The sequence below is a fragment of the Phenylobacterium sp. 58.2.17 genome (assembly GCF_026411515.1).
Taxonomy (GTDB): Bacteria; Pseudomonadota; Alphaproteobacteria; order Caulobacterales; family Caulobacteraceae; genus Phenylobacterium.
Genome location: NZ_JAPMTQ010000006.1, coordinates 1 through 54,941, shown reverse-complemented (window position 1 = coordinate 54,941; position 54,941 = coordinate 1). Strand labels below are relative to the sequence as shown.

Annotated in this window: 57 protein-coding genes (1 of these 57 running past the window's edge); 36 read left to right on the top strand and 21 right to left on the bottom strand. The window is 68.9% G+C overall.

Annotated features, from left to right (window positions below):
- The 3 genes in view from purF to radA are tightly spaced (at most 5 nt apart) and all read right to left on the bottom strand, a layout consistent with a single transcriptional unit that may run on beyond the window.
- Positions 1-862, bottom strand: the 5' portion of a protein-coding gene (gene purF / locus OUA97_RS06770; protein WP_267231062.1) for an amidophosphoribosyltransferase. Its footprint begins 632 nt before the window's first position; 862 of the gene's 1,494 nt are visible here — the first part of the coding sequence; its start codon is at positions 860-862; its stop codon lies beyond the left edge, outside the window.
- The gene (locus OUA97_RS06765) at positions 859-1,482 is read right to left on the bottom strand and encodes a CvpA family protein (protein WP_267231061.1); all 624 of its coding nucleotides are present in this window, start codon (positions 1,480-1,482) and stop codon (positions 859-861) included. The genes purF and OUA97_RS06765 overlap by 4 nt, the downstream gene beginning before the upstream one ends.
- Positions 1,483-1,487: 5 nt before the next feature.
- Entirely contained in the window at positions 1,488-2,855 is a 1,368-nt protein-coding gene (gene radA, locus OUA97_RS06760; protein ID WP_267231060.1) for a DNA repair protein RadA, read from the bottom strand.
- Positions 2,856-3,006: 151 nt separating this feature from the next.
- Here radA and OUA97_RS06755 point away from each other — a divergent pair, with 151 nt between their 5' ends.
- Positions 3,007-4,179 carry a Yip1 family protein gene (locus tag OUA97_RS06755; protein WP_267231059.1) on the top strand — a complete coding sequence of 391 codons (1,173 nt, stop codon included), beginning with the start codon at positions 3,007-3,009 and terminating at the stop codon, positions 4,177-4,179.
- On the opposite strand, the gene alr is transcribed toward OUA97_RS06755, so the two are convergent.
- From alr to OUA97_RS06740, 3 genes are all read right to left on the bottom strand, one after another.
- Positions 4,176-5,267, bottom strand: coding sequence for an alanine racemase (gene alr, locus OUA97_RS06750; protein ID WP_267231058.1), 1,092 nt, complete (start codon positions 5,265-5,267; stop codon positions 4,176-4,178). The genes OUA97_RS06755 and alr overlap by 4 nt on opposite strands.
- A gap of 78 nt (positions 5,268-5,345) precedes the next feature.
- The gene (locus OUA97_RS06745) at positions 5,346-6,830 is read right to left on the bottom strand and encodes a replicative DNA helicase (protein WP_267231057.1); all 1,485 of its coding nucleotides are present in this window, start codon (positions 6,828-6,830) and stop codon (positions 5,346-5,348) included.
- Positions 6,831-6,983: 153 nt separating this feature from the next.
- Entirely contained in the window at positions 6,984-9,389 is a 2,406-nt protein-coding gene (locus tag OUA97_RS06740; protein ID WP_267231056.1) for a TonB-dependent receptor plug domain-containing protein, read from the bottom strand.
- Between the two features lie 322 nt (positions 9,390-9,711).
- Between OUA97_RS06740 and OUA97_RS06735 the strand changes: the two genes are divergently transcribed.
- The 6 genes from OUA97_RS06735 to OUA97_RS06710 are packed head-to-tail and all read left to right on the top strand — an operon-like array spanning position 9,712 to position 15,654.
- Positions 9,712-10,341 (top strand): DUF4129 domain-containing protein, encoded by a 630-nt coding sequence (locus OUA97_RS06735; RefSeq protein ID WP_267231055.1) that lies wholly within the window; start codon positions 9,712-9,714, stop codon positions 10,339-10,341.
- On the top strand, positions 10,338-11,555 hold the full coding sequence (locus OUA97_RS06730) for a DUF4350 domain-containing protein (RefSeq protein WP_267231054.1): 1,218 nt from the start codon (positions 10,338-10,340) through the stop codon (positions 11,553-11,555). Before OUA97_RS06735 ends, OUA97_RS06730 begins: the two co-directional genes overlap by 4 nt.
- Positions 11,542-12,498, top strand: a complete 957-nt coding sequence (locus tag OUA97_RS06725; protein ID WP_267231053.1) for an AAA family ATPase — start codon at positions 11,542-11,544, stop codon at positions 12,496-12,498. The genes OUA97_RS06730 and OUA97_RS06725 overlap by 14 nt, the downstream gene beginning before the upstream one ends.
- Before the next feature lie 23 nt (positions 12,499-12,521).
- Positions 12,522-13,805 carry a DUF58 domain-containing protein gene (locus tag OUA97_RS06720; protein WP_267231052.1) on the top strand — a complete coding sequence of 428 codons (1,284 nt, stop codon included), beginning with the start codon at positions 12,522-12,524 and terminating at the stop codon, positions 13,803-13,805.
- Positions 13,802-14,797, top strand: coding sequence for a stage II sporulation protein M (locus OUA97_RS06715; protein WP_267231051.1), 996 nt, complete (start codon positions 13,802-13,804; stop codon positions 14,795-14,797). The genes OUA97_RS06720 and OUA97_RS06715 overlap by 4 nt, the downstream gene beginning before the upstream one ends.
- Positions 14,794-15,654 carry an RDD family protein gene (locus OUA97_RS06710; RefSeq protein WP_267231050.1) on the top strand — a complete coding sequence of 287 codons (861 nt, stop codon included), beginning with the start codon at positions 14,794-14,796 and terminating at the stop codon, positions 15,652-15,654. Before OUA97_RS06715 ends, OUA97_RS06710 begins: the two co-directional genes overlap by 4 nt.
- Before the next feature lie 5 nt (positions 15,655-15,659).
- On the opposite strand, the gene OUA97_RS06705 is transcribed toward OUA97_RS06710, so the two are convergent.
- From OUA97_RS06705 to rpsF, 4 genes are all read right to left on the bottom strand, one after another.
- Positions 15,660-16,451: a hypothetical protein gene (locus OUA97_RS06705; protein ID WP_267231049.1), complete on the bottom strand. Its 792-nt coding sequence runs from the start codon at positions 16,449-16,451 to the stop codon at positions 15,660-15,662.
- Between the two features lie 141 nt (positions 16,452-16,592).
- Positions 16,593-17,177 carry a 50S ribosomal protein L9 gene (gene rplI, locus OUA97_RS06700; RefSeq protein ID WP_267231048.1) on the bottom strand — a complete coding sequence of 195 codons (585 nt, stop codon included), beginning with the start codon at positions 17,175-17,177 and terminating at the stop codon, positions 16,593-16,595.
- 13 nt (positions 17,178-17,190) lie between these two features.
- A complete protein-coding gene (gene rpsR / locus OUA97_RS06695) occupies positions 17,191-17,463 on the bottom strand; it encodes a 30S ribosomal protein S18 (protein WP_183769814.1) in 273 nt (90 codons plus the stop codon).
- A 17-nt stretch (positions 17,464-17,480) separates the two neighbouring features.
- The gene (gene rpsF / locus OUA97_RS06690; RefSeq protein ID WP_267231047.1) at positions 17,481-17,843 is read right to left on the bottom strand and encodes a 30S ribosomal protein S6; all 363 of its coding nucleotides are present in this window, start codon (positions 17,841-17,843) and stop codon (positions 17,481-17,483) included.
- A 126-nt stretch (positions 17,844-17,969) separates the two neighbouring features.
- Between rpsF and OUA97_RS06685 the strand changes: the two genes are divergently transcribed.
- On the top strand, positions 17,970-18,593 hold the full coding sequence (locus OUA97_RS06685) for a DUF2059 domain-containing protein (RefSeq protein ID WP_267231046.1): 624 nt from the start codon (positions 17,970-17,972) through the stop codon (positions 18,591-18,593).
- Positions 18,594-18,596: 3 nt separating this feature from the next.
- Here OUA97_RS06685 and OUA97_RS06680 read toward each other — a convergent pair whose 3' ends face one another.
- Complete coding sequence (locus OUA97_RS06680; RefSeq protein ID WP_267231045.1) at positions 18,597-19,142, bottom strand: peroxiredoxin; 546 nt, start codon at positions 19,140-19,142, stop codon at positions 18,597-18,599.
- A gap of 224 nt (positions 19,143-19,366) precedes the next feature.
- Here OUA97_RS06680 and cpaB point away from each other — a divergent pair, with 224 nt between their 5' ends.
- The 7 genes from cpaB (at position 19,367) to OUA97_RS06645 (ending at position 27,087) form a co-directional block, all read left to right on the top strand.
- Positions 19,367-20,212 (top strand): Flp pilus assembly protein CpaB, encoded by an 846-nt coding sequence (gene cpaB, locus OUA97_RS06675; protein WP_267231044.1) that lies wholly within the window; start codon positions 19,367-19,369, stop codon positions 20,210-20,212.
- Between the two features lie 22 nt (positions 20,213-20,234).
- Positions 20,235-21,548, top strand: a complete 1,314-nt coding sequence (locus tag OUA97_RS06670) for a type II and III secretion system protein family protein (RefSeq protein WP_267231043.1) — start codon at positions 20,235-20,237, stop codon at positions 21,546-21,548.
- Between the two features lie 62 nt (positions 21,549-21,610).
- Entirely contained in the window at positions 21,611-22,756 is a 1,146-nt protein-coding gene (locus OUA97_RS06665) for an AAA family ATPase (protein WP_267231042.1), read from the top strand.
- Positions 22,756-24,126: a CpaF family protein gene (locus tag OUA97_RS06660; protein ID WP_267231041.1), complete on the top strand. Its 1,371-nt coding sequence runs from the start codon at positions 22,756-22,758 to the stop codon at positions 24,124-24,126. Before OUA97_RS06665 ends, OUA97_RS06660 begins: the two co-directional genes overlap by 1 nt.
- A complete protein-coding gene (locus tag OUA97_RS06655) occupies positions 24,126-25,088 on the top strand; it encodes a type II secretion system F family protein (RefSeq protein ID WP_267231040.1) in 963 nt (320 codons plus the stop codon). Before OUA97_RS06660 ends, OUA97_RS06655 begins: the two co-directional genes overlap by 1 nt.
- 2 nt (positions 25,089-25,090) lie before the next feature.
- Entirely contained in the window at positions 25,091-26,044 is a 954-nt protein-coding gene (locus tag OUA97_RS06650; RefSeq protein ID WP_267231039.1) for a type II secretion system F family protein, read from the top strand.
- Positions 26,045-26,115: 71 nt separating this feature from the next.
- Entirely contained in the window at positions 26,116-27,087 is a 972-nt protein-coding gene (locus tag OUA97_RS06645; RefSeq protein WP_267231038.1) for a phosphoribosylaminoimidazolesuccinocarboxamide synthase, read from the top strand.
- Positions 27,088-27,093: 6 nt separating this feature from the next.
- Here OUA97_RS06645 and OUA97_RS06640 read toward each other — a convergent pair whose 3' ends face one another.
- The 3 genes from OUA97_RS06640 to OUA97_RS06630 are packed head-to-tail and all read right to left on the bottom strand — an operon-like array spanning position 27,094 to position 29,622.
- A complete protein-coding gene (locus tag OUA97_RS06640) occupies positions 27,094-28,230 on the bottom strand; it encodes a DUF3667 domain-containing protein (protein WP_267231037.1) in 1,137 nt (378 codons plus the stop codon).
- A gap of 53 nt (positions 28,231-28,283) precedes the next feature.
- Complete coding sequence (locus OUA97_RS06635) at positions 28,284-28,886, bottom strand: 2-hydroxychromene-2-carboxylate isomerase (protein ID WP_267231036.1); 603 nt, start codon at positions 28,884-28,886, stop codon at positions 28,284-28,286.
- A gap of 10 nt (positions 28,887-28,896) precedes the next feature.
- On the bottom strand, positions 28,897-29,622 hold the full coding sequence (locus tag OUA97_RS06630) for an SDR family NAD(P)-dependent oxidoreductase (protein WP_267231035.1): 726 nt from the start codon (positions 29,620-29,622) through the stop codon (positions 28,897-28,899).
- A gap of 80 nt (positions 29,623-29,702) precedes the next feature.
- On the opposite strand from OUA97_RS06630, the gene OUA97_RS06625 reads away from it, so the two are divergent.
- A complete protein-coding gene (locus OUA97_RS06625; RefSeq protein WP_267231034.1) occupies positions 29,703-30,170 on the top strand; it encodes a winged helix-turn-helix transcriptional regulator in 468 nt (155 codons plus the stop codon).
- On the opposite strand, the gene OUA97_RS06620 is transcribed toward OUA97_RS06625, so the two are convergent.
- Positions 30,148-32,211, bottom strand: a complete 2,064-nt coding sequence (locus OUA97_RS06620) for a prolyl oligopeptidase family serine peptidase (RefSeq protein WP_267231033.1) — start codon at positions 32,209-32,211, stop codon at positions 30,148-30,150. The two genes, OUA97_RS06625 and OUA97_RS06620, sit on opposite strands and share 23 nt — an antisense overlap.
- 348 nt (positions 32,212-32,559) lie before the next feature.
- Between OUA97_RS06620 and OUA97_RS06615 the strand changes: the two genes are divergently transcribed.
- From OUA97_RS06615 to OUA97_RS06600, 4 genes are read left to right on the top strand one after another with little or no spacing between them, the layout of a single operon-like run.
- Complete coding sequence (locus OUA97_RS06615; protein WP_323690530.1) at positions 32,560-33,234, top strand: hypothetical protein; 675 nt, start codon at positions 32,560-32,562, stop codon at positions 33,232-33,234.
- A gap of 35 nt (positions 33,235-33,269) precedes the next feature.
- On the top strand, positions 33,270-33,950 hold the full coding sequence (locus OUA97_RS06610; protein WP_267231031.1) for an ABC transporter ATP-binding protein: 681 nt from the start codon (positions 33,270-33,272) through the stop codon (positions 33,948-33,950).
- The gene (locus OUA97_RS06605; RefSeq protein ID WP_267231030.1) at positions 33,928-36,495 is read left to right on the top strand and encodes an FtsX-like permease family protein; all 2,568 of its coding nucleotides are present in this window, start codon (positions 33,928-33,930) and stop codon (positions 36,493-36,495) included. Before OUA97_RS06610 ends, OUA97_RS06605 begins: the two co-directional genes overlap by 23 nt.
- Positions 36,495-37,568 (top strand): carotenoid 1,2-hydratase, encoded by a 1,074-nt coding sequence (locus tag OUA97_RS06600; RefSeq protein WP_267231029.1) that lies wholly within the window; start codon positions 36,495-36,497, stop codon positions 37,566-37,568. The genes OUA97_RS06605 and OUA97_RS06600 overlap by 1 nt, the downstream gene beginning before the upstream one ends.
- Here OUA97_RS06600 and OUA97_RS06595 read toward each other — a convergent pair.
- Entirely contained in the window at positions 37,565-38,641 is a 1,077-nt protein-coding gene (locus tag OUA97_RS06595; RefSeq protein ID WP_267231028.1) for a zinc-binding dehydrogenase, read from the bottom strand. The genes OUA97_RS06600 and OUA97_RS06595 overlap by 4 nt on opposite strands.
- A 93-nt stretch (positions 38,642-38,734) precedes the next feature.
- On the opposite strand from OUA97_RS06595, the gene fabD reads away from it, so the two are divergent.
- From fabD to OUA97_RS06565, 6 genes are all read left to right on the top strand, one after another.
- On the top strand, positions 38,735-39,679 hold the full coding sequence (gene fabD / locus OUA97_RS06590; protein WP_267231027.1) for an ACP S-malonyltransferase: 945 nt from the start codon (positions 38,735-38,737) through the stop codon (positions 39,677-39,679).
- Between the two features lies 1 nt (position 39,680).
- Positions 39,681-40,421, top strand: a complete 741-nt coding sequence (gene fabG, locus OUA97_RS06585) for a 3-oxoacyl-[acyl-carrier-protein] reductase (RefSeq protein WP_267231026.1) — start codon at positions 39,681-39,683, stop codon at positions 40,419-40,421.
- A 141-nt stretch (positions 40,422-40,562) separates the two neighbouring features.
- Positions 40,563-40,802, top strand: coding sequence for an acyl carrier protein (locus tag OUA97_RS06580; protein WP_056019455.1), 240 nt, complete (start codon positions 40,563-40,565; stop codon positions 40,800-40,802).
- 83 nt (positions 40,803-40,885) lie between these two features.
- A complete protein-coding gene (gene fabF / locus OUA97_RS06575) occupies positions 40,886-42,169 on the top strand; it encodes a beta-ketoacyl-ACP synthase II (RefSeq protein WP_267231025.1) in 1,284 nt (427 codons plus the stop codon).
- Positions 42,166-43,245, top strand: a complete 1,080-nt coding sequence (mltG, locus tag OUA97_RS06570; RefSeq protein WP_267231024.1) for an endolytic transglycosylase MltG — start codon at positions 42,166-42,168, stop codon at positions 43,243-43,245. The genes fabF and mltG overlap by 4 nt, the downstream gene beginning before the upstream one ends.
- Positions 43,246-43,435: 190 nt before the next feature.
- On the top strand, positions 43,436-44,494 hold the full coding sequence (locus OUA97_RS06565; RefSeq protein WP_267231023.1) for a DUF2853 family protein: 1,059 nt from the start codon (positions 43,436-43,438) through the stop codon (positions 44,492-44,494).
- A 24-nt stretch (positions 44,495-44,518) separates the two neighbouring features.
- Here OUA97_RS06565 and OUA97_RS06560 read toward each other — a convergent pair whose 3' ends face one another.
- Complete coding sequence (locus OUA97_RS06560) at positions 44,519-44,932, bottom strand: hypothetical protein (RefSeq protein ID WP_267231022.1); 414 nt, start codon at positions 44,930-44,932, stop codon at positions 44,519-44,521.
- 136 nt (positions 44,933-45,068) lie between these two features.
- Here OUA97_RS06560 and OUA97_RS06555 point away from each other — a divergent pair, with 136 nt between their 5' ends.
- From OUA97_RS06555 to OUA97_RS06545, 3 genes are all read left to right on the top strand, one after another.
- Positions 45,069-45,950 (top strand): YicC/YloC family endoribonuclease, encoded by an 882-nt coding sequence (locus OUA97_RS06555; RefSeq protein WP_267231021.1) that lies wholly within the window; start codon positions 45,069-45,071, stop codon positions 45,948-45,950.
- Between the two features lie 102 nt (positions 45,951-46,052).
- Positions 46,053-46,709 (top strand): guanylate kinase, encoded by a 657-nt coding sequence (gmk, locus tag OUA97_RS06550; protein ID WP_267231020.1) that lies wholly within the window; start codon positions 46,053-46,055, stop codon positions 46,707-46,709.
- A 204-nt stretch (positions 46,710-46,913) separates the two neighbouring features.
- Entirely contained in the window at positions 46,914-47,189 is a 276-nt protein-coding gene (locus OUA97_RS06545; RefSeq protein ID WP_267231019.1) for a hypothetical protein, read from the top strand.
- A gap of 53 nt (positions 47,190-47,242) precedes the next feature.
- On the opposite strand, the gene OUA97_RS06540 is transcribed toward OUA97_RS06545, so the two are convergent.
- Together OUA97_RS06540 and pncB are read right to left on the bottom strand one after the other, a co-directional pair.
- The gene (locus OUA97_RS06540; RefSeq protein WP_267231018.1) at positions 47,243-47,581 is read right to left on the bottom strand and encodes a hypothetical protein; all 339 of its coding nucleotides are present in this window, start codon (positions 47,579-47,581) and stop codon (positions 47,243-47,245) included.
- Positions 47,582-47,906: 325 nt separating this feature from the next.
- Positions 47,907-49,211 carry a nicotinate phosphoribosyltransferase gene (gene pncB / locus OUA97_RS06535; protein ID WP_267231017.1) on the bottom strand — a complete coding sequence of 435 codons (1,305 nt, stop codon included), beginning with the start codon at positions 49,209-49,211 and terminating at the stop codon, positions 47,907-47,909.
- Positions 49,212-49,258: 47 nt separating this feature from the next.
- Here pncB and OUA97_RS06530 point away from each other — a divergent pair, with 47 nt between their 5' ends.
- The 7 genes from OUA97_RS06530 (at position 49,259) to OUA97_RS06500 (ending at position 53,467) form a co-directional block, all read left to right on the top strand.
- Complete coding sequence (locus tag OUA97_RS06530) at positions 49,259-49,696, top strand: SRPBCC domain-containing protein (RefSeq protein WP_267231016.1); 438 nt, start codon at positions 49,259-49,261, stop codon at positions 49,694-49,696.
- A gap of 44 nt (positions 49,697-49,740) precedes the next feature.
- A complete protein-coding gene (locus tag OUA97_RS06525) occupies positions 49,741-50,115 on the top strand; it encodes a YbaN family protein (protein ID WP_267231015.1) in 375 nt (124 codons plus the stop codon).
- A gap of 48 nt (positions 50,116-50,163) precedes the next feature.
- Positions 50,164-50,346 (top strand): DUF3606 domain-containing protein, encoded by a 183-nt coding sequence (locus OUA97_RS06520; RefSeq protein WP_183769845.1) that lies wholly within the window; start codon positions 50,164-50,166, stop codon positions 50,344-50,346.
- Positions 50,347-50,352: 6 nt separating this feature from the next.
- Complete coding sequence (locus OUA97_RS06515) at positions 50,353-51,120, top strand: sulfite exporter TauE/SafE family protein (RefSeq protein WP_267231141.1); 768 nt, start codon at positions 50,353-50,355, stop codon at positions 51,118-51,120.
- Positions 51,121-51,180: 60 nt separating this feature from the next.
- Positions 51,181-51,648, top strand: a complete 468-nt coding sequence (locus OUA97_RS06510) for a hypothetical protein (RefSeq protein ID WP_267231014.1) — start codon at positions 51,181-51,183, stop codon at positions 51,646-51,648.
- A 90-nt stretch (positions 51,649-51,738) separates the two neighbouring features.
- Positions 51,739-52,659: a hypothetical protein gene (locus OUA97_RS06505; RefSeq protein WP_267231013.1), complete on the top strand. Its 921-nt coding sequence runs from the start codon at positions 51,739-51,741 to the stop codon at positions 52,657-52,659.
- A 19-nt stretch (positions 52,660-52,678) separates the two neighbouring features.
- Positions 52,679-53,467: an SDR family oxidoreductase gene (locus tag OUA97_RS06500; RefSeq protein ID WP_267231012.1), complete on the top strand. Its 789-nt coding sequence runs from the start codon at positions 52,679-52,681 to the stop codon at positions 53,465-53,467.
- Here OUA97_RS06500 and rsmA read toward each other — a convergent pair.
- Both rsmA and OUA97_RS06490 read right to left on the bottom strand, forming a co-directional pair.
- Positions 53,464-54,288 carry a 16S rRNA (adenine(1518)-N(6)/adenine(1519)-N(6))-dimethyltransferase RsmA gene (gene rsmA / locus OUA97_RS06495; RefSeq protein WP_267231011.1) on the bottom strand — a complete coding sequence of 275 codons (825 nt, stop codon included), beginning with the start codon at positions 54,286-54,288 and terminating at the stop codon, positions 53,464-53,466. The two genes, OUA97_RS06500 and rsmA, sit on opposite strands and share 4 nt — an antisense overlap.
- Before the next feature lie 105 nt (positions 54,289-54,393).
- Positions 54,394-54,941 (bottom strand): hypothetical protein (locus OUA97_RS06490; RefSeq protein WP_267231010.1); only part of this gene is annotated, 548 nt, incomplete at its 5' end.

The following is a 54,941-nucleotide window of genomic DNA, read 5'->3' as shown; positions in this document are numbered from 1 at the left end:
GGCCCATCCGCTTGCGCACGTCATAGACCGAGCGGCCGTTCACGACGCTGTCCGGACGGGCGAAGTAGACGTACTCGAACACGCAGGGACGGGCCTGCGCGGCCGGGAACGGCTTCATGCTGCGGATGCCCTTGTGGTCGATGACGACCATCTCGCCGTGCTCGACGTCGCGGACGAACTTGGCGCCGATCATGTCGAGGGCGCAGGTCTCGGAGGCCAGCACCGGCTTGCCGTCGAGGTCGCCGAGGACCAGCGGGCGGATGCCCAGCGGGTCGCGCACGCCGATCAGCTTCTTGTTGGTCAGGGCGACGAGGGCGTAGCCGCCTTCGATCTTTGACAGGGCGTCGATGAAGCGGTCGACGAACTTGGCCTTCCGCGAGCGAGCCAGGAGGTGAAGGATCACCTCGGAGTCCGAGGTCGACTGGAAAATCGCCCCCTCGGCGACCAGCTGCTCGCGCAGGGTCAGGAAGTTGGTCAGGTTGCCGTTGTGGGCCAGGGCCACGCCGCCGGCCTCAAGGTCGGCGAACATCGGCTGGACGTTGCGGATGAAGCTGCCGCCGGCGGTCGAGTAGCGGGTGTGGCCGATGGCAGAGTGGCCGGGCAGGCGCTCGACCAGATCCGGGCCGGCGAAGGCGTCGCCGACATGGCCCATGTGGCGCTCGGTATGGAAGCGCTGGCCGTCGAAGACCGCGATACCGCAGGCCTCCTGGCCGCGGTGTTGGAGGGCGTGCAGACCCAGCGCGGTGATCGCCGCCGCAGCGGCGGTATCATAGACGCCGAACACCCCGCACTCGAGGCGGGGAGTGTCGTCGTCAGGATCGCGATAGGTCGGCTGGCGCCATCGATCTTGATCCTGAGTCATCGGGATTTCTCCACCAGATCGTCGAGCCTGCGTCGTTCGCGCGGGTCATAGCCTTGGGCGTCCGCAGAGTCACCCCGGTCCGTCGCCGAACCTTCACGAACTGCGTCTCCAATTGAAGGCGCGAGTTTACCTGCCATGTCTAAGCCCTTGGGCGCGAAGGCCTTTAACGCTTTGGCCGCCGCGCTCGTCAGAGGATAAAACGCCGCACCCGTCATCCATCGCGGAACCCGGTCGGGCGGAGTCGCCGCCTGGAACGCCAGATGAAGGGCGCCCAGGACCACGAGCGCACGCACGAGGCCGAATCCGAGGCCGACGGATCGGTCCAGAACGCCCAGTACATGGGTGCTGTGCACGCCTCGCACCATGGCCCCGCCAGTGACGCGCAATGTCGCATACACGACAATGAAGGCGGCGAGCCCGGCGACCACCGCGCCGGCCCAGGGCGGGTCCTCGATGAGGCTACGGCCGATCGGGGCGGTCCAGCGCAGGCCGAAGACCGCAATGACCGCGGCCAGCACGAACGAGAGCGCGCGGACCATCTCGCGCGTCGCGCCGCTGAAGAAGCCGACGGCGGCCGAGGTCAGCAGGATCGCCAGGACGATGATGTCGAACCAGGGCAATCCGGCTACTCCCACTGGCATTCGCCGATGCGGCGGATGGCGTCGGCCAGCCGTGTGGCCCCGGTGACCTTCATCCCGCCGCCGCCGTCAAGGCCTTGCGGCCCCAGCACATGTTTGAAGCCGAGCTTGGCGGCCTCCTTCATGCGCGAATCCATGCGGCTGACGGACCGGATGTCGCCCGACAGGCCGATCTCTCCGAACACCACGCAGTCTTGGGGCAGGGCCTCGTCCAGCGCGGAGGACGCCAGGGCGGCGGCGGCGGCGAGGTCGGCGGCCGGCTCGGTGACCCGCAGGCCGCCAGCTACGTTCAGGTAGACGTCGCGGTCGCCGAGCGCGAGCCCGCAGCGGGCCTCGAGCACCGCCAGGACCATGGCCAGCCGCCCGGAATCCCAGCCGACGACGGCGCGGCGCGGGGTGCCGTAGGCGGAAGGGGCGACCAGGGCTTGGAACTCGACCAGCACCGGACGCGAGCCCTCGATGCCGGCGAACACCGCCGCGCCAGCGGCGCGCTCGCCGGAGGTGTCTAGGAACAGGGCAGAAGGATTGCGCACCTCGCCGAGGCCGGCGTCGCCCATCTCGAAGACCCCGATTTCGTCGGTGGCCCCAAAGCGGTTCTTGGTCCCGCGCAGAATACGGAATGGATAGCCGCGCTCGCCTTCAAAGGTCAGGACCGCGTCGACCATGTGCTCGACCACGCGAGGCCCGGCGATGGCGCCGTCCTTGGTGACGTGGCCGACCAGGATCATGGCCACGGACTGCTTCTTGGCCAGCCGCACCAGTTCGCCGGCGGCGGCGCGAACCTGGGTGACCGATCCGGGCGCGGCCTCGTGCGCGTCGCTCCACATGGTCTGTATGGAATCGATGACCACGAGGTCGAACTTCTCGCGCTTCAGGCTGTCGAGGATGTCGCGCAGCGAGGTTTCGGCGGCCAGCCGCACGGGCGCGTCGGCCAGGCCCATCCGCTGGGCGCGGCCGCGGACCTGTTCGACCGCCTCCTCGCCGGAGATGTAGGCGCACTTGACCCCGCGGCGGGCGGCGTTTGCGGCCACCTGCAGCAGCAGGGTCGACTTGCCGACGCCTGGATCGCCGCCCAGCAGGATGGCCGAGCCGGGCACGACGCCGCCGCCGCAGACGCGGTCGAACTCGTCGACGCCGGTCGAGATGCGGGGCGGGGCGGGGACCTCGTCCTCCAGGCCCTGGAAGCTGACGCCGCGCGCGCGGCTGGCCTTGCTGGGCGCCAGCGCGCCGGGCGGGCGGCTCTGGACCTCTTCGACCAGGGTGTTCCACGCGCTGCAGGCCGGACACTGGCCGGCCCACTTGCTCTGCACCGCGCCGCAGGACTGGCAGACATAGACGGCGCCGTCGCGGGCCATGCGAACTCCGTGATTCGTAACAAATGCGCAGTCTAGCGGCGCTTGCGGCGCAAGTCCGTCGCCCCGAAGTTGGCGTCCGTCGAATGCCGTGTGATAGATTCCCGTTACGCGAGTAGGGCGGTGGGCTTTTCCAAAAGGGCTGGAGACATACATGAGCGCAGTGGAACCGGGGGCCGCGACATCGGGGCTGGTCGAACGGGTCAAATCGATCCTGTTGAAGCCGGGCGCGACCTGGGACGTGATCGACGCCGAGCCGGCAAGCACCGGCGGGCTATTTAAGAATTATGCGGCCATCCTGGCGCTGATCCCGGCGATTTGCGGGCTGATCGGCGGGGCGGTGATCGGCGGCGCTTTCGGGATCAAGGTCCCGATCCTGTTCGGGGTGGTCGGCGCAGTCGTCGGCTATGTGCTGAATCTGGCCATGGTCTTCGTGATGGGGCTGATCATCGACGGCCTGGCGCCGTCGTTCGACGGCCAGAAGAACCAGACCCAGGCGATGAAGGTGGCGGTCTATTCGAGCACCGCCGGCTGGGTCGCCGGGGTGTTCTCGCTGATCCCGATGCTGGGGCTGCTGGCGGTCATCGGGTCGCTCTATGGGCTGTACCTGCTGTATCTCGGCCTGCCGAAGCTGATGAAGGCGCCGCAGGAAAAGGCGTTCGGCTACACCGCTGTGGCGGTCATCGTGGCCATCGTGCTGTCGATCGTGATCGGCGCGGTGATGGGGGCGATCAGCACGTTCGGCATGGTCGGCATGGGCGCGGCCGGGGCGCTGAGCTCCAACACCGTGCAGATCGGCGACAAGTCGGTCGATCTCGGCAAGCTGGAGGAGGCCTCCAAGAAGATGGAGGCGGCCGCCAAGCAGATGGAAAGCGGCGAGGCACCTGAGGCGGTGCAGCCAGACGTTCTGAAGGCCTATCTGCCCGACGGCGTCGCGGGCTATGCGCGCACCGAGCTGACCACCGGGTCGGGCGGCGCGGCCGGCGTGGCCGGATCGACCGCCGAGGGCGTCTATACCAAGGGCGACTCGACGATCCGGCTCAGCGTCACCGACTTGGGCGCGGCCGGCGCCCTGGCCGGTATGGCCAGCGCCTTCAACATGCAGTCGTCGAGCGAGACGAACGGCAAGTACGAGAAGGTCGGCAAGGTCGACGGGCGGATGACGCAGGAATCCTACGACAGCGCCACGCGCCAGGGGCAGTACAGCGTCTTGGTCGGCGACCGCTTCATGGTCGCCGCGCATGGCGACGGCGCCAGCGTGAACGATCTGAAGTCGGCGGTGGCGGCGGTCGGTCCGGCCAAGCTGGAAGCGCTGTCGAAGGGCTAGACTGCGCCGAGGTAGACGCGCTCGGCACGGCCGCCCAGGCGCACGAGGCATTCGTGCGCCACGGTGCCGGCCGCCGTGGCGATGTCGTCGATCAGCACGTTTGGGCCCAGCAGCTCCACATAGTCGCCGATCGCGGCCGGCGATTGGCCCAGATCGACGCCGATCAGGTCCATGGTCACGATCAGCACCTGGCGGCGGGCGCCGCCGTACCAGGCATAGCCGCCACGCTGCGAGGCGCGGATGACTCCGTCGGCGTAGCCGGCGCCGACTACGGCCATGCGGATCGGGCGATCGGCGACCAGGCGCGAACCGTAGCCGACGATCTCGCCAGGCTGGATGTTCCGGATGTAGAGAATCTTGGCCTCGAGCTTGGCCACCGCTTGGAGCCGCGGGTCAGGGCGCTCCTCGGGCCCGCCGCCATAGAGGCTGATGCCGGGGCGGATGATGTCGCCGCGATAAGCGTCGCTCAGCATGATGCCGGCCGAGGCGGCGAAGCTGGCGCGGGCGTCGGGAAACAGCGGACGCACCTGATTGAAGCGATCCAGCTGCAGGGCGTTGCGCGTGTCGGCCGGATCGGTCGCCGAGCCGAGATGGCTCATCAGGACCTGGACGTCGAGGTGGCGCAGCCGGTCCGGGGCGGCGGCGAGGGCCTTGGCCTCGTCGAGCGTCACGCCCTGGCGGTTCATGCCGGTGTCGACCTGCAGAACGACCGGCAGACGCCCCGCGGAGGCGGCGTAGGCGTTCGCGGCCTCGATCTGAGGCAGGCTCTCCAGCACGGGGGTCAGGCCGGACGCGGCCAGCCGCGGCCCGTCGCCGGGCAGGAAACCGTCCAGCACGTAGATCGGCGTCGGACGCTGGGGCCCGAGCTCAGCGCGCAGGGCCTCGCCCTCCGAGAGCCGCGCGACGAAGAAGCCGCCGGCGCCTTCGGCCCACAGCCGGCGACCGACGGGCCCGGCCCCCAGGCCATAGCCGTCCGCCTTGATGACCGGCGCGGCGTCAGCGCCTGGAGCGGCGGCCCGCAGGACGGCGAAGTTATGGGCGAGCGCGTCGAGGTCGATGGTCAGACGTGCGGGGGAGGAGGAGGACATCGCCTGTCCCATAGCGGAGGCCGGCGGGCGGTGCGAGGCCGGGCCTATTCCGATTGGTGAGAAGGGCTTGCGCCGCGGTTAGTCGTCGGACGTGTAGAAGTGGCTGTGCGCCAGGTTGCCGAACTTGGTGATGTCCTCGTTGAAGGACAGCTTGACCGTGCCGATGGGGCCGTGACGTTGCTTGGCGATGATCACGTCGGCGGTGCCGCGGACCTTGTCCATCTCTTCCTGCCAGGTCAGGTGCTCGGGCGTGCCTTCGCGCGGCTCCGAGCGGCCGAGGTAGTAGCTCTCGCGATAGATGAACATGACCATGTCGGCGTCCTGTTCGATCGAGCCCGATTCCCGCAGGTCGGAGAGCTGGGGCCGCTTGTCCTCGCGGTTTTCCACCTGACGCGAGAGCTGCGAGAGCGCAATGACCGGCACGGCCAGTTCCTTGGCCAGGGCCTTCATCGACTGGGTGATCATCGAGACTTCCTGCACCCGGTTGTCGCTCTTGCCGTCGCCGCCGGTGACCAGCTGGAGGTAGTCGATGACGATCAGGTCGAGGCCGTGGGTCCGCTTCAGGCGCCGCGCGCGCGCGGCAAGCTTGGCGATGGTGATGCCGCCGGTGGCGTCGATGAACAGCGGCGCGTCCTGGATCTCGAGCGCCGCGTCGCGGATGCGTCCGAACTCCAGCGCGTCGATCTCGCCTTTGCGCAGCTTGTCGCCGGAGACGCCGGAGACTTCGGCCAGCAGACGCATGGCTAGCTGGTCGGCGGACATTTCGAGCGAGAAGAACGCCACCACGCCGCCGGACACGGTCTTCTTGGTGCCGTCCGGCTGCGGTTCCCAGGCGTAGTTGCGGGCCACGTCGAAGGCGATGTTACAGGCCAGCGAGGTCTTTCCCATCGACGGGCGGGCGGCGAGGATCAGCAGGTCGGAGGGGTGCAGGCCGCCGATCTTGCGGTCGAGATCCAGCAGGCCGGTCGAGATGCCGGCCAGGCCGCCGTCGCGGGCGTGCGCCTCGGCGGCCAGGGTGACGGCGCCGTGCACGGCTTCCGAGAACGGGACGAAGCCCTGATTGTTGCCGCCGGATTCGGCCAGGGTGAACAGCTGGGCCTCGGCCGCCTCGATCTGGTCGCGGGCCGAGCGGTCGGCGTCGCCTTGCTGGGCGGTCAGCGCGATTTCGCCGCCGATGCGGATCAGGTCGCGGCGCAGGGCCAGGTCATAGACGGCGCGCGAATAGTCCGGGGCGTTGGCGGCCGGCGGGGCCCGGTCGACGAGGTCGGCGAGGTAGCGAATACCGCCAAGCTCCTCGAAGGCCGGGTCGCGGTTGAACTGTTCGGCGAGCAGGATCGGCTCGGCCAGCTGGCCCTTGCGGACCGCCGACTCGATCGCCGTGAACAGACGCTGGTGGAAGGGTTCGTAGAAGTGCCGAGCCTGAAGGAAGTCGCCGAGCCGTTCGAACGCGGCGTTGTCGTACAGCAGCACGCCGAGCAGGGCCTGTTCGGCCTCGATGTTCGCCGGCGCATGCGGGATGGCGGCGTCGTTCTGGGCGGGGCGGAGATCGAGGGCGATGGACATCGACTTACAGATACCTAACCCGGCGGGGGGCGGTCTGCGCCGATGTCGGCGGAACCCACAGGAGAAGTGTCGCGCCTGTGGATAGCTCTCGAACGACAGCGGCGCGGGCCTGGATAGACCCGCGCCGCGTCAGTTACGGACGTAGGTCTCAGCCTACCACTTGTAGGCCAGGCGGCCGTAGACGAAGCGGCCGTTGAACCCGAACGGCGAGAACGACGAGAACGGCGCGGCCGAGGTCGTGTTCTGGTTCGGCGTGATCTGACGCGGATAGACGTCGAAGACGTTGTCCGCGCCGACCGATGCGGTCAGGCCGATCGGGAAGGTGTAGCGGGCTTCCAGGTCGACCAGGCCGCGCGTGCCGGTCCGGTTGTCCGAGCTGCCGTCCGCGGCCGAGCCCGGCGAGAGGACGTCGCCGTAGATCGTGGTGCGCACGGTGGCGCCCCAGGCCTCACGGTTCCAGTCGCCCTGCAAGGCCAGCTTGTGCTTGGGCGTGCCGTCTTCGAAGCGCAGCGTCGCCTGGCGGGCGAACAGCGAGGTCGGTGTCGGCAGGATCGAGGTCTTGGTCACCGGGGTCTTGGTGACGTCGACATCGTTGTAGTTGGCCGCGGCCGTCAGGTCGAACGTCCCGGCTTGCTCGTCGACGATGCGGTAGCGGGCGACCACGTCGACGCCGACGGTCTCGGTATCGACGCCGTTGATGAAGAAGCGGGCCGCCGACGCGCCGAGCGGCGAGAGCAGGTCGTAGATCACCCGGGCGTTGGTCCCCGGGGCCGCGGCCGGATTGCCGGTCAGGGTCTCCGACAGGACGATGCGGTCCTTCACGTCGATCTTGTAGCCGTCGACGGTGAGCTCGAACGCACCGCGGCGGAAGACGAAGCCGAGCGCGTAGTTGTCGGAGGTCTCGGCCTTCAGCGGCTCGGCGCCCAGGGCCCGGGCGACCGGGCTGGTGGCCGGATAGGTGCCGGTCTCGTACGGAACGTTGTCGATGTAGAGGATCGACGTCGAGGTGAAGTACTGCTGCTGCAGCGCCGGGGCGCGGAAGCCGCTGGAGATCGCGCCGCGAATGGCGAACTCCGGCGAGAACTCGTAGCGGGCGGCGAGCTTGCCGGTCGTGGTGTCGCCGAAGTCGGAATAGTCCTCGTAGCGGATGGCGGCCGATAGGGTCAGCTGCTCGGTGAGCTTGCCTTCCAGGTCGACATAGACGCCGATGTTGTCGCGATCGACATCCACCTCGTTTGACGGGGTGAAGCCGGTGAAGCCGCGCGAGCCGAAGTTGACGCCCAGGACCGGACCACGGGCGTAGGAGGCGACCTCGCCCTGGTTGATCTTGTAGGTCTCCTGGCGGGCCTCAAGACCGAAGGCGACGTTCAGCGGGCCGGCCAGGCCGACGTCGAACTCGCGGCTGAAGTCGGCGCCGAAGACCAACTGATCATAGGTCAGGCCGCCGGCCTGGAACGACGTCGGCGACGTCGGGCCATAGGACGGGTTGATCGTGTTCTGGACACCGAAGTCGATGTCGTTCTTGCCGTAGACGATGTTGAAGTCGGCGTTGAACCCGGCGATCTGGCCGCGAACGCCAAGGCCGGCGCTGTTGTCCTCGGTGTCGGTCGTCAGATAGGGCAGGTAGCCGTTCGGATAGACCGAGGGAATGTTCTGCAGGGTGTCGGTCGGCAGGCGGTAGGTCGCAGCGCTGGAGGCGTCGCGGTGCTGGTAGCCGTACCAGCCATAGAGGTCCCAGGTGTCGTTCAGCGACTTGCCGGCATTGGCGTAGAACGAGATGTCGTCGACGTCGGCGTCGCCGAACCGCGAGGTGATGCGGTTGGGGGTGACGCGCTTGTCGATGTCGCTGCGGTTGGTGTTCTCGCGCGAACGGTACTCGGCCGAGAGCGTCAAGAAGCCGTCGCCCAGGAAGCTCAGGCCCTGCCAACCCGACACCGTGGTGGTGGCGCCGTCGCTGATGTCGTCGTTGCGACCGTAGTAGCCGTCGAAGCTGGTGAGATAGGAGCCGTAGGTGACGCTCAGGCCGCCGCCGCTGGCGGCCTCGCGCAGGCGCATGTTGATGACGCCGGCGATGGCGTCCGAGCCGTACTGGGCCGAGGCCCCGTCACGCAGGACTTCGATGCGATCAATGGCCGTGGACGGGATGGCGTTGAGATCGACGGCGGCCGAGCCGCGGCCGACCGATCCGTTGGTGTTGACGAGCGCGGTGGCGTGACGGCGCGTGCCGTTGACCAGCACCAGCGTCTGATCAGGGCCCTGGCCGCGCAGGGTGGCTGGGCGGATGGCGTCGGTGCCGTCGGTGTTCGAGGGGCGCGGGAAGGTGATGGAAGGCACCGAGGTGGCGAGCGCCGTCGCCAACTCGGTCGTGCCGCGCTGCTGCAGCGCATCGGCGCTGATGACATCCACAGGAGCAAGGGTTTCGAGGCGCGAGCGGCCTTCGGTGCGGGTGCCGGTGACGACCAGCTCTTCGACCTCACCAGCCCCCGACTGGGCGTAAGCTACGCCAGAAAACAGACTCGCGGCCGAGGTGGCCGCAAGCAGCAGTACGCGATACTTCATTGATATCCCCAACTTGTTATTCCCGCCGTTTGGCGGACGGATCATGGCCCTACGGAAAAGGTAGGAATTGGGGCGCGCTATTGAAATGACATAATTGCCACGCTTGCCGCCGAAACCATGCCGGCGGCTCATCCAGAGCCCGGTCAGGCGGCGGCGCGGACGATGGCGGCAGCAAGCCAGGCGTTGCTCAGGCGCGCATGTGAGCCGCCCTGTCGGCGAGGCTTCAGCGGAAGAGTTGTCGGGCGCTTTCGGGTCGACGGCGCCGGTTCCTGCCCATACATATCGATTGTCAGGTTGTTCCGGGGTGGCGATGCAACGAGACGTGGAAGCAAGCGCCCCCGCGGGGAAGGCGGGCGACGCCATTGCGACGGCCCATGCCGAGCTTCTGCGCGACCGCGGCTTCCAGTTCGATCGCGCTGAATTCCAGCCGCCGAAGACCCCTGAATGGTTGAAATGGATCGGTGAGGCGTTCCAGGCGATCGCACCGCTGCTGAAGTACGTGTTCTGGATCGGTGTGGCGTTGATCGCCGCCCTGGTGCTGTACGCCCTGGTGCGTGAAGTCCTGAGGCTGCGGATGCCGGCGGCCAAGCCCCGGGCGGCGCAGGCCGATACCGCGGCCGAGTGGCGGCCGGACGCGGCGACGGCGCGCGATCTGCTGGCCGCGGCCGACCTGCTGGCGGCTGAGGGCCGGTATGCGGAGGCCGCGCACTTGATCCTGCTGCGCAGCGTCGAGGATATCGAGCGTCGGCGGCCCAGGTCCGTGCGTCCGGCGCTGACCACGCGGGAGATCGCCGGTCTGAGCGCCTTGCCGTCGGCGGCCCGGCCCGCGTTCGCCAAGATCGGCGCGGTGGTCGAACGCAGCCTGTTCGGCGGCGCCCCGGTCGAGGCCGCCGACTATGCGGCATGTCGCGGCGACTATGAGGCCTTCGCCCTGCCGGCGGGGTGGGCATGACGGGCGATCACAGCCGGGCGTTCTCGCCGATGGTGATGCTGGTGCTGGTGCTGGTCGGCTGCGTGTCGCTGGCCGGACTGGGGCTGCTGGCGGCCTATGAGCCGGAGCTGCGTTCGGGCGATAACGGGCAGGGGCACGCGCTGTCGCGCTCTGCCGTCGGCTTTGCCGCCGCGGCGCGGCTGCTGGAGAGATCGGGAACGCCGGTTGTGATGCGGCGCGGAGCGCTGTCGGCGACCGCGGCCGATGGCCTGCTCGTGCTGACCCCGGCCATGGGCGCGCGCGCCGAGCGGCTCAGCGACATCGAGCACAGCGGTCCGGTTCTGGTGGTGCTGCCCAAGTGGGTGACGATCCCGCATCCGGCGCGGCGCGGCTGGGTCCGCGCGGCCGGCGAGGTTCCGCGCGAGGCCGCGCTGAAGGTCCTGCCCGCCGCCTGGCGCGAGGGCCTGACCTTGGAGCAGCGTCCCGGAACCGCGGCGGTGCGCCTGTCGCGGCCGGACGGGCGGCCCCTCGGCGTGCAGCCGGGGATCGAGGATCTGCGCACCCCATCCGGGCCGGGGTGGATCCCGGTCGTGGTCGACGAGGCGGGGCGCGGGGTCCTGGTCATGAACTCGAAGACCCGGGTCTACGTCCTGGCCGATCCGGACTTTCTCGACACGGCGGGAATGAAAAGCCTGGCCGGGGCGCGGGCGGCGATCGAGATGCTCTCGGTGATCCGCGCGGAGGGCGCGCCGGTCGTCTTCGACCTGACGCTGCACGGCTTCGAGCGCTCGCTCAATCCGCTGCGCCTGATGCTGGAGCCGCCGCTGCTGGGGGCGACGCTCTGCCTGTTCGCCGCCCTGATCCTGGTCGGCGTGCAGGCGGCGGTCCGCTTCGGGCCGGCGCAAGGCCAGGCCCGCGCCGTGGCGTTCGGCAAGCGCGCGCTGGCCGACAACACCGCGGGCCTCGTGCGGATGGCGCGGCGCGAGCACCGGATGGCGACGCCCTATGCGGAGATGACCCGGGCGGACGCCGCGCGGGCCGTGGGCGCCCCGAGGGGCCTGGAGGGCGCTGTGCTTGACGGGGTGCTGGACCGTCTGGGCGCGACCCGGGGCGCATCGCACCGGATTTCGGATCTGATCGAGCGCGCCCGCGCGGCGCGGACCAAGGGCGACCTGATGCAGGTCGCCCGCGATCTCTATCGTTGGAAGCAGGAGATGATGCGTGAACGTCGCTGAGGTGAAGGCGCTGGCCGACGAGATCCGCCGCGAGATCGGCAAGGCGGTCATCGGCCAGGAGACGGCGGTGGACCTGCTGCTGACCGCGCTGTTCGCGGGGGGGCACGTGCTGCTGGAGGGCCCGCCCGGGACGGCGAAGACCTTGCTGGCCCAGACCTTCGCCGCCAGCCTGGGCCTGGACTATGGCCGCATCCAGTTCACGCCGGACCTGATGCCGGGCGACATCATCGGCGCCAACCTGTTCAATTTCCAGACCAGCACCTTCACCCTGACCCGCGGGCCGGTGTTCTGCGAGCTGCTGCTGGCCGACGAGATCAACCGCACGCCGCCCAAGACCCAGGCCGCCTTGCTGGAAGCGATGCAGGAGCGGCGCATCACCATCGACGGCCAGTCGCATGAGCTGAGCCCGCGGTTCACGGTCGTGGCCACCCAGAACCCCATCGAACAGCAGGGCACCTATCCGCTGCCGGAGGCGCAACTGGACCGGTTTCTGTTCAAGCACGTGCTGGACTATCCCGAGCGCGCGGACGAACTGGCGATCGTGACCGGGCATGGGTCGCGGGCCGGCCTGCCGAGCCCGGCTGAGCTGGGCGTGCGCACGGTGCTGGACCGGGCCGGGGTCGAGGCGGCGGTCGCCGCGGTCGCCCAGGTGCGGCTCACCGACGAGGTGGCGGCCTATGTCGTCGACCTGATCCGGGCGACCCGGGAATCCGCCGACGTCGAGACGGGGGCCTCGCCGCGGGCCGGCGCCATGCTGGCGCTGGCCGCCCGCGCGCACGCAGCGCTGGATGGGCGCGACTACGTGATCCCCGACGACGTGAAAACGCTGGCGGCGCCGGCCCTGCGACACCGGGTGATCCTGTCGCCCGCCGCCGAGATCGAGGGCCGGCGCGTCGATCAGGTGCTTGCCCTGCTGGTCGACCAGGTGGCGGCGCCGCGGTGATCTATCCGACGCGACGCGCTGGCTTGGCCGTCGCGGCCGGAGCGCCCCTCGCGCTGATCGCGGGGAGCGCTGTCGAGCAGCTGTGGGTCGTCGGCCCCGTCTGGGCGACGGCGCTGCTGTTGCTGATGGCCCTCGACGCGATGCTGGCGGCGACGCGCGACGGCCTGACGCTCGACCCGGTCGGACCCTTCAGTGCGGCCGTGGCGCGGCCGGGCGCCGTGCGGTTCGTGGCGCGGTTCACAGGTCCAGCGCCGCGGTCGCTGGAGGCGGCCCTGGCGGCGGAGGAGCGCCTGGGCCTGGCGCGGCGCGTCGTGAGCGCCGAGGTTCGTGACGGCGCGGCCGCGATCGTCATGGACTTCACGCCGCAACGGCGCGGCCTGGCGAGCCTCGAGACGCTCTGGATCCGCTGGCGCGGGCCGCTGGGTCTGGTCTGGAAGCAGAAGACCTTCGCCCTCGACTACAATCTGGCGATCACCACCGACCTTCAATGGGTGCGCGACGAGGCGGTGCGGCTGTTCGCCCGCAACGCCCTGTTCGGGGCCAAGGCGCAGATCGACCTGGGGGAGGGATCGGAATTCCACGCCCTGCGCGACTTCCAGCCGGGCATGGACCGGCGGGCCGTCGACTGGAAGCAGTCCGCCCGCCACGCGGCGTTGCTGGCCAAGGAGTTCCGCACCGAGCGCAACCACAACGTCGTCATCGCGATGGATTGCGGGCGGGCGATGAGCGAGCCGGTCGACGGCGCGCCGCGGATCGACCGGGCGATCAACGGGGCGCTGCTGCTGGCCCACGCCTGCCTGCGCTCGGGCGACCGGGCAGGGCTGTTCGCGTTTGACGCGGCCCCGCGCCTGTCGACGGGGGCATTGGGCGGGCCGAGCGCGTTCAGCGTGCTGCAGCAGATGGCCGGGCGCATCGACTACTCCACCGAGGAGACCAACTACACCCTGGGGCTTTCGGTCCTGGCCGGCGAGCTGCAGCGGCGCTCGCTGATCGTGGTGTTCACCGACTTCACCGACCAGACGGCCGCGCAGCTGATGATCGAGTCGGTCGGCCGGCTGGTCGGCAGGCATCTGATCATGTTCGTCGTCCTGCAGGACAGGGAACTGGAAGACATGATCGTCGCCGAGCCGCGGGAGCCGGAGGATGTCGCGCGCGCGGTGTTCGCGGGCAGCCTGCGGCGTGAGCGGGAACTGGTGATATCGCGCCTGCGCCGCCTGGGCGTGCACATCGTCGAAACCCCGGCCGAGGCGATCGGCCCCTCGGTGATCAACGCCTATCTGGACCTCAAGCGGAGGGACCTGCTGTGAGCGCCGCCCTCAAGAGCCAACGCTTCCGCGAGGAGCGGGAGGCCGACTGGAAGCGTCTTGAGCGGCTGATGGATCGCGCGGAGAAGCGGTCGGTCTCCAGCTTGTCGGACGAGGAGATCCTGGCGATCCCAGTGCTGTACCGCTCGACGCTGTCGGCGCTCAGCGTGGCGCGGGAGACCTCGCTGGACCGTGGCCTGATCGACTATCTCGAGGTGCTGTCGGCGCGGGCCTATTTCTTCGTCTACGGATCGCGCTCGACCCTGCCCGAACGGCTGGGCGGGTTCTTCCGCAAGGACTGGCCGGCGGCGGTGCGCAGCGTCTGGCGCGAGACGGTCGTGGCCGCGCTGCTGACGGTGCTGGGCGCGGTCGCCGCGGCGCTGCTGATCGCGCACGACGCGCAGTGGTACCATGTGTTCGTGCCGCAGGCCCTGGCGGGCGGGCGCGACCCGGCAGCGTCAACCGAGGTCCTGCGCGAGATGCTCTATGACGGCGGCGGTTCGGGCGACGGACTGTCGGTGTTCGCCACCTTCCTGTTCACCCACAACGCCCAGGTCGCGCTGCTGGCCTTCGCGCTCGGCTTCGCGTTCTGCCTCCCCAGCCTGATGCTGCTGATCTACAACGGCGCGACACTGGGCGCGTTCCTGTCACTTTATTTCAGCCGCGGTCTGGGCTTCGAGCTTGGCGGCTGGCTGCTGATCCACGGCGTGACCGAGCTGTTCGCGGTCATGCTGGCGGGGGCGGCCGGGATCCGGGTCGGCTGGTCGCTGGCGTTTCCGGGGGCGCTGTCGCGGCTCGACTCCCTGGCGGCGGCGGGACGGACCGCCGGCGCGGTCATGGGCGGAGTGGTGGTGATGCTGTTCTTCGCCGGCTTGCTGGAGGGCTTCGGGCGGCAGCTGATCACCCACGACTTGATCCGCTATTCGGTGGCGCTGGCGACCGTGGTGCTGTGGGGGGCGTACTTCTATGGGCCGCGCGGCGAGGTCGCCCGGTGAGCGTCGCCGACAAGAACACGCGGGCTTTCGTGACGCCCGAAGGCGTCGATCTGCGGCTGCAGATCGGCGACGGCGGACAGCGGGCGGCGGCCTTCTTCATCGATACCGTGATCATCATGGCGGCGCTGGTCGCGCTGACACTGCTGGCGGTTGCGACCGGGATCACCAGCGGCGGGCAGACCGGGATGGAGATCGCAGCCATCATCTGGCTGCTGGTCGCCTTCCTGTTGCGCAACTTCTACTTCACGGCCTTCGAGTTGAGCGCGGCCGCCGCGACGCCGGGCAAGCGGCTGCTGGGCCTGCGGGTCGCCGCGCGCGACGGCGGTCGGCTGCGGGCCGAGGCGGTGCTGGTCCGCAACGCCATGCGCGAGCTGGAAGTGTTCATGCCGCTGTCGGTGATCATGATGCGCGCCCAGGAGGGCGGCGGCCAGGCGTGGATGTTCCTGGCCGCCTTGGCCTGGGTCGGGATCTTCGCGCTGTTCCCGCTGTTCAACCGCGATCGGCTGCGGATCGGCGACCTGGTCGGCGGCACCTGGGTCGTGCGCACGCCGCGTCAACGGCTGGCCAGGGACATGGCGGTCGAGGGTTCGGAGCGCCTGGTCCGCTATCCCTTCACGCCCCAGCAGCTCGACGCCTATGGCGAGAAGGAGCTGCATGTCCTGGAGGAGGTGATCCGGAGACGCGATCGGCGCACGGTGCGCGCCGTGGCCGAGCGGATCAGCGTCAAGATCGGCTGGGCCGCCTCGCCGGACCAGGACGACTACGACTTCCTCAGCGCCTATTACGCCGCGCTGCGGGGCCGGCTGGAAGGGCGGATGCTGATGGGGCGGCGGCGGCGCGACAAGCACGCCGCCTGACGGGCTCAGTCGAACACGGCCGCGAGCTGGGCGGCGCCGACGCCTTCCTTGATCATCCGCAGTTCGTAGTAGATCGCTGAAATGCCCGCCGACGTGACGACGCCGGAGACCGCGCCGAGGAGCGCATTGGCTATCGTGGAGGTGATCGACATCCCGTTGAGATCGCCGGCGATCATGGCCAGGGCGACGAAAATCCCCCCGAACACGGCCGAAATGACGAAATAGGCGACGAAGTAGACCACCGACAGTCCGAAGATCGGCCACCGATGTCCGCGAGTGAGGTTGCGGCTGCGGCCTAGGGCGCCGAACACTCCCGGGCGCTCCATCACGTAGACGGGCGTAGCGACGATCCACATCACCCCCAGAATGATGCCGGGCACGACGAGCAACAGCATCCCAAGGCCGATGCCGAAGCTCATCACGATGGCCAAGCCGATGATCGGCAGGATGACGCCATAGGACCGGCTGAGCTCTCTGAAGGCCGACGGCTTGTCGCCGTTGAGGGTCGCGACGGCCACGCGAATGGTCGCGGCTTGCAGCAGGACCGAGCCGATCATGAGCGCGAAGACGCCCAGACCGAACAGCGGCGCACCTACGCCCAGGTTCGGGGCGTCGCCGGTTCCGTCGAGCGCGCCGCCCAGCGCAGCCTGGCCCCATCCCATCAGCGCCGCGGGCAGGCCGGCGAGGAGGAGCGCGATGATCGATAGTTCTCGCAGATTGGCCCCGACCACGCGGAAGGTGTTCGAAACCACCCGTCCGAAGTCGAAGTTCGCGCTGGTCGCCTGCGCCGCGGTCATGTCGCACCCCCTTGTCGTGGCCGACTAGAACATCATGGGTCGTAGCGGCTTGGAACTGCAATCTTGAGTGCAGCGCGAAAAGAAAACGGCGCGGATCCGGAGATCCGCGCCGTCTCTGAAGTCTTGGGACTGCGTCCGGCGTTATTGGTCGCCGTAGTCGCCTTCCTGTTGGCCAGCGCCGCCTTCCAGCATGTCCTGGGCGGCTTGCTCATCGGCCGCGCGATCTTCCTCGAACTGCGAGGCGATCACGTTTTCACCGCGGGCTTGGCGCTCGGCCTCGTCCTGGCTGCGGGCGATGTTGATGTTGACGCTGACGGTCACTTCCGCGTGCAGGCGAACCTTCACGGGGTGGACGCCGAGGGTTTTGATCGGCTTGTCGAGAACGACCATCGAGCGGTCGATCTTGCCGCCTTCGGCGTTGACCATGTCGGCCACGTCGCGACCCGTCACCGAACCGTAGAGCTGGCCGGTTTCGCCAGCCTGACGGATCAGGATGTACGAGGTGCCGTCCAGGGCTTCGCCAGCCTTGCCGGCGGCGTCCTTGGTCTTCTGGTTGCGGGCTTCGATCTCGGCGCGCTGGGCGTCGAAGATCTTCAGGTTGGCGGCGGTCGCACGCAGGGCCTTCTGACGGGGCAGGAGGTAGTTGCGGGCGTAGCCGTCCTTGACGGTGACCACGTCGCCGAGGCCGCCACGGCCTTCGACGCGTTCGAGCAGAACAACTTTCATGTGTCGGTCCCCCTTACTTCACGACGTAGGGCAGGAGGGCGAGGAAGCGAGCACGCTTGATGGCGCGAGCCAGTTCGCGTTGCTTCTTGGCCGACACCGCGGTGATGCGCGACGGAACGATCTTGCCGCGCTCGGAAACGTAGCGCTGCAGCAGCTTGACGTCCTTGTAGTCGATCTTCGGGGCGTTGGCGCCGGAGAACGGGCACACCTTGCGGCGGCGGAAGAACGGGCGGCGGGCGCCGCCAGCGGCGGGGGCCGACGGAGCGGCGGAGGTTTCGTCAGTCATGGTGATCCCTCCCTTTCTTAGCTTTGGAATTCTTCACGGCGCGGTTCGCGTTCGCGATCGCGGCGAGCCAGAACCGGGGAGAGTTCGAGGTCCAGTTCCTCGACGCGAACGGTCAGCGTGCGCAGCACGTCTTCGTTCAGCGAGAGCTGGCGCTCCATCTCCTTCACCGCCGCCGGGGGGGCGTCGATGGCGAGCAGGGAGTAGTGGCCCTTGCGGTTCTTCTTGATGCGGTAGGTCAGGTTGCGCAGACCCCAGTACTCGATCTTCGCGACGGAACCGCCGCCTTCTTCGATCAGAGCCTTGATTTGGTCGTTGAGGGCTTCAGCCTGTTGCGGCGAGATATCCTGCCGCGAGATAACAACGTGCTCGTAGAGCGCCATGGTTCCTTTTCCCGTTTGGAAGGCGGCGCTAGCGGCGTCGGGTTGAGCGCCGAAAACGATGGCTCTTGAGGCGCGGCGACCGGGAGTTTCCCGATCCTTTCGCGTTCCGGCCCAAGACCGCCTTCCGTGAAGAGGCGGGCTAGTACGGGAAAAGCGGTTGCAGGGCAAGGCTTTTCCGTGTGTTGCCAGGTCGGGCGCAGCGGTGCAGCTTCGCACATCCTGCAATCGAGGGTTGGGCGCATGTGGGCGCGGGTCGGAACGAGCTTGGTCGCGGGACTGGCGGCGATGATTCTGGCGGGTGCGGCGAGCGCCCAGCCGTCGCCCTCTGCACGCCAGCTGGATCTGGCGCAGCGCTACGTCAAGGCGATGAATCTTGAGGCGTCAATGAACGTCGTCATGGACCAGCTGGCGCCGACCATGATCGAGGGAAGGCTGGACAGCCTGACGCCAGAGGAGCGCGAGGCGTTCTTGGGCGTGATGCGTGATGTGTCGCAGAAGATGATGGCCAGGATGGGCGCGCGGATGGCGCCGATCCTGGCCGAGATGTTCACCGAGAAGGAACTCGAGGACGTCGTGGCGTTCTACGAGGGGCCCAGCGGCAAGGCGATGATCGAAAAGGGCCCGCAACTCGGCGCCAAAATGGCGCCGCTGATGAAGGAGCTCATGCCCGAGGTGCAATCGGAAATGTTCGCGCGCATGTGCGAGATTCTCGATTGCGACGAGACGATTCCGAGCGCGACGCCTTCGTAGTCGCTACTTCGGATGCTTGGCGCGCCAGGCTTTCACCGCGGTGAGGGTCTCGGTGACATGGTCGTTCGCCTTGAGGTCCGAATAGGCATGGATCACTTCGCCCGACGGGGAGATCACATACGAAGTGCGGCTCGACCAGCCGGGCTTGACCGCTAGGGTGGCGTCGTAGTTGGCGGCGATCTTGGCGCTCGGGTCGGCGGCGACCGGGAACTTGCCTGAGCACTTCTCGGTGTCGGCCGAGAACGAGGCGAGCTTGTCGAGGTTGCCGGCGGTGACGCCGATGACGGTCGCGCCCTGGGCCTTGAACTGGTCGATCGACTCCGCGAACAGGCGCGCCTCGAGGTTGCAGCCGGCGGTTTCGGCGGCCGGGAAGAAGTACAGCACCACCGGGCCGCTCTTGCGGGCCTGGGCCATCGAAAAGGTTATCGGCTTGCCGGCCTGGAAACCCTGAGCGGTGAAGTCCGGGGCCTTGGCGCCCTCCTTGAGAGCGGCGAACGCGGGGGTGGCGGCGAGGGCCGCGACGGCGGCGGCGAGAGCGAGACGGCGCATGTGGAATCCTCCGGAATCCCTTGCACTATAGGCGCCTGCCGACAGCTTGTCTGCGCGTGCCGAATGTCGGCCGAAACACGGACCGCGGCCAACCCTAAGCTTGGCCTTAGTTGACGCGGCGTTGACCTTCTTTGTTACGGTTATCGCAACAGCGGCCCTCCTTAACTCATTGATGTTGCGTAGCATCCAGGGGTGGGGCGATGCGAGTTGGGACGATGGTGAGCTTGGGCGCCTCCGCCGCGCTTGGGCTGGGTGCGTTGTTCGTGGCCAAGGTTGCGTTGCCGGCGCATGGCAATGTAGCCGCCGCGGCGACGCCCGCGCCGGTCGTGAGCGGCGTGCCGGTCGTGGTCGCCGCCAAGGACATCAAGTACGGCGAGCGCCTCGACGCCAGCCACCTCAAGCTCGTCCAGATCCCGCGCGATGCGGCGCCGGCCGGCGCGTTCACGAACGTCGATCAGGTGTTGGCGCAGGACCACGGCGGCGCGCCGGTCGCGTTGTCGACGATCCTGGCGCGCGAGGCGCTGTTGCCGACCAAGCTGAGCGGGCCCGGCGCCCGTCCGTCGGTCGCCGCTGAGATCGGCGCCGGCATGCGGGCCTATACGATCGGGGTGTCGGACATCTCCGGCGTCGGCGGCCACGCTCTGCCAGGCGATCGCGTCGATGTGGTGCTGATGCGCAACCTGTCGGACGACGACAGCCGCAAGATGCTGCAGGCCGAGGTGGTCATTCAGAACGTGCGGGTGCTTGGGGTCGACCTCAACGCCGACCCTACCTCCAACAAGCCCGAGGCGCCGAGCACCGCGACGCTGGAGGTCAGCGTGCGCGATGCTCAGAAGCTGGCCGTGGCGGCCAATCTCGGCTCGCTGTCGCTGGCGCTGCGGGCGCTGGGCCAGGCGGAGGTCGAACCGGCCGCGCCGGTCGGCGCTCGGGAAGTAGTCGGCGGCGCCCCGCGCGTGGCGCAGACCGCCGCCGCTCGCCCCTGGCGCGCGCCGACGCCGAGCAGCGGCGCAGGCCGCTCGGTGATCACCATTGTCGAGGGGGAGGGCGGGGCCAAGCACCCCGGCGCGTAACCTCATGAAGAGCGTTAGTTTGATGCCGCGTATCACCCTGGCCGCGCTGGCCTGCGCCCTGAGCGTCGCCCACGTCCCGGCTCAGGCCGAAACCTTCGTCAGCGAAGCCGTGCGCAGCCGCACGATCAACGTACCGAAGAACAAGTCGCTGTCGTTCCGACTGGATGGACCGGCCTCCAAGATCGTGGTGGCTCAACCCGACACAGCGCAGATCGTGGCCACCACCGACCGTAGCTTCTATGTGCGCGGCAAGACGTTGGGCGCCACCAACCTTTTGATCTACGGCCAGGGCGGGGCGCTGCAGGAAGTGGTCGACGTGCGGGTCGGCTACGACGCCGAGGCCCTGCAGTCGGATCTGGCGGCCGCCATTCCCGGCGAGGTCATCAAGGTTCGCAATCTGGGCGAAGGCCTGCTGCTGACCGGCGAGGTGTCAACGACCGCCGTCGCCGCCAAGGCCAAGACCCTGGCCGACAAGTTCGCGCCCGAGAGCATCACCAGCGCCCTGACCGTCCGTGCCTCGCAGCAGGTGATCCTGGAGGTCCGGGTGCTCGAGGCCGGCCGTTCGGACCTGAAGGACATCGGGTTCAACCTGGCCGCCACTGACGGGGTCAATTTCGCGCTGGCCACCGGTTCGGGCCTGATCGGGCCGAGCACGCCGCAGGGCGCGTTGCAGATCCGCGGCTCGATCGGGTCGGTCGACATCGACCTGATGCTGCAGGCGCTGGAGGAGAAGGGCGTCGTGCGAACCCTGGCGCGGCCGAACCTGGTTGCGCTGTCGGGCCAGAAAGCCAGTTTCCTGGCCGGCGGCGAGTTCCCGTTCCCGGTGCCAAACGGCCGAGACACGGTCTCGATCGAATTCCGCGAGTTCGGAGTGAAGCTCGATTTCGAGCCCGTGGTGCAGGACAACGGCCTGATCCGGCTGCTGGTCGCGCCCGAGGTCAGTGCGCTGGACACCCGCGCCAACCTGCGGCTGAACGGGATGGAGGTGCCCTCGCTGACCGTTCGGCGGGCGGCCACGACCGTGGAACTGAAGTCCGGTGAGAGCTTCGCGGTCGCGGGCCTGTTCCAGCAGGACTACGCCAATGCGATCCGGCAGTTGCCGGGGATCGGCCAGGTGCCGGTGATCGGTGCGCTGTTCCGATCGGCGCGCTGGAAGCGCCAGGAATCGGAGCTGGTGATCATCGTCACGCCGCGCCTGGCCACCGCCGAGGACCTGACCGGCGAGACCCGGATCATGGCTGGGCGGGAAACCAATCCGATCGACCTGATCCTCCTGGGCATGGCGCTCGACAAGCCTTTGTCGGCGCCGGTCGGGACAGGTCCGGCAGGACAGTAACGGGTGAGTTCGAGGTCGCAGTCATGACCCATTGGAGCCTTCTTGGCAGGCGCGTTCTGGCGGTGGGACCCGGTCTCGCGCCGCTGGCGCGGGGACCGCTGTTCGGTGCGGCGCTGGAGAGCGCCGGGCTGGAGCGACTGGCCGAGGCCAGGAGAGCCTCGGTCGATCTGGCGCTGGTCGATGTCGAGGAGCACGAACCCCAGGCGTTGACGGCCGCGCTGGACGCCCTGGCCGCTTCGGGACAGGCGCCGCCGGTGTTGCTGGTCGGGGCGAGGCTGCCCGCCGGCCTGGTGCGGGCGGCGATGCGGCTGCAGTCCGACGTGCTGGAGCCGCCCTATAGCGACGACCAGGTGCGCGAGGCGGTTTTCGGCCTGCTTGACGCGGCCGGCGCCGAGGCCACGGCGGCGGCCGAGAGCACGTCGCGTTGCTGGTCGGTCGTCGGCGCGGTGGGCGGGGCCGGGGCGACGACCCTTGCGATCGAGTTCGCGGCGTTGCTGGCCGCGCGGGCCAATCGCGATCATGCGGTCTGCCTGATCGACCTGCATCTCGCCGACGGGGCCGCGGCCGCCTATCTCGGAGCCGCGGCGGCGATGGGATTGGCCGAGTTCGGTCCGGCCGCCGAGCGCATGGATGCGGCGCTGCTGGCGGCGTTCACGACGCCGATCGCCAAGGGCCTGGACCTCCTGGCCTGTCCGCGTGATCCGCTCGCCTTCGAGCAGATCTCCAAGGACGCGGTGCTGCGGATCCTTGAGATCGCCTGCGAGGCCTATGAGTTCGTGATCATCGACATGCCACGGCATCGGCGCCCCTGGACGCTGGAGGTGCTGGCTGGATCCGACGAAATCTTCGTGGTTTCGGAGCTGACGGTGCCGGCGCTGCTGGCGGCGCGGGCGCTGGCAGGTGAGATCGAGGCCGGGCTTCCGGTCGGCGTGCGGACCCGCATCGTGCTCAACCGGCTGGCCAGCCGGATGTTCGGGCCTGCGCCCTCGATGGCGGAGGCCGAACGGGCGTTGGAGCGCAAGGCCGAGGCCGGGATCAGTTCCGATTGGGAGGCCGCGGCCGCGTCGGTAAACCTGGGCGGGCCGATCAGCCAGCATCGTCCGAAATCCAAGATCGTCAGGGACGTGGCGGGTGTCGTCGACCGCTTGCTGGGCGTCCAGACGCCGGCGGCGCGACGCAGCGGCTGGCGCCCGCGGAGGGCCGCCTGATGGCCCGCTTCACGCTCGCCTCAAAACCTGCCCCGACGGCGCAGGACGCCCGGCCGGTGGAGGTCGCTGCGCCCCCGCCGCTTGCGCCCGCGCCCACCGATCACCTGCTCGACATCAAGCTCAAGCTGCATGCGCGGCTAATCGACGAACTGGACCTTTCCAAGTTGGAAAGCCTGGCGGAGGGCGAGCTGCGGCGCCAGGTGCTGGCGTTGGTGGCCGATTTCGCCCGCGCCGAGCGTCTGGTCCTGAACACCACCGAACTGGAGGAACTGGGCGCTTCGGTCCACGACGAGATGGTGGGCCTGGGGCCGATCGAGCCGCTGCTCAAGGACGACAGCATCAACGACATCCTGATCAACGGCCCGTTCCAGGTCTATGTCGAACGGCGCGGGGAGCTGGAGCCGACGCCGGTCCGGTTCCGCGACAACGACCACCTGCTACGCATCGTCAACCGGATCGTGGCCGGGGTCGGCCGCCGCATCGACGAGAGCCAGCCGATGGTCGATGCGCGTCTGCCCGACGGCAGCCGTGTGAACGCAGCCATCGCGCCGATCGCCATCGACGGCGCCTGCGTCTCGATCCGGAAGTTCTCGAAGAAGCCCTATACGCTGGACAAGCTGGTCGAGGTGGGCGCGATGCCAGCCTGCGTCGCCGAGTTCCTGCACGGCGCGGTCAAGGCGCGGGTCTCGACGGTGATTTCCGGTGGCACCGGCTCGGGGAAGACGACGCTACTGAACGCGCTGTCGTCGGCGATCAGCCACAAGGAACGGCTGATCACCATCGAGGACGCCGCCGAACTGCAGCTGCAGCAGCCGCACGTGGTGCGCATGGAGACACGGCCGCCCAACATCGAAGGCAAGGGCGAAATTCGTCAACGCGAGCTGGTCAAGAACGCCCTGCGCATGCGTCCGGACCGCGTGATCCTGGGCGAGGTCCGGGGCGAAGAGGCCTTCGACATGCTGCAGGCCATGAACACCGGCCACGAAGGCTCGATGGCCACCATCCACGCCAACACCCCGCGCGACGCCATCACCCGCCTGGAACAGATGGTGGCGATGTCGGGAATGAAGCTGTCGCCCGAGGCTGTGCGCGGCCAGATCGCCTCGGCGGTCGGGATCATCATCCAGATCATGCGGATGTCGGACGGCAAGCGGAAGATGATGAGCGTCAGCGAGATCGTCGGCATGGAGGGCCAGGTGGTCCAGATGCAGGAGATCTTCGCCTTTCATCGCAGCCATACGACAGCCGACGGCGTGGTGCATGGCGAGTTCCGGGCCTCGGGCCTGCGTCCGCGCTGCCTGGACGAGATGATGCGGCGAGGCATCGCCTACGACACCGCCTATTTCGATCCGAGCCGGGTGCTCGGCTGATGGCGTTCGACGTGACCTCGGTCTACCTGGTGCTGGTGTTCGCCGCGGTGTTCGCCGCAGCGCAGGCCGCGGTCGGCCTGCTGCGAACTGCGAAGGTCAAGCAACAGGTCAATCGCCGGCTGCTGGTCGCCGAGCGCACCGGCGGCGGCATCGCCGAGCTGGTGGTCGAACTGCGCAAGCAGCGGGGGCTCAACGCGGCCGGCGACGCGCGGGGCGGCTGGGCCTGGCTGAGCGAACTCGTCATCCGTTCAGGCGTCCCCTATGACGGGCGGCGCTGGCTGGCGGTCGTCGTGGGCCTGGCGTTGGCCGGCGCGATCCTCGGCTTCGCGGGGACGCGCCAGCTGCTGATGATCCCCGTGGGCGCGGCGCTGCTAGGCCTGGCGGGCCCGCTCGGTTTTTTGAAATTCAAAGCCGATCGCCGCGCTGTGGCGCTGGGGCAGCAACTGCCGCAGGCGCTGGAGATCATCGTCCGCAGCCTGGAGGCCGGGCACCCTGTTCCGACTGCCGTGGCCCTGGTCGGGCGCGAGATGCCTGATCCGATCGGCTCGGAGTTCGGCATGGCGGCCGACGAGATCGCCTATGGCGCGACGCTGGAGCAGGCGATCAACCGGATGGCGGCACGTTGCCAGCATGCCGACGTCGACCTGTTCGCCGCCACTGTCCGGCTGCAGGAGAAGGCCGGCGGAAATCTGACAGGCCTGCTCAAGCTCAACGCCGCAACCGTGCGCGACCGGCTGCGCATGCGCCTGAAGGTCAAGGCGGCGACCGCCGAGGGGCGGGCCTCGGCGCTGATCCTGACCGCCGCGCCGTTCCTGGCGGCGGGCGCGATCATGCTGCTGTCGCCGGAGTTCTACGGCGAGGTGATCCACCTGCCGATGGTGCGCATCGGCCTGATGGTGATCGGCGGCTGGATGCTGATCGGCAATCTCGTCATGCGCAAGATGATCGACATGCGGATTTGACCATGGACCTCGCCCGGATCCAGAACCTGATGACCCTGGCGGCCTTTGGGCTGCTGGCCGTCGCCGCGCTCGGCGGGGCGGCGGTGATGGCCGGGGAAATGCGCCTGCGGGCCCAGCGCCGCGCGCGCTTCCAGTCCCCGGGCGCGGCGACCTTGGCCGGCGCCCACGCGTTCGGGCAGCGGCGACTGGTCGGCCGGCTGAGCAGCGGGGTGAAGCGGCTTGGACAACAGGCGGCGATCCGCGACCCTTCGCAGGTCTCCGAGCTTCGCATGCGGCTGACCCGGGCCGGCTTCTTCAACCGCGACGCGGCGATCTATTATCTCGGCGCTCGCGCGGCGGCCCTCGCCGTCGCGACCCTGGCTGTCGTCACCGTACTGCCGTTCGCCCTGAAGGGCGGAGGCGTGGGCGCCGTCGCGGTGGCCTGCCTGTTCGCCGGCGTCGCGCTGCTCGGCCCCGACCAGGTGCTGAAGGCGCGCCAGAAGAACCGCGAGCTGGAATACTCCGACGGCTTTCCCGACCTGCTGGACCTGCTGGTGGCCTCGGTGGAGGCGGGGCTCAGCCTGGATGCGGCCGTTTCGCGCGTGGCCGACGAACTGGTGCGCCGCTATCCGCGCCTGACCATCCACCTGCGGATGCTGACCCTGGAGCTGCGGGCCGGCAAGGCGCGCAAGGATGCCTGGTCGTCGTTCGCCGACCGGCTTGGGATCGACGACGCTCGCGCCTTGGCGACCATGCTGCGCCAGGCCGAGGAAATGGGCACCAGCCTGGGTGAGACCCTGTCGGTGTTCTCGCTCGACATGCGGGCCAAGCGGATGCTGCGGGCCGAGGAGAAGGCGCTGGCGCTGCCGGTCAAGCTGACCGTGCCGCTGATCCTGTTCATCTTCCCGTGCCTGATCGGGGTGCTCATGCTGCCGGCGATCGCGCGGATCATTCAGACGTTGGGCCCTGGCCAGTAGCGTTCCGGGGTGGCCTTACGCGTGCAATAGGCTAGAGAGCCGCTTCAAGCTCTAGGACGCGGATCGCCCCCATGGACAAGACGGCTCTGGCTCGCAACGCTCATCGCGTTCTGCGCGACGCGATCATTCCCGAGCTGCCGAACCCCTATTACGGCAAGGTGCGGGACAACTACGACCTGCCGGACGGCCGGCGGATCATCATCGCCAGCGACCGGATCAGCGCCTTCGACCGCATTCTGGCGGCGATCCCGTTCAAGGGACAGGTCCTGACCCAGACGGCGCGCTTCTGGTTCGAGAAGACCGCCGATATCTGTCCGAACCATGTGCTGGCCTATCCCGATCCGAACGTGGTGATCGGCCGCCGGCTGGACATCCTGCCGGTCGAGATCGTCGTGCGCGACTATCTGGCCGGGACCACCGGAACCTCGATCCTGACGCTCTACAAGAAGGGCGAGCGGGAGATGTACGGCCACCGCCTGCCGGACGGGATGGCCGACAATCAGAAGCTGCCGCACCCGATCATCACCCCGACTTCGAAGGCCTTCGACGGCGGCCATGACGAGCCGTTGACGCCGGAGCAGATCGTCGAGCAGGGGCTGCTGACCGCCGAGCAGTGGGAGACGCTCTCGAAGTACGCCCTGGCCCTGTTCGCCCGCGGCCAGCAGATCGCCGCCGAGCGCGGCCTGATCCTGGTCGACACAAAGTACGAATTCGGCGTCGACGCCGACGGCCAGATCATCCTGGCCGACGAGATCCATACGCCCGATTCCAGCCGCTACTGGTTCGCCGAGAGCTACCCGCAACGCTTCGCCGAGGGCCGGCGCCCCGACAGCTTCGACAAGGATTTCGTGCGCGCCTGGGTGGCCGAGCGCTGCGATCCGTACAAGGACCCGATCCCGGAAATCCCGGCGCAGATGCTGGTCGATACGGCGGCCGTCTATATCCAGGCCTTCGAGACCATCACCGGCCAAACTTTCGCGATCGACGAGAGCGACGAGCCGGTGCTGGATCGCGTGCGCCGCAACCTGGCGCAGTTCTTCTAAGCGCCGCTAGCCGGCCACGCCGAGCATCACGACCGCGGCGAGGAACAGCGACAGCGCCAGGCCGCAGAACAGCAGCAGCATGGCCGTGCGCCAGAGCGCCGAGAAGGTCGTCAGGCCATAGGCGCCCTTGACCTGGGCGAACATGTGGACGGGGGCAATCGCTGTGGCGGCGAGCAGGGCGAGGGCCGCAAGCAGGCCGCCGAAACGCATGAGCCCGGCCGTGAGCATGATCAGCATGGCCATGAAGGTCAGTGAGTAGAGTACGAAGACCCCGTGGTCGTAGAGCGTGAAGCCGCGCTTCCAGAGGAAAAGCAGCGCCACGAAAGGGATCGAGATCGGGATCAGCAGGAACGAGAATTTGTAGAAGGTCTGCTGCAGCTTGTAGAGCGTGAGCTCCGGGTTCTGCAGCTTCTTCGTCAGCTTCTTGTCTAGCTGCTTGTCGCCGGTGTTGACCTTTAGGTCGCCCTTGGCGATGGCTTCCTGCAGGGTGTCGGCGAGGCTGGCGCCCATGACCGCGACGTTGGGCGCGGTCGGCGCCTTCTCCATTGCTGCGTCCGCGGCCTTTTCAGCTTCCCTGGCCTTGGCCAACTGCGCCTGGAGCGCGGCCCGCGCGGCCACCGAGGCCGGGTCGTCGCCCTTGGGAGCGTTCTCCAGCGCGACCTCGGCCTGAACCACCGCGTTGGTGGCCATCATGTAGGTCGTGCCGGTCGAGGCGGGGCCGCTGGCTGCGTCGCGCACCGCGGTCTCGGCCGCCTCGATCTGGGTGTTCACCGGCATGAAGCTCAGGATCATGAACATCACGAAGACGGTGAACAGGTACATGGCCAGCGGCGAGACGTAGCGCGTCCGCTTGCCGAGCACCCATTCGCGGGTCAGCCGGCCGGGATTAACGACCAGCAGCGGCAGGGTGCGCCAGATCCGGCTGTCGAAGTGCATCACTCCATGCAAGATCTCTTCGCCCAGGTGCAGCAGGGTGCGGTGGGTGTGGGCCGGCTGGCCGCAGTTCGCACAAAAGCGGCCGCTGACTTCGGCGCCGCAGTCGTCGCAATGATGGCTGTGCTCGCCGGCCTTGCCGGCCGGCTTTTCGACGGCGGCGGCCAGCACCGCGCCCGTCACCGCCCCGCCTGTCGAATCCACGTCCATAGCCGGCTCCAGCTCCCCCGAAGGGAGTGTTAGACCGGTTCGAGCCGGCGGCGCTAGGCCGCCAGCTCCTCCTCGACCTGGCCCAGCCGCTCCTTGCCGAAGAACATCTCGGCGCCGACGAAAAAGGTGGGGATACCGAAGGCGCCGCGGGCGGCCGCCCGCTCGGTGTTGGCCATCAGTTCGGCCTTCACGTCAGGGTCTTGGGTCGCCTCGAGGATCGCCTTGGCGTCGAGGCCGGCCTCGGTCAGCGCGGCGGCCACGACCTGCGGATCGTCCATCTTCAGGCCGCGTTCCCACATCGCGGCCATGACCGTGTCGAGATAGGCCTGTTCGACGCCCAGCCGACGCGCCGCCACCAGGCCGCGCATGATCAGCAGGGTGTTGACCGGGAAGTGCGGATTGAACTGGTAGCGGTCGAGTTGGTGCTTGGCCACGAAGCGCTTGGTCTCCAAGGCCTCGTAGGCGAGCTTGCCCTGAATGCCTCCAAAGGCGGTCATCGGCGCCTGGTTGCCGGTGATCTTGAAGATCCCGCCCAGGAGACACGGCGTCAGCGCCACCTGCGCCCCGGTCCGCCGGGCGATGTCCTGCAGCACGGTGTAGGCCAGGTAAGCGTTCGGGCTGCCAAAGTCGAAGATGAACTCGACGGTCTTGGTCATGGGGCGTTCCTCACCAGGTCTCGGTCCAAGGGCGCAGATCCAGTTCGTGCGTCCAGGCCGAGCGTTGTTGCTTGTGCAGCCAGACATAGTTGCTGGCGATCTCGTCGGGCTTGAGGATGCTGTCGCCCTCCAGCCGAGCTTCCAGGTCGGGGATGTTGGCGCGCGAGAAGACCCCGTCGATGGAGCCGTCGACCACCACGTGGGCGACGTGGATTCCCTGCGGGCCGAGCTCGCGGGCGGCTGACTGGGCCAGGGCCCGCAGCCCATGCTTGGCGGCGGCGAAGGCCGAGAAACCCTGCCGTCCGCGTAGCGAGGCGGAGGCCCCGGTGAAGAGGATGGTTCCGCGGCCGCGCGGCAGCATCACGCGGGCCGCCTCCCGTCCGGTCAGGAAGCCGGCGAAGCAGGCCATCTCCCAGACCTTGTGGAACACACGTGAAGTCGTGTCGGTAAGGCTGAAGCGGACGTTCGCGCCGATGTTGAAGACGACGACCTCCAGTGGGCCGACCTCGGCCTCGATCTTGTCCACGAGGGCGATCATTTCCTCTTCGGATCGGGCGTCGACGCCGTAGGCCCGGGCCTTGCCGCCGCCGTCGCGGATCGATTGGGCCAGTTCCTCCAACTGTTCCAGGTTGCGGGCCCGCCGCGTGATGCAGACCTCCATACCCTGGGCCGCGAAGGCGCGGGCTATCGCTCCGCCGACGCCGTCGCCGGCGCCGACCACCAGACAGGCCGCCATGGCTCGTCTCCCATAAGTTTATTTTCTGGACTGACCATGGTATCGATTCTGGACGTGGTCAATGGCGGATGGAGCCGGCGATGAAATGGGACGAGCTGAGCCGGGAGCCGTGCTCTGTGGCGCGGTCCGTGGCGGTGATCGGCGACCGCTGGACGCTGCTGATCCTGCGCGACTGTTTCCTGGGCGTGCGGCGGTTCGAGGCTTTTCAGGAACGCCTTGGCATTTCACGCACGATCATCGCCGACCGGCTGAAGGTGTTGACCGACGAGGGCGTGCTCGAGAAGGCGCCCTACCAGGAGCGCCCGGTTCGCCATGAGTACCGGCTGACGCAGAAGGGGTTAGACCTCTATCCTGTCATCCTGGCCGTGGTCAGCTGGGGCGACCGTTACTACGACGACGGCCGCGGTCCGCCGATCCTGCGCCGTCACAAGGCTTGCGGCTGCGACTTCCAGCCGGTGATGACCTGTTCGGAGTGCGGCGACGAGGTGGAGGCCCGGGCGGTCGAGGCCCGCCCGGGGTCCGCCTTCAGTCCATCAGCTGCTGGCTGAGATAGGTGTATTCGAGCGCCTGGCGCTTGGCCGTCTCGTTGAGGTTGGCGGCGGCGGCGTGACCGCCGTCGATGTTCTCGTAATAGAGGTAGTCGTAGCCGAGCTCCTTGAGCCGGGCGGCGGCCTTGCGGGCGTGGGCCGGATGCACGCGGTCGTCCTTGGTCGAGGTCTCCAGGAACACCCGCGGATAGGGCTGGCCCTTGGCCAGCTTCTGATAGGGCGAGTAGGTGTCGATCACCTTCCGCTCTTCCGGATTGGCCGGGTCGCCGTACTCACCGACCCACGAGGCGCCGGCGCCGATGTGCGTGTAGCCGATCATGTCGAACAGCGGCACCTGGATGACGACGGCCTTGTAGAGCTCCGGCCGCTGGGTCAGGGCCACGCCCATCAGCAGTCCGCCGTTCGACCCGCCCATGATGCCGAGCTTGGCCGGGCTGGTGACCTTGCGCGCGATAAGATCCTCCGACACCGCGAAGAAGTCGTCATAGACCCGCTGGCGGTTCAGCTTCAGGCCGGCCTCGTGCCAGCGCGGCCCAAACTCGCCGCCGCCGCGGATGTTGGCGATCGCATAGGCGCCGCCACGCTCAAGCCACAGCTTGCCGACGGTGGCGGCGTAGCTGGGCGTCTGCGAGACCTGGAAGCCGCCATAGGCGTAGAGCAGGGTGGGCGTGCGGCCATCGAGTTTCATGTCTTTCGCCCGGACCAGGAAGTAGGGGATCTTGGTCCCGTCTTTCGAGGTGGCCCAGTGCTGTTCGACCATCTGCTTGGAGGCGTCGAACCGGGGCGGCAGCGTGCGGAGGGTTTCACGCGATCCGCTGGCGGCGTCCGCGAGCAACTGGGTGGAGGGGGTTAGGAAGCCTGCGACCTGAAGGATCAACCGGTCGTCCCGGTCGGACGCCGAGGCGATGCCGACCGAGACGTCGGCGGGAAGGTCGAGCTTGGTCGAGGTCCAGCCCTTGGCGTCGTGGCGGAAGCTGAGCACGCCGCCCTTGACGTTGTCGTAGAGCGCGACGACCAGACGGTTGCGGGTCGTGGCCACCTGCTCGACCGATTGGCTGTCGGTCGGGCGTAGGACCAGCGTCGCCTTGGCGTTTGCGGCGTCGGTCTTGAGGGCCGCGAGGTCGAGGGCCACGACGTCGCCCGACTGGCCCGATTGCGCCGCCCAGGCTTCTTCCAGCGTCAGCAGCATCTGACCGTCCAGCAGGCCCTGGATCGACGAGCGCAGAGGCAGCGGCAAACGCGTGGCGCCGCGTTCGTCGACCAGGTGGTGCTCGGCGTTGAAGGTGTCGAGCGGGCGGTGAGCGATCAGGGCCTGAAGCTTGCCGTCGGCGTCGCGCAGCGCGATCGGACTGACGCCGTAACCGCCGTCGTCAGCCTTGCCGCGAAACACCTCGCGGGCGTCGGCCAGCGCCTGGCCGCGCTTCAGCAGCTTGATGACAAAGGGATAGCCGGAAGTCGTGACCTCGCCCTTGGTCCACTCGGTGGCGACCGCCAGGGTGTCGGCGTCGACCCAGCTGACGCGGTGCTTGCCCTCAGGCAGCAGGAAACCGCCCTTCACGAACGTGCCGGTCTGGATGTCGAACTCGCGGACCTCGACGGCGTCCTTGCCGCCATCGGACAGGGAGATCAGGCAAAGGCGGTCATCCGGCGCCAGGCAGTCGGCGCCCTTGTAGACCCAGTTCTTGCCCTCGGCCTTGGCCAGGGCGTCGATGTCCAGGATGGTGCGCCACTCCGGCTGGCCGGTCCGGTAGCTATCGAGGGTGGTCGAACGCAGCACGCCGCGGACGTGATCGGCGTCCTGCCAGAAGTTGCGGAGCGTCGCGTCGCCCGCAAAGCCGACGGGAGTGATCCGGTCCTTGGCCGTCACGATCGCCAGGGCGTCGTCATAGAGCTTGGCGTAGCGCGGATCGTTCTGAAGCTGCGGCAGCGAGCGCTCGTTCTCGGCCTTGGCGAAGGCCATGGCGCGGGCGCCCTCGATCTCCTCCATGTAGACGTACGGGTCGCTCGGATCGGGCAGGGCGGCGGCGGGAAACGCGGTCATGCTGCTCAACATGGCGCCAGCCGCCATTTTTCCAAGGAATGGGATACGCATTCGGGAACTGCCTCTCGAAGTGATCGTGCCAAGGTCGAGCTTAGGGCAGTCCGATTGCGGCGCGCAAATGCGCGGCGACGAAAGGAATTTCGTCGCCAGGGGTTGAGACGAGGCAAGGGCTTCCGATCTCGCGGGCGACCTAGGCCGCCCCATGGGAATCCGTCATGGTCCCGCGCCATGACGAACGAACCCTTTTTCAAACGGGACGGTCAATATTTCGTCCCAACCCCCGCCGGCCGCGGTCCCTGGAATCCCAACTCTCTCCATGGACGGGTCATCATTGGTCTTCTCGGCTTTGTGCTTGAGCAGAAGCATGGCGATGCGGAATTCATCCCCGCCCGCCTGACCGTCGACATGTACAAGCTGCCGGGCTTCGACCCGATCGAAGTCACCACCAAGGTGGTGCGTGAGAGCGGCCGCATCCGCGTGATCGACGCCGAGTTCATCTCCGGCGGCGTCAGCATGGCGCGCGCCACCTGTCAGTTCCTCAAGCGGACCGAGAACTCGGAAGGCAACGTCTGGAAGCCGGGCAACTGGAGCGTCCCGTCGCCGCTCGACATTCCCGAGCCGGAGAACCGCGGCGGCATGGGCGGCATGTGGGCCTCGCGGCCGATCAGCGGCGGCTTCGCCACTGCCGAGCAGCGCCGCACCTGGATGAGCGAAGTGCGCGACATCGTCGAGGGCGAGCCGCTGACCCCGTTCCAGCGCGTGGCGGTGGCCTGCGACTTCGTCAGCCCGCTGACCCACGTCGGCGACCAGGGCCTGGGCTACATCAATTCGGACGTGACGCTCTATCTGCACAAGCTGCCGGACACCGAATGGGTCGGCTTCGAGAGCGTCTATCACGGCGCCGACGACGGCGTGGCCGTGGGCGACGCCCGGGTCTACGACGAGAGCGGCCCGATCGGCGTCGCGTCCTGCACGGCCCTGGCCCAACGCCGGCTGGCGCCGCCGCCGCCCAAACCATCCTAGCTGCAGAGGGCGCGGTTCAGGCTAGGATGACGCCGATGACCGCGCCCGTTCTGCAGATCTCGGACCTCGCCAAGTCGGTGCCCGGCGGCCGCGTGCTGTTCGAGGGGCTGAACCTGCGCCTGTCGGCTGGCGAGTTCGTGGCGATCATGGGCGAGTCGGGGGTCGGCAAGTCGACCCTGCTGAACCTGATCGCTGGCCTCGACCAGGCCGATGCGGGCGCGATCGCCATCGACGGCGTGGACCTGGCTGGTCTGGACGACGACGCCCGCACCCTGCTGCGGCGGGACCGCGTCGGCTTTGTCTTCCAGGCGTTCCATATCCTGCCGCACCTGACCCTCGGCCAGAACGTGGCCCTGCCGCTGGCGCTGCAGGGGCGGGGCGGAGATGACGCCCTCGACCACGCCGATCGGATGCTGGCGGCCGTAGGGCTGGCCGGTCGCGGCGGCGACTATCCGCGCCAGCTATCGGGCGGTGAAATGCAGCGCGTGGCGATCGCCCGCGCCCTGATCCATCGACCAGGCCTGCTGCTGGCCGACGAGCCGACCGGCAATCTCGATCCGGAGACCGCCAACCGGGTGTTGCAGGTGTTCGCCGAGGAGGTCCGGCGGTCCGGCGCCGCCGTGGTGCTGGTCACCCACTCAGAGGTCGCGGCCGCGGCGGCCGACCGCACGCTCATCCTGGGACGGGAAGGCCTTGTCGAACGCCCGCGCGCCTGAGCAGCGGGGGCTGGCCGCCCGCTGGATGATCCTGGGCGAGTGGCGGGCCCACCCGATGCGGGTGATAACCGCCGCGGTCGCCATCGCCGTCGGCGTGGCGTTGGGGCTAGCGGTGCACCTGGTCAACGCCTCGGCGCTCAGCGAATTCTCCAAGGCGGTCAGCGCGGTCAACGGCGAGGCCGAACTGCAGGTGCGCTCGACGACCACTCGCGGGTTCGCCGAGGGACTCTATCCTGAACTCTCGCGCATGGACGACGTCGCCGCGGTGAGCCCGGTCGTCGAGCTGGAGGCCGGGACCGACCGGCCGGGCGAAACCCTCACCGTCCTGGGCCTGGATGTTCTGCGCGCGGCCTATGTCACCCCCAGCCTGATCGGCCGGCCGCTGGCGGCCGAGGCGAGCGAGGCGCGCGGCCCGACCTTGGAGGCGGCCTTCGACGAACGGGCGGTCTTCCTGTCGCCAGCGGCGCTGCAGGGCCGGGCGGTCGGCCAGGAGATCGAGCTCAGCGCCGGCGGGCGGCGGGCGGTGTTCAAGGTCGCAGGCGTGCTTCCAGGCGTGGGAGACGAGCGGAAGGTGGCGGTGCTCGATATCGCCGCCGCGCAGTGGAAACTGGGCGCCCTCGGCCGGCTGCAGCGGCTGGACCTCAAGCTCGCCGGCGGCGCGGATGTGGCCCGTGTGGCCGAGCGCCTGCGGGCGGTGCTGCCGAATGACGCCCAGCTGGTCACCCAGACCAGCGAGGCGCGGCGCAGCGACAGCCTCAGCCGGGCGTATCGCGTCAATCTGGAGATGCTGGCGTTGATGGCGCTGCTGACCGGCGGCTTTCTTGTCTACTCGGCGCAATCGCTCTCGGTCGCCCGACGGCGCCCGCAGTTCGCCCTGTTGCGGGTGCTGGGCGTGCGCCGCCGGGGGCTGCTCGCCCAGGTGTTGGCCGAAGGCGTCGTCGTCGGCCTGGCCGGGGGCCTGATCGGGATCGGGCTCGGCGTCGCGCTCGCGAACGGCGCGCTGGCCTTGCTCGGCGGTGATCTCGGCGGCGGCTATTTCGGGGAGTCCGCGCCGCAACTGGCGTTCTCTCCCGGGCCGGCTCTGCTGTTCCTGGCGCTCGGCCTGGCGACGGCGATCGTCGGCAGCCTGGCGCCGGCGCGTGAAGCGGCCCGCGCCCAGCCGGCGGTGGCGCTCAAGAACGACGGCGACGCGGTAGACCCGCGGGCGACGCCAGCGATCTGGCCGTCGATCCTGCTGCTCTCGGCGGGGGCCGGCGCCGCCTTCGGGCCGGCGATCGGCGGCGTGCCGCTGCTCGGCTATGCCGCAATGGCGCTGCTGCTGGCGGGCGGCGTGGCGGCGATGCCGTGGTTGGCGCGGGTGCTGCTGTCGGATCTGAAAGGCCGCTCGTTCGGGAGCGTCGCGCCGGAGCTGGCGGTCAAGCGGCTCTGGGGTGCGCCGTCGCAGGCCGCGGTGGCGCTCTGCGGCGTGGTGGCCAGCACCAGCCTGATGGTGGCGATGGCTGTGATGGTCTCCAGCTTCCGGGGCTCGGTCGAGGACTGGCTGGCGCAGGTGCTGCCGGCCGACCTCTACCTGCGGATCGAGGCGGCCGGGACAGGGGGAGGGTTGGATCCGCAGGACCAGGCGAGGCTGGCGGCCACCCCGGGGGTCGCGCGAATCGCATTCATGCGCACCACGACGCTGCGGATGAGCGCGGACGCGCCGCCGCTGGCGCTGATCGCGCGACCGGAGGGCGGGCTGGACGCCGGCGCGCCGCCGATGATCGGTCGCACGGCGACCGCGCCGCCGGGGACGATCCCCGTCTATGTCTCGGAGCCGGCGGCCTGGCTCTATGGCTGGAAAGTCGGCCAGCGCATCGGGCTGCCGATCGCTGGCGCGCCGCCGCAGGGGTTTTTCGTGACCGGCGTCTGGCGCGACTACGCCCGGCAGCACGGGGCCGTGACCCTGGAGAGCCACGACTACACGGCGCTGACCGGCGATCGCTCGCGCAGCGAGGCTTCCGTGACGCTTGCGCCCGGCGCCGATCGCAAGGCGGTGGCTGCGCGGTTGGAGGCCAATGTTCCGCAGCGCCTGGCTGGTCGCGTGACCGTGGCCGAGCCCCGGGCGCTGCGGGACATGGCGCTACGACTGTTCGACCGTAGCTTCGCGGTCACCTACGCCCTGGAGGCGATCGCGATCGTGGTTGGCCTGGCGGGCGTGGCGGCGACGGTCTCGGCCCAGACCCTGGCGCGGACCAAGGAGTTCGGGATGTTGCGGCACCTAGGCGTCACCCGTCGTCAGATCGTCGCCATGCTGGCGACCGAGGGCGCGCTGCTGGGCGCGGTCGGGGGGCTGGCGGGGATCGGGCTCGGGCTGATCATGAGCCAGGTCCTGATCCACGTGGTGAACCCGCAGTCGTTCCACTGGACGATGGAAACGCGGCTGCCGTGGGGGCTGCTCGCCGGCGTCGCGGCCGCTCTCGTCGCCTCGGCGGCCGGCACGGCGCTGCTCGCAGGCCGGCGCGCGGTGTCGGCGGACGCGGTGCGCGCTGTGCGGGAGGACTGGTGATGCGGCGTTGGCTGCTCGCCTGTCTAGCGCTGCTGGCCGCCTGGGCCGTGCCCGCGCTCGCCGAGGCGCCAGGCTACTCGGTCGTGCGGCCCGGCGCCGTCCTGACGTTCCCCAGCGATCATGGCGCGCATCCAGGATTCCGGACCGAGTGGTGGTACGTGACGGGTTGGCTGAAGACGGAGAGCGGCGAGGACCTCGGATTTCAAGTGACCTTCTTCCGCTCGCGGCCGCCGGGCGCGAGCGACAATCCCAGCGCCTTCGCCCTGCGGCAGATTCTGTTCGCCCATGCAGCGATCTCCGACCCGGCCGTCGGTAAGTTGATGCACGGCCAGCGCATCGCCAGGGCCGGGTTCGGGCTGGCGGAGGCGCAGGTGGGCGACGCGGACCTGGTGATCGACGATTGGCGGTTGAGGCGCGGCGCTGACGGCCGCTTTGCGACCAAGGCGTCAGGCGAGGGGTTCGTGCTAGACCTGACCTTCACCCCGACCCAGCCGGTGCTGCTGCAGGGCGAAGCCGGGTTCAGCCGCAAGGGACCGCTGGCGAGCCAGGCGAGCTACTACTACAGCCTGCCGCAACTGAAGGCGTCCGGAACCGTGCGGCGCGGCGGCAAGGCGGTAAAGGTCACAGGCACCGCGTGGCTGGACCGCGAATGGTCGTCGACCTTGCTCGATCCGTCAGCCGTCGGCTGGGATTGGGTCGGCCTCAACCTCGACGACGGTGGGGCCCTGATGGCGTTCCAGGTGCGCGACGCGGCCGGCAAGGCGTTGTGGTCCGGGGGATCGCTGCGGGGCGCCGACGGCCGCACGGTGCGGTTCGCGCCCTCGCAGGTGCGGTTCACGACGCAACGGAACTGGCGCTCGCCACGCACGGGCGCGGTCTATCCGATCGAGCGGACGGTCGCCGTGCAAACGCCCGGCGGGCCCAGGCGCTGGACGCTGAAGCCGTTGTTCGACGACCAGGAGCTGGACAGCCGCGCCTCTGGCGGCCCTGTCTACTGGGAGGGGGCCGTACGCAGCCAGGACGGGCGCGGGTATCTGGAGCTGACCGGCTATGTCAGCCCCATGAAACTTTAGGGCTGGACCAGGATCTTCACGTGCGCTTCGGGATCGCCGAGATCCTTGAAGGCCTGGGCGACGCCGTCGAGACCGACCGTCCCCGTGACCACGTTGCTGACGTCGATCCGGCCTTCGGCGATGTCGTGCAGGGTGGCGGCGAACTCCTCCGGCGAATAGCCGAACACGAAGGTCAGCTCGATCTCCTTGGTGATGGCGATGGCCGGCTCGATGCGGTCGCTCTCCATGCAGACGCCGGCGACGACGATCTGCGCGCCGGCGGGCGAGGCCTCGATCAGGCTCTGCAGCACGCCGGGCGAGCCGACGCACTCGAACACCACCGGGCGGCCGAAGCTGCCGCCCATCATCCGGACCACGTTCTGGGCCGCGCGCGCGGTGGGGACGCCGAAGCCCTCCCAGTGGGAGTGCGGGCTTTCGACCGCCGGGTCGATGACGACGTCGGCGCCCAGCATCTCGGCGGCCGCCCGGCGGCGGGGCGAGAAGTCGGCGGCGATGACCGGCCCGTGCCCCTTGGCCTTCAGGCCGGCGATGACCGCCAGGCCGACCGGGCCGCAGCCGACCACCAGGGCGACGCTGTTGGGATCGAGGCGGGCCTTGGCGACCGCGTGCGCGCCGACGGCGAAGGGCTCGGTGAGCGCGGCCTTGTCGGTGGGCAGGCCGTTAGGGACCGGCAGCAGCAGCGCTTCGGACAGGATCATCCGCTCGGCGAAGCCGCCAGGCAGGTTGTTCGAAAAGCCGAGCATCTCGACGCCGCCGACCGGGGTCAGGGTGGCAGGGATCGATACTACCCGTGTGCCGGCCTTCAGCGCGCCGGTCGTGCCGGGGCCATGCTCGAGGATCTCGGCGCAGAATTCGTGACCGAACACGGTGTCGGCGGTCGGGTCGAAGCCATCGCCCATGCCGCCGGCGCGGCGAGTGAGGTCGATCATGTGCTCCATGTGATGCAGCGCGTGCAGGTCGGAGCCGCAGATCCCGCAGGCGAGCGTGCGGACCAGAACCTGTCCCTGGTCGGGTTGCAGATCGGCGATGTCGTCGCAGATCAGTTGCTTGTTCCGCCGGATCACCGCGCGCATGACATCCTCCCGTTCTCGATCGCCGCCTTGCCGGGGCTTGGCTTATCCCCTAACCCTCCCGGCTCGGAATCGTAAGTGCGTGGGAGACGCGCAATGAGCCTCGCCTTCATTTTTCCTGGCCAGGGCAGCCAAGCTGTCGGGATGGGCGCGGACCTCGCCGAGGCGTTCGCCTCCGCCCGTGAGGTCTTCCAGGAAGTCGACGACGCCCTGGGTCAGAAGCTGTTCGCGCTGATGCGCGAGGGGCCGGAAGGGGACCTGACCCTGACCGAGAACGCCCAGCCGGCCCTGATGGCCGTCTCGCTGGCGGTCACCCGGACCCTGGAGAAGGAATTCGGCGTCGGCATCGAGAAGGCCGCCTTCGTGGCCGGCCACTCGCTGGGCGAATATTCGGCCTTGGCGGCCGCCGGCGCGATCAGCCTGGCCGACACCGCGCGGCTGCTGAAACTGCGCGGCCAGGCCATGCAGCGGGCCGTGCCGGTCGGCGCGGGCGCGATGGCCTCGCTGATCGGCCCGAAGACCGACGTGGCCCTGGCCGAAGCCGCCGCCGAGGCCGGCTCGAAGGTCGGCGTCTGCGTGGTGGCCAACGACAACAACAACGGCAATGTGGTGATCTCGGGCGACAAGGCCGCCGTCGACGTGGCCATCGAGAAGGCCAAGGAGCTGGGCGCGCGGGCGATCCCGCTGAACGTCTCGGCGCCCTTCCACTGCCCGCTGATGCAGCCGGCCGCCGACGAGATGGCCCAGGCCCTGGCCAGCGCCACGATCATCGCGCCGCGCGCCCCGGTCGTGGCCAACGTCACCGCTCGCCCGACCCTGGACCCCGAGGAGATCCGCCGGCTGCTGGTCGAGCAGGTCACCGGCCGCGTGCGCTGGCGCGAGAGCATGATCTGGCTGGCCGGGGAGGGCGGGGTGGCCCGTTTCGCCGAGGCCGGCGCCGGCAAGGTTCTGTCGGGCATGGCCAAGCGCATCGCCCCGGACGCCGAGGCGACCCCGCTCAACACCCCCGCCGACCTTGAAGCCTTTGCGAAGGGACTCTGAGATGTTCGACCTGACGGGAAAGACCGCCCTGGTCACCGGCGCGACCGGCGGCATCGGGGGTGAGATCGCCAAGGCGCTGCACGCCGCCGGCGCGACCGTTGTGCTGTCGGGCACGCGTGAGGCGGTGCTGCAGAACCTGGCCCAGCAACTCGGCGGCCGCACCTTCGCCGTGCCGGCCAACCTCGCGGATGCGGAATCGGTCGACAGCCTGCTGGCGCGCGCCGAGGAAGCCGCCGGCGCGGGCATCGACATCCTGGTCGCCAATGCCGGGATCACCCGCGACGGCCTGTTGATGCGGATGAAGGACGAGGACTGGGATGCGGTCCTGAAGGTCAACCTGGAAAGCTACTTCCGGCTCAGCCGTGCGGCGATGCGCGGCATGATGAAGCGGCGCCATGGCCGAATCATCGGCATCACCTCGGTCGTCGGCGTGATGGGCAATCCGGGGCAGTCCAACTACGCCGCCTCCAAGGCCGGCATGATCGGCTTCTCCAAGGCCCTGGCCCAGGAGGTCGCATCGCGCGGGATCACGGTGAATTGCGTGGCGCCTGGCTTCATCGAGAGCCCGATGACCGACGCGCTGAACGAGCAGCAGAAGGCCCAGATCATGGGCACGATCCCGGCCGGAAGACTGGGCGCGGGGGCCGAAGTGGCCGCTGCCTGCGTCTATCTGGCCAGCGACGAAGCCGCCTACATGACGGGGCAAACCCTGCATGTGAACGGCGGCATGGCCATGATCTGAGCCCGCTGGCGTGGCCGTAGCGAACATGCTACGTCGCCGCGCGAACCGGCGAGGCGAAGGTCTCTACCCGTATATCCGCAACGGTTGACATCCCGTCGGCCGTCGCGGATGGATTTAGCGAAACACAAGGGACTTAAGCGAATGTCCGACATCCTCGAGCGCGTGCGTAAGATCGTCATCGAACATCTGGACGCCGACCCCGAGAAGGTCACCGAAAAGGCGAGCTTCATCGACGACCTGGGCGCCGACAGCCTCGACAACGTCGAGCTGGTCATGGCCTTCGAAGAAGAGTTCGACATCGAGATCCCGGATGACGCCGCCGAGCACATCCAGACCGTCGGCGATGCGGTGAAGTTCATCGGTGAGCGCCTGGGCGCCTAAGGCGAACCCACGGAATTCATTGAATTTTTGACCGCCGCGAAGCTCTCCGGAGTTCGCGGCGGTCTGCGTTTGGAGGCCCGCTCATGCGTCGTGTCGTCGTCACCGGCATCGGTTTGCTGACCCCCCTCGGTCAAGGAACCGAGATCACCTGGAAAGCCATCCTGGAGGGCAAGTCCGGGGCGGGCCGCATCACTACCTTCGATCCCACCGACTATGCGTGCCAGATCGCCTGCGAAGTGCCGCGGGTCGATGGGCGTGGCGGCGGCGGCGAGGGCGTGGCCGGATCGTTCAACCCGGACGACACCCTGGCGCCCAAGGACCAGCGGCGAGTCGACGACTTCATCCTCTACGCGATCGCGGCGGCCGACGAGGCCGTGAAGGATTCGGGTTGGGCCCCGGAAACGGAAGAGGACAAGGAACGCACCGGGGTCATCATCGGCTCGGGCATCGGCGGCCTGGCGACCATCGAGAAGACCAGCGTCGAACTGCACGAAAAGGGCCCGCGCCGGGTCAGCCCGTTCTTCATCCCCTCGGCCTTGATCAACCTGGCCTCGGGCCAGGTTTCGATCCGCCACGGCTTCAAGGGCCCGAACCACTCGGTCGTCACCGCCTGCGCCACTGGCGCGCACGCGATCGGCGACGCGGCCCGGCTGATCAAGTACGGCGACGCCGACGTGATGGTCGCCGGCGGCGCCGAGGCCTCGATCTGCCCGGTGGGCGTGGCTGGCTTCATCGCCTGCCGCGCCATGTCGACCAGCTTCAACGACGCCCCGGAAAAGGCCAGCCGCCCGTACGACAAGGACCGTGACGGCTTCGTCATGGGCGAAGGCGCCGGCGTGCTGGTGCTTGAGGAGTACGAGCACGCCAAGGCCCGCGGCGCGAAGATCTACGCCGAAGTCGCCGGCTACGGCCTGGCGGGCGACGCCTACCACATCACCGCCCCGGCCGAGGACGGCGACGGCGGCTTCCGCGCCATGCGCGCGGCGATCAAGGATGCCGGCATCGATGTTTCCGAGATCGACTACATCAACGCCCACGGCACCTCGACGCCGCTCGGCGACGAGATCGAGCTGGGCGCCGTCACCCGCCTGCTCGGCAACGCGGCCAAGGACCTGACCATGTCGTCGACCAAGTCGGCGACCGGCCACCTGCTCGGCGCCGCCGGGGCGATCGAATCGGCGTTCACGGTGCTGGCGATCCGCGACCAGGTCGCGCCGCCGACCATCAACCTCGACAACCCGTCGGTCGAAACCGAGATCGACCTGGTCCCGAACAAGGCCAAGCCGATGAAGATCGACATCGCCCTGTCCAACAGCTTCGGGTTCGGCGGCACCAACGCCTCCGTGGTGTTCAAGAAGGTCTCGTGAGCCGCAAGCCGCGCAAGTCGGCCGCCCGCGGGCGGCGTAAGCCGTCGGGGGCCCTGCCGCCTGCGCGCAGGTTCAGGATCATGCTGGGCAGTGCGGCCGCGACGCTGGGCGTCGTCGCCGCGCTGGTCCTGGCCTGGGCCCTGTGGTCCTACCAGGGGCCGGGCCCGGCGACCGACGGCGGCGAGACCCGTGTTGTCATGCTGCGCAAGGGCGCAGGCCTGACCGAGATCGCTTCGACCCTGGAGCGGTCCGGGGCGATCCGGTCCAAGGCGCTGTTCGCCGCCGCCGCCCAGTTCACCGGCGCGGCCAAGGCGCTGAAAGCCGGCGAGTACGAGTTCAAGAGCCGCGCCTCGCTGGCCTCGATCCTGCGCGACATCCGCGACGGCAAGATCGTGATCCACCAGGTGACGATCCCCGAAGGCATGACCTCGGAGGCTGCGGTCGCGACCCTGATGGCGCGGCCGGATCTGAGCGGCGTGGTCGCCGCGCCGCCGGAAGGCTCGATCCTCCCTGAGACCTATCAGTACGAGCGTGGCGAAGACCGCTCGGCGGTGCTCAAGCGGATGATGGATGCGCGCGACGAGCTGCTGGCCCTGCTGTGGGAGAAGCGTCAGCCCGGCCTGCCGATCAAGACGCCGGAAGAGGCGGTGATCCTGGCCTCGATCGTGGAGAAGGAAACCGGCATCGCCAGCGAGCGTCCGCAGGTCGCTGCGGTCTTCGTCAACCGGCTGCGCAAGGGCATGCGGCTGGAGAGCGATCCGACGATCATCTACGGGCTGAACGGCGGCAAGCCGCTGGGCCGCGGGCTGCGCGCCTCGGAGATGGCCCAGCCGAACCCGTACAACACCTATCAGATCGACGGCCTGCCGCCGACGCCGGTCGCCAATCCGGGCCGCGCCGCGCTGGCGGCCGTGCTCGACCCGCCGGCGAGCGACCACCTGTTCTTCGTCGCGGACGGCAGCGGGGGGCACGTCTTCGCCGCCACCTATGACGATCATCTGAAGAACGTGGCCAAATGGCGCGTGGTGGAAAAGCAGCGGGCCGACGCCGCGCTTCAGCAAAAGGGCGGTCGCTAGTCGGCGCTACGAGCTGGACAACGAGGGGCGGCAAGCGGCGCCGCAGATTCCTAAGGTAAATCCCTCGACCCACTCCGCAAACGGCCCTAGCGCCCGCTTCTCGCCATGGTCCTATCGGTGTGAGGTCGATCCTGGACGCGAGCCTTCGCGCCCCCGTTCGACGCCCGTCAAACGGATCGGAGGACAGGCCATGGCGGAAGATTGGGCCATCGACGTCAGGAAATACGTACCCAACGCCGATTCCAAGGTGATCGACGCGATCGTCAGGTATTGCGGGATCGCGCTGCACAACCGCGATTCGTCGCTAGTTTCCTACACCGAACCCGAAGAACTGCGGCGGGTTCGCGAGAACTATCTGAAAAAGAAGCTCGGCTTGACGCACAGCGACGCTGAGCTGGACGAAGCCATCGCCGAGGTCGGCGATCGGATGAGCGGGGACCGGACCAAGAACCGGGTGACGGTCTATTACCTGCTGGCCGAGCACTTCCGGAAGCTGTCGGTGTTCGGCGGCACGGACGTGGCCGGCGGCGTCGGCAAGGCGGCGATTGCGGCCGGAGCCCTCGGGGCCGGCGCAGCGGCGTCGGTGGCGAGCGCGGCGACCGACGCCTCGGCGACCGTCGCCGACTTCGGTGAGCGCATCCACCGCGTCGAAGACCGCCCGCCACCTGCCGCGCCGGTCTATGCGCGCGGGGCGACCGCGACTCCGGCGCGCCGCTCGGGCATGGGGGCCTGGCTCCCCTGGCTGCTCGGCCTGGCCGCGCTGGCCTTGTTGGCCTGGTTCTTTCTCGGCCGACAGTCGACAGCGCCGACCGCCCCGGTCGCCGAGGTGAGGCCCGCGGCCCCCGCCGTGGCCCCGGTGACGACCGCGCCGGCGCAGACCGTTGCGCCGGTCCCGGTTGCTCCGACGCCGGTGGCGCCCGCCGCCATCGTCGGCTTGCCCGCCAATGTCCACTTCGCCCTGGGCTCGGCGGCCATCAGCCCGGACGATGGCCGCCTCATCGAGGAAGCCGCCGCGGCGATCAAGCAGGACAACCTGCGGGTCGGCATCACCGGCTACACCGATCGCACCGGGAACCTGCCGCTGAACGAGCGTCTGGCCCAGCAACGGGCCGAGGCGGTTCGTGACCGGCTCGTCGCGGCCGGGGTGCCGGCCGCCAGCATCGAGATGGTGGCGCCGACCGCCGTCGAGAACGGGCCGGCTACGACACCCGACTTCGAGGCGCGACGCGTCGAGATCGTTCGTCGTTGAGGCCGACTGCGCTTGCGGCCCGCGCTAACCGCGCGGGCTGCGGCGTGCCCGGAACACAGGCAGGATCACAGCGTACCCCAGCAGAGCCAGGGAGATCCAAGCCGCCGTGCGCTCATTGGGCCTGGCCAGATCGGCGGCGAAGAACCGGCGGAAGAAGGTCAGCTCGACCACCGCCAGGACGAACAGCATCAGCACCGCTCCGACGCCGACCGCCAGCCGCGGGGGGATGGCGGGGGGAACCGCAAAGGCCCGGACCGCGAACCCGGCCCAGGGCAGCAGGGCGAAGGCCACGATCAGCGCTCCGGCGATGTGGCCGAACACCGGCTCGACGCCGACGAGGTCCAGCAGATCCCGCACCAGCCGCGCCACCCCAAGTGAAGTGAACAGCGCGCAGAAGTAGATCGCGGCGGCGCCGGCGACTTGTCTGAAGGCGCCCATGGCGGTCTCCATCTTGTCCAGGTTGCAACTTGACGCTGAAGCGGCCGATGAGTCGACGATAGATGTCCGTTTGGGTTGGCCTGACGGTTCGAGCGCCGTGTAGACTTCGCGCGATTGTGCAGCTTCGAGGGCTTCCATGCCGCTATCTGGAATGACGGGATTCGGCCGGGCCGAGGGCGCGGCGGGGGACTGGACCTGGGCGGTCGAAGCGCGTTCGGTCAACGGACGCAACCTCGAGGTCCGCTTCCGGGGGCCGCCGGGCTTCGACCAGTTGGATCGCGCTGCGCGCGACGGGGCCCAGGCGCGGTTCGCCCGCGGCCAGGTGAACGTCGGCGTGCAGGCCAAGCGCACCGACAGCGGCGTCGAGGTCCGCATCAATGAGGGCGTTCTCGCCCGCTACCTGGCGATGGGCGAAGGCCTGATCGCGGCGGGCCGGGCCGGGCCGCCGAGCCTGGACGGACTGCTGGCGCTGCGCGGAGTGATCGAGGCGGCCGAAGGCGACGACGATCCGGAGGCCCAGGCGGCGCTGCAGGCGGCCATCGCGTTGTCGATCGGCGCGGCGCTGGAGGCGCTGGCCGCCTCGCGGCGGGAGGAGGGGCTGGCGCTGACCGCTGTCCTGATCGGCCTTGTGGATAAGATCGAGGCCCTGGTGGGCGAGGCCCAGGGTCTGGCCGACGAGCAGCCGGCGACGATCAAGGACCGCTTCGCGCGGCGACTGGCCGAACTGATCGGCGAGGCGGCCGGCGAGGACAAGATCGTCACCGAGGCCGCGGCCATGGCGGTGAAGGCCGACGTCCGCGAGGAACTGGACCGCTTGCGCGCCCACGTGGAGGCCGCCCGCGGACATATCGTCGCCGAAGGGCCGCAGGGGCGGCGGCTGGACTTCCTGACGCAGGAGTTCATGCGCGAGGCCAACACCCTGTGCTCGAAATCGGCGCTGGGGGCTTTGACCACGGTCGGCTTGGAGCTCAAGGCGACCATCGAGCAGTTTCGCGAGCAGGTGCAGAACGTCGAGTAGTCGGGGCTGGCGGCCAAACAGCCCTCATGCCGCGCATCGAGCCCCTTCCGCTGAAAGGCCAGTATCTGTTAAGCGGCGCTCCGAACGTGCGAAGAGTGACGAATGACTGACGGACACGACCACCCCAGGCCTTGGGAAACCACCCGCCGGGGGATGATGCTGCTGGTGTCCTCGCCGTCGGGGGCGGGCAAAACCTCGCTGTCGCGGCGGCTGGTGGCCGACCACAGCGACCTCATGCTGTCGATCTCGTGCACCACGCGGGCGCCGCGGCCGGGCGAGGAGGAGGGGCGCGAATACTATTTCGTGGACCGCCCGACCTTCGACGCGATGATTGCCCGCGGCGAGTTCCTGGAATGGGCCGATGTGCACGACAACCGCTACGGCACGCCCAAGGCGCCGGTGATGGCTGCGCTGGAGGCCGGCAAGGACGTGCTGTTCGACATCGACTGGCAGGGCGCCAAGCAGGTGGCCGACGCCGCGCCCGCCGACAGCGTTCGGGTGTTCATCCTGCCGCCATCCTGGGAGGACCTGTCGCGCCGGCTGCACGCGCGGGCCCAGGACAGCGAAGATGTCATCCAGAAGCGCCTGGTGAAGGGCAAGGACGAGATCGAACACTGGCGGCTCTACGACTACGTCATCGTCAACAAGAACTTCGATCGCGCCTATGCCGACCTCGGGCACATCTACCGCTCGGAGCGGATGAAGCCGGGCCGCAACCCGTGGCTGCCCGAGTTCGTCGAGGGCCTGCTGGCGGAGTAGGCCGCGCCCTCCACGCCGTGTGTCCCCAAGGCGTTCACAGGAATTCGCCGCCTGTGGACGCCTCTTCTGTTCAGGGATCCGCCGACTCTTCCGATGCTGGCCGTTCGCGCTCTCCCGTGAGTTGGAAGGGCGTCGCCGGAATCAACCCAGACGGAGTCGCACATGCCTTCATGTTCTGCTTTTGTTCTGCCGCTGGAGGCGAGCATGACGGACGAGAACTGGAGCGACGTGCAGCACGAACCGCTGTTGGCTTGCGTGGGATTGGATCGGCACCTGGTGGCGCGCTGCGCCTCGCCAGGGTGCGCGCGGGCCGCGCCGTGCGACCCGAGTCATTGGGTGGCCCAGGGGCTGGGGGGATTGCCGCTACGGGCCTTCACCGATCGCATGCGTTGCGTCTGCGGCGGCCGGCGGGCGCAGCTGACGGTGGCGGCCGGGCCGCTGCCGGATCGCGCGCGCGGCGACGTCTACGTTTTCCGCTAGGCGGGGAAAGACGAGCGCGCCCCGGCTGGAGCCCAAGGCGCGCTCGCAGCGCTCTACTTCTTCAGCATCGCCTGCAGTTCGGCTGCCGTGGCGTTGATCGTCGCCGAGCCGTCGGCGATCGCCAGCTTGCTGGTTTCGACCGCGAAGGTGTCGGCGCCCATCTTGATCGTCGCGACCTGCTGGCCGGCGGCGTCGGGTTTCACTTCGGTGACGGTGCCGATGCTGGCGCCGGTCTTGTCCTTGACGGTCGCGCCGACGGCCAGGGTCGCGGCGGTGGCGCTGGCGTCCTTCGCCGGCGGGGCGGTCGGCTCAGAAGCCGCGTCTTGAGCGAAGGCCGGAGCGGCGAGGGCGAGGGCGAGGGCCGCAGCCCCGTAGGTGAGAATGGAACGCATGAGGTCTCCCGTACATCTGTGAGGCCTCCCCCGAGGCGTTCTCAAGCTGAGGGCGCATTTCGGCGGTCAAACGACCACGATAAGGCATTATCGTGTCATGGGTATGATTGCCATGGCCATGCAATATGGCCATTGCGAACATTATTATAGCAACGGGTATGACTCAGAACCGCGCTCCGCGAGGGAGTCGGTTGAATCGACGCCTGGCCTGACTTTGCCGTTTCCACGCGCAGCGCCTGCGCTCGGAACAGCCCCGGAGACAGTTGAGGGAAGCGCATCGGTCCCGTTTTGGTTGCGGGCTGGAGTGTGGCGCATTGGCGCAGGCCTAGACGCTGACCGGGTGCGCGTGGCGGCCGGCCTCGCCGAAGACGCGGAGATAGCGGGCGATCTCGGTCGGAGCGCCGGTGGCTTTCTCGGGGTTGTCCGACAGCTTCACGGCGGGGCGCCCGTTTGCGTCGGTGACCTTGCAGACCAGCGAAATAGGATCGAGGGCCTCGCCGCCGCCTGGCAGGCAGCCCTTGAAGTCGTTGGTCAGGTTGGTGCCCCAGCCGAAGCTCATTCGCACGCGGCCGGTGAAGTGGCGGTGGGCCTCCTCGATCGAGTCGATGTCCATGCCGTCGGAGAACACCAGCAGCTTCTCGCGCGGGTCGCGGCCCTTGGCCTTCCACCAGGCGATGATCTCCTCGCCGCCCTCGATCGGCGGGGCGCTGTCCGGGCGAAAGCCGGTCCAGTCGGCGACCCAGTCGGGTGCATCGGCCAGGAAGGCGCGGGTGCCAAAGGCGTCGGGCAGGGCGACCAGCAGGTTGCCGCCATAGGTGCGCCGCCACTCGTCGAGCACGCGATAGGGCGCGGCGCGCAGCTCCTCATCGGTGTCGGCCAGGGCGGCGGCGACCATCGGCAGTTCGTGGGCGTTGGTGCCGATCGCCTCGAGGTCGCCGTCCATGGCCAGCAGCACATTGGAGGTGCCGAGCACGGCGTCGCCCAGTCCTTCCTTCAGCGCCTCGACGCACCAGCGCTGCCAGAGGAAGGAATGGCGGCGGCGGGTCCCGAAGTCGGAGATCAGCAGGCCGTCCAGCTTGCGCAGCCGCTCGACCTTCTCCCAGAGCTTGGCCTTGGCGCGGGCGTAGGTGATGTCGAGCGCAAAGCGACCCTCTCCGCGTAGCACCGCCCGAGTGCGCAGTTCGTTGATGATCGCCAAGGCCGGGATCTCCCACATGGTGGTGTGGGTCCAGGGGCCGTGGAAGCTGAGCTCGTACTGGCCGTCGCGCTTGGTGAGCTCGTAGGGCGGCAGGCGGAAGTCGGCGAGCCAGGCGATGAAACCCGGTTTGAACATCTGGGTCTCGCCGTAGAACGTGTTGCCGGCCAGCCAGATCAGCTCCTTCTTCGAGAACGACAGGGTGCGGGCATGGTCGAGCTGGGCGCGCAGCTCGCCTTCGTCGACGATGTCGGCCAGGCGCACGTGGCGGCTGCGGTTGATCAGCGAGAAGGTGGCCTGGACGTCCGGGTGCAGGCTCCAGATCAGCTGCAGCATCAGCAGCTTGTAGAAGTCGGTGTCCAACAAGCTGCGGATGATGGGGTCGAGCCGCCAGCCGTGATTGTAGGTCCGCGTCGCGAGGTCGGTGAGCGCCATGGCGCGACAATGGCAGCCGCCGCGCAGTTTGCGAATATAGTCGCGCCATGCATCAGATCCGCGCCGAGTCGATTATTCCGGCCAGCCCCGAGCAAGTGTGGGCGGTGCAGGTCGACTTCGCCCGCTATGGTGAGTGGAACCCGCTGAACCTTGAGGTCGACGGCGAAGCCAAGGTCGGGACCAGGGCGCGGATGGTGTTCCGCAACCTGGCGGGCCAGGGCGTTATCCGCCAAACCGTGCGTATCGTCGCGGCCGAGCCGGGACGGGAGCTGGCTTGGTCAGGACATGTGCCATTGCTGTTCGCTGGCCGCCACGGCTTTCTGCTGACCCCGCACACGGGCGGCACGCATGTGCTGCACACCGAACTGCTGGGTGGGCTGCTGCCAGCGACCTGGAGCAAGGCGAAGATCGCGCGCGACTTCGTCCCCGCCTACGAGGCGGTGAATATGGCCTTGGCCGAACGGCTTGCAGATTTGGCCGACTGACCCCCTATCGCGACGGCTGTTTTTGAGAGAAATTCTCAATTGGCATGACGCGCGCGCTTTATCTGGTTCTGGGGTTGGGGTTTACGGGTCTGGGCATCGCCGGGGCGTTCCTGCCGCTGCTGCCGACCACGGTGTTCCTGATCCTGGCGGCGGGCTGCTTCGCCAGGTCCTCGCCGCGGCTGGAGGCCTGGATCCTCAACCACAAGCAATTCGGGCCGCTGGTGCGCGATTGGCGCGCGCACGGGGCGATCCCGCGCAAGGCCAAGGTGCTGGCCTGCACAGGCATGGCAGGGGGATTCGTGATCTTCTTTCTGTCGGCGCACCCGGCGACTTGGCTGGCGCTGGCGGTGGCCGGGGTGCTGGGCCTGTGCGCGGCCTTCGTGGTCAGTCGGCCGAGCGGCTCGCGGCCTGGCGGGTAGGCGCCGCGCCGCGGACTTGATAGGCCAGGGCCGATCACGGAGGCGATCATGGCCGAACCCAAGGGCAAGCGGGATTTCCGCGACAACGTACGGCTGGACGTGCGCGAACGTCACGAGGTGGCGTTCTGGGCCAAGCGCTGGGGTGTCAAGCCCGAGCAGGTGATCGCCGCGCACCGCAAGGTCGGCCACAACGTCAAGGACATCGCCGCCGAACTCGGCAAGCGGAAATAATCCCCGCTGCTGACCGATCCCTTCTTCTACGCCGTGGCGATCCCGGCGGTGATCCTGCTGGGCCTGGCCAAGGGCGGGTTCTCCGGCATCGGGGTCATCGCCGTGCCGATGATGGCGCTGGCGATCTCGCCGGTGCTGGCGGCCTCGATCACCCTGCCGATCCTGATCGTGCAGGATGTGGTCAGCGTCTGGTCGTTCCGCAAAACCTGGGACAAGACCGTCCTGGCGGTGATGCTGCCGAGCGCGACGGGTGGAATCGCGCTCGGCTACTCGCTGGCGGCGTTCGTCAAGCCTGGGGCCGTGGAACTGGCGGTGGGCGCGGTCTCCATCGTGTTTGCGCTGATGCGGCTGTGGGCCGAGCGGGGTTCCGCCCCGGCCAAGCCGGCCAAACCCGAGAAGCTGCCCTGGCGCGGGGTGTTGGCCGGCGTCGTCGCCGGCTTCACAAGCCAGATCGCCCATGCCGGCGGACCGCCGTTCCAGATCTATGTCATGCCCAAGAACCTGCCGCGCGACGTGTTCATCGGCACCAGCGCGATCTTCTTCGCTGTCGTGAACTGGATGAAGGTCCCGGCCTATTGGGCATTGGGCCAGTTCACCCGCGAGGCGCTGATGACGGCCCTCGTCCTGCTGCCGCTGGCCATCGCCTCGACCGCGGCGGGCGTCTGGCTGGTGCGGCGCGTTCCGGCCGGGAATTTCTACCGGATCATCTACGTCCTGCTGATCGCGGTCGGCGCCAAGCTGGCCTGGGACGGCGCGGCCTCTCTCCTTGGCTAGCGCCTTACGAGCGCCCATATCGGCTGCTTAAGCTGCAGTGCGCTTGGAGGCGCCTTTAGCATGCGTACGCGTACCCTTCTGGCGGCTTCGGCCGCACTCGCCTTCGCCGCCGGCGTCGCCCAGGCCCAGGAGGCGATGAGCACCGCCGGCGCCACGGGAGTCGCCCCCTCGGAGATCAACCTGGCCGCGGCCGAGCCGGCGGCTCCCGCCGTTACCGCTCCGCCGGCCGAGACGCTCGACACCGCCGAACAGATCAAACGCTGGCTGGCCGACTCGCCTGCCGCTGGGCCAGAGGAAGCCTACGGCGATGGCGTGCGGCTCGGGCGAGATCGTCAAATCCACGGCGAGGTCGGTGTCGCAGTGGGTACGGGCGGCTATCGCAGCGGCTACATCACCAGCGTCATGCCGATCGGCGAGACCGGAACCCTGGCCCTGACCTTCGGCCAGGAGAAGAACGGCTATCGCTCCTATTGGGACGCCGGGCGGCCCTACGGCGCGTTCGACTATGGCTATGGCCCGGGACGCTGACGCATTTCAAACGGTTGTTTGAGGTGAGGGGGCGTGGCTCTATAGGAGGCTGAGCGCCGCTGGGCGCCGCCGCCAAAAGGAGGACGCCCCATGAGCTTCGATACGCCCCTCAGCCTTGCCGGTCCGCTGCGCAAGCCGCTGCAGATGTTGGCCGACCAGGAGTATGGTGGGCACTCGTCGATCCACGACGACGCCATGGCCGAGAAGCTCGGCTTCCGGGCCGGGCCGATCGAGGGGCCGACGCACTTCAGCCAGTTTCAGCCGCTGCTGGCCAAGATCTGGGGCCAGCGCTGGTACGAGAGCGGCTGCATCTCCTCCCACTTCCTGAACATGGTCGTCGAGGGCGAGGAGGTCCGCGCCTTTGCCGAGATCCCGCCAGAGGGCGCGACGCGGACCCGTGTCTGGGCCGAGAAGGCGGACGGCACCCCGGTGCTGGAGGCCAGCGCCAGCGTCGGTCCGCAGACCGAGCCCAGCCTGCTGGAAGCGCGGATGGCGGCGCTGCGTCCGCCCGGCAAGCTGCTGATCCTGGAGGATCTGAAGGTCGGCATGACAGGGGCCAAGGACGAGCGGGTGAAGATGGACGCCGACCAGAACATGGGCGCGCTCTATCCGTTCAGCCTGAACCAGAAGCTGGCCAAGATCACCGAGACCTCGCCCTGGTACACGGACGGCGCGGCCTCGCCCTGGGGCCGGGCGATCATCCCGTTCGAGATGCTGAGCGTGCTGTTCGAATATTCGAGCCGGGAGGCGGCGTTCCCGGTCAAGGGGCCGGCGGTCGGGCTGTTCGCCGACCAGGAGATCAAGCTGATCGACGGGCCGCTGTTCGTCGGCGAGGAGTATGTCCTGCGGCGCGAGATCGTCGCGCTGGCCGAGAGCAAGCGCACCGAATCCTATTGGGTGCGCACGCGGGTGTTCGACGCCAAGGGTGAGAAGCAAGTCGCCCAGATGCTGCTGAACCATGCCAGCATGAAGAACTCGTACGCCGGCTATGCCGACGCCGCCCAAGCCTGATCAATAGGGACGCTCATCAATGGAACTCAAGGACAAGGTCGTCGTCGTCACCGGCGGCGCCGAGGGGATCGGCGCGGGCCTGGCGCGCCGCTTTGCGCGCGAAGGCGCCAAGGCGGTGATCGTGGCCGACCGTAACGGCGAGGGCGCCGCGGCGGTCGCCAAGGAGATCGGCGGCGAGGCGGTGACGCTGGACGTCAGCGACGGCGCGGCGGTGGCGGCGATGGTGGCGGACATCGAGGCGCGCCATGGCGGCATCGATCTCTTCTGCTCGAACGCCGGGGTCGGCGACGGCGATCCGGACAAGCAGAGCGCCGCCTCCTCGCCGGACGCTGTGTGGAACCGCGCCTGGAACGTCAACGTCATGGCCCACGTCCACGCGGCGCGGGCGGTGATCCCGGGCATGCAGGCGCGGGGCGGCGGCTACCTACTCAACACCATCTCGGCGGCAGGGCTGCTCTCGCAGATCGGCGGGGCGGTCTACTCCACGACCAAGCACGCGGCGGTGGGCTTTGCCGAGTCGCTGGCCATCACCCACGGCGACCAGGGCATCAAGGTCTCGATCCTGTGCCCGCAGGGCGTGGACACGGCGATGCTGCGCCAAGGGGATTCGGCCTCGCAACCGCAGAACCTCGACGGCGTGCTGACCCCCGACGACGTCGCCGAGAGCGTGGTCCAGGGGCTGGCGGCCGAGAGCTTCCTGATCCTGCCGCATCCGGTCGTGCTGACCTACATGCAGCGCAAGACCGCCGACTATGACCGCTGGATCGGCGGCATGCGGCGGCTGCGGGCCAAAATGTTCGGCGGCTAGGTTGCGATCAGCGCGTCGGCGAGCGCCAGGAAGCCTGGGATGTCGATCGTTTCGGCGCGGGCTTCGGGCGCGATGCCGGCCGCCTCGCAGAGCTCCGCGCCGCCCAGCACCTTGAGGCTGGAGCGCAGCATCTTCCGGCGCTGGCCGAAGGCCGCGGCGGTGACCCGCTGGAGCGCGTCGAGGCGCTCGCTCGCAGGGCGGTCGGCGCGCGGCGTCAGGCGAGCGACCGCCGAGGCGACCTTGGGCGGCGGGGTGAAGGCGCGGGCCGGCACGTCCATGACCACCGCGGTATGGCTAGTCGCCTGGGCGATGACCGAGAGCCGGCCATAGGCCTCGGAGCCGGGCTCGGCGGCGACCCGATCGGCGACTTCCTTTTGGAACATCAAAGTCATGGAGGCAGGCGTGAAGGCGCCTGTCAGCCATTTGATCAGCAGCGGCGTGCCGACGTTGTAGGGCAGGTTGGAGACGATGTGGGCGGGCGCGCCGGCGGCCACGGCGGCCTCATCGGTCTTGAGCGCGTCCTCCAGCCGGACGGTGAGCGCTCCGCCGGAGGCGACTGAGAGTTCTTCAAGCAGCGGGGCGAAGCGGGGGTCGGCCTCGATGGCGGTGACCCGGGCCCCGGTCTCAAGCAGGGCGCGGGTCAGGCCGCCGGGGCCCGGGCCGACCTCGATGACATGATCCCCGGCGCCGACCTCCGCCAGGCGGGCGATCTTCCGCGTGATGTTGAGGTCGAGCAGGAAGTGCTGCCCGAAGCTCTTCTTGGCCAGAAGGTCGTGCTCGGCGAGGGTTTCACGCAGGGGCGGGAGCTGGTCGAGGGTCATCGCAGCCGCAATAGCAGGCGCGGGGCGCGAAGGGCAGAGGGACGGCCTCGTTCGAACGGGGGAAGCGGCGTTCGTTTCTGGACCGTTAGCGCGCGTGCAGGCCGGCTAAGGGCGTTTCGGCGTCAAGGCGTGAAGCCGCTGATAGAGCGCGTTCGCCGCCTCGTCCTTCGGGGCGATGGCCCAGGCCTGGGCGGCGCAGGCGAAGGCGCGCTCCAGGTGCTCTGCGTTGCGGCGCTGGGCTTCGAAGAGGTCGGCGTGCGCGGAGCCTTCCATGAGCGCGACGATCGCCCGTTGGCGCTCGTCCAAGGGTCGGCGGGCGAAGCGCAGGTCGGCCAGGGTGGCCAGCGAACCGCGCGGGTCCTTGGCCTCACGCTGGAAGCGGGCGAGATGGACGGCGATGTCGCCCTGCGGCCAGGCGCCGGCCGCGACGGCGGCGTCACGCCAGCCGCCCGCGATGGCGACCCCGGCGTTCCAGGCTCCGCAGCGTTTCAGCGCCTTGGCGCGGACATGGCGGACGTCCCGGTCCGGCGTCTCGCCGGCGCGGGGGGGGGGGGGGGGGGGCCCGCCCCCCCCCCCACCCCCCCCCCCCCCCCCCCCCCAACCCCCCCCCCCCCCCCCCCCCCCCCCCCCCCCCCCCCCCCGGGGGGGGGGGG

Coding starts and splice junctions, on each gene's coding strand:
- OUA97_RS06500 (WP_267231012.1), top strand. CDS start 52,679: ATGGAACTCAAGGACAAGGTCGTCGTCGTCACCGGCGGCGCCGAGGGG.
- OUA97_RS06730 (WP_267231054.1), top strand. CDS start 10,338: ATGACGGGCGATCACAGCCGGGCGTTCTCGCCGATGGTGATGCTGGTG.
- OUA97_RS06650 (WP_267231039.1), top strand. CDS start 25,091: ATGGACCTCGCCCGGATCCAGAACCTGATGACCCTGGCGGCCTTTGGG.
- OUA97_RS06555 (WP_267231021.1), top strand. CDS start 45,069: ATGCCGCTATCTGGAATGACGGGATTCGGCCGGGCCGAGGGCGCGGCG.
- OUA97_RS06565 (WP_267231023.1), top strand. CDS start 43,436: ATGGCGGAAGATTGGGCCATCGACGTCAGGAAATACGTACCCAACGCC.
- OUA97_RS06740 (WP_267231056.1), bottom strand. CDS start 9,389: ATGAAGTATCGCGTACTGCTGCTTGCGGCCACCTCGGCCGCGAGTCTG.
- OUA97_RS06545 (WP_267231019.1), top strand. CDS start 46,914: ATGACGGACGAGAACTGGAGCGACGTGCAGCACGAACCGCTGTTGGCT.
- OUA97_RS06640 (WP_267231037.1), bottom strand. CDS start 28,230: ATGGACGTGGATTCGACAGGCGGGGCGGTGACGGGCGCGGTGCTGGCC.
- alr (WP_267231058.1), bottom strand. CDS start 5,267: ATGTCCTCCTCCTCCCCCGCACGTCTGACCATCGACCTCGACGCGCTC.
- OUA97_RS06635 (WP_267231036.1), bottom strand. CDS start 28,886: ATGACCAAGACCGTCGAGTTCATCTTCGACTTTGGCAGCCCGAACGCT.
- OUA97_RS06705 (WP_267231049.1), bottom strand. CDS start 16,451: ATGACCGCGGCGCAGGCGACCAGCGCGAACTTCGACTTCGGACGGGTG.
- rpsF (WP_267231047.1), bottom strand. CDS start 17,843: ATGGCGCTCTACGAGCACGTTGTTATCTCGCGGCAGGATATCTCGCCG.
- OUA97_RS06670 (WP_267231043.1), top strand. CDS start 20,235: ATGCCGCGTATCACCCTGGCCGCGCTGGCCTGCGCCCTGAGCGTCGCC.
- OUA97_RS06580 (WP_056019455.1), top strand. CDS start 40,563: ATGTCCGACATCCTCGAGCGCGTGCGTAAGATCGTCATCGAACATCTG.
- OUA97_RS06745 (WP_267231057.1), bottom strand. CDS start 6,830: ATGTCCATCGCCCTCGATCTCCGCCCCGCCCAGAACGACGCCGCCATC.
- rplI (WP_267231048.1), bottom strand. CDS start 17,177: ATGAAAGTTGTTCTGCTCGAACGCGTCGAAGGCCGTGGCGGCCTCGGC.
- OUA97_RS06510 (WP_267231014.1), top strand. CDS start 51,181: ATGCGTACGCGTACCCTTCTGGCGGCTTCGGCCGCACTCGCCTTCGCC.
- OUA97_RS06560 (WP_267231022.1), bottom strand. CDS start 44,932: ATGGGCGCCTTCAGACAAGTCGCCGGCGCCGCCGCGATCTACTTCTGC.
- OUA97_RS06655 (WP_267231040.1), top strand. CDS start 24,126: ATGGCGTTCGACGTGACCTCGGTCTACCTGGTGCTGGTGTTCGCCGCG.
- OUA97_RS06755 (WP_267231059.1), top strand. CDS start 3,007: ATGAGCGCAGTGGAACCGGGGGCCGCGACATCGGGGCTGGTCGAACGG.
- OUA97_RS06625 (WP_267231034.1), top strand. CDS start 29,703: ATGAAATGGGACGAGCTGAGCCGGGAGCCGTGCTCTGTGGCGCGGTCC.
- OUA97_RS06660 (WP_267231041.1), top strand. CDS start 22,756: ATGGCCCGCTTCACGCTCGCCTCAAAACCTGCCCCGACGGCGCAGGAC.
- OUA97_RS06645 (WP_267231038.1), top strand. CDS start 26,116: ATGGACAAGACGGCTCTGGCTCGCAACGCTCATCGCGTTCTGCGCGAC.
- OUA97_RS06505 (WP_267231013.1), top strand. CDS start 51,739: ATGAGCTTCGATACGCCCCTCAGCCTTGCCGGTCCGCTGCGCAAGCCG.
- OUA97_RS06610 (WP_267231031.1), top strand. CDS start 33,270: ATGACCGCGCCCGTTCTGCAGATCTCGGACCTCGCCAAGTCGGTGCCC.
- OUA97_RS06620 (WP_267231033.1), bottom strand. CDS start 32,211: ATGACCGCGTTTCCCGCCGCCGCCCTGCCCGATCCGAGCGACCCGTAC.
- OUA97_RS06600 (WP_267231029.1), top strand. CDS start 36,495: ATGCGGCGTTGGCTGCTCGCCTGTCTAGCGCTGCTGGCCGCCTGGGCC.
- OUA97_RS06540 (WP_267231018.1), bottom strand. CDS start 47,581: ATGCGTTCCATTCTCACCTACGGGGCTGCGGCCCTCGCCCTCGCCCTC.
- fabG (WP_267231026.1), top strand. CDS start 39,681: ATGTTCGACCTGACGGGAAAGACCGCCCTGGTCACCGGCGCGACCGGC.
- rpsR (WP_183769814.1), bottom strand. CDS start 17,463: ATGACTGACGAAACCTCCGCCGCTCCGTCGGCCCCCGCCGCTGGCGGC.
- fabF (WP_267231025.1), top strand. CDS start 40,886: ATGCGTCGTGTCGTCGTCACCGGCATCGGTTTGCTGACCCCCCTCGGT.
- OUA97_RS06530 (WP_267231016.1), top strand. CDS start 49,259: ATGCATCAGATCCGCGCCGAGTCGATTATTCCGGCCAGCCCCGAGCAA.
- OUA97_RS06525 (WP_267231015.1), top strand. CDS start 49,741: ATGACGCGCGCGCTTTATCTGGTTCTGGGGTTGGGGTTTACGGGTCTG.
- OUA97_RS06680 (WP_267231045.1), bottom strand. CDS start 19,142: ATGCGCCGTCTCGCTCTCGCCGCCGCCGTCGCGGCCCTCGCCGCCACC.
- pncB (WP_267231017.1), bottom strand. CDS start 49,211: ATGGCGCTCACCGACCTCGCGACGCGGACCTACAATCACGGCTGGCGG.
- OUA97_RS06630 (WP_267231035.1), bottom strand. CDS start 29,622: ATGGCGGCCTGTCTGGTGGTCGGCGCCGGCGACGGCGTCGGCGGAGCG.
- OUA97_RS06520 (WP_183769845.1), top strand. CDS start 50,164: ATGGCCGAACCCAAGGGCAAGCGGGATTTCCGCGACAACGTACGGCTG.
- radA (WP_267231060.1), bottom strand. CDS start 2,855: ATGGCCCGCGACGGCGCCGTCTATGTCTGCCAGTCCTGCGGCGCGGTG.
- fabD (WP_267231027.1), top strand. CDS start 38,735: ATGAGCCTCGCCTTCATTTTTCCTGGCCAGGGCAGCCAAGCTGTCGGG.
- OUA97_RS06595 (WP_267231028.1), bottom strand. CDS start 38,641: ATGCGCGCGGTGATCCGGCGGAACAAGCAACTGATCTGCGACGACATC.
- rsmA (WP_267231011.1), bottom strand. CDS start 54,288: ATGACCCTCGACCAGCTCCCGCCCCTGCGTGAAACCCTCGCCGAGCAC.
- gmk (WP_267231020.1), top strand. CDS start 46,053: ATGACTGACGGACACGACCACCCCAGGCCTTGGGAAACCACCCGCCGG.